The sequence below is a fragment of the Lysobacter arseniciresistens ZS79 genome (assembly GCF_000768335.1).
GTDB lineage: Bacteria > Pseudomonadota > Gammaproteobacteria > Xanthomonadales > Xanthomonadaceae > Novilysobacter > Novilysobacter arseniciresistens.
Genome location: NZ_AVPT01000013.1, coordinates 1 through 55,457, shown reverse-complemented (window position 1 = coordinate 55,457; position 55,457 = coordinate 1). Strand labels below are relative to the sequence as shown.

Below are 55,457 nucleotides of genomic sequence, written 5' to 3'. Positions count from 1 at the left end.
ACGGTGCTGGTCGACGCGCAGGGTCGGCTGGTGAAGCAGAAGATCGGCCCGTTCGAGCACGGCGAGGTCGACGGCTGGGTCGGGCACTGACCCGCAACGGCCCGGCCGCCTGATCGGGCAAAATTCAAACAGTCGATTAAATCGCGACAACTTCGGCGAAACGGCCGGCAACTTCTGGACAGCGGCGCGGTGCTCCGCCACACTGCCGGCCTTTTCCACTTCCCGGTCCGCGATGGCCAAGCTGCTGCTCCTGCACGGCCCCAACCTCAACCTGCTCGGCGAACGCGAGCCGGAGGTCTACGGCCACACCACGCTGGAGCAGATCGACGCCGGCCTGCGCGCGACCGCCGAAGCCGCCGGCCACCAGCTGGAGGCGCTGCAGTCCAACGCCGAGCACGTGCTGGTCGACCGGGTGCAGGCGGCCCGTACCGACGGCACCGCGGCGATCCTGATCAACCCGGCCGCCTTCACCCACACCAGCGTCGCCCTGCGCGACGCGCTGGCCGCGGCGGCGCTGCCGTTCTACGAGATCCACCTGTCCAACCCGCACGCGCGCGAGCCGTTCCGCCGCCACAGCTACTTCAGCGACCTCGCCGTCGCCGTGGTCGCCGGTTTCGGCGCCGACAGCTACCGCTACGCGCTCGACGCCGCCCTCGCCCGGCTGGCGGCCGCCCACTAGACCCGTCCGGCCGCCCGTCCCGCGGCGGCCGACCCACACACGACCCAAGAGGCCCTTCCGATGGACCTGCGCAAGATCAAGAAGCTCATCGACCTGCTCGAGGAATCCAACCTCAACGAGATCGAGATCAAGGAGGGCGAGGAGTCGGTGCGACTGGCCCGCCTGCCCAGCGGCGGCATGGTGGCCGCGCCGGCGATGCAGCACCACGTCCCGATGCAGGCCGCCCCGGCCGCCGCAGCGCCGATGCCGATGCAGTCCCCGGTCGACGCCGCCACCGGCGGTTCGGCCAAGGCCAGCAGCGACCTGCCCGAGGGCCACGTGGTCCGCGCGCCTATGGTCGGCACCTTCTACGCCAGCCCGGCGCCGGACAAGCCGGCGTTCGTCAGCGTCGGCCAGGCGGTCAAGGCCGGCGACACCCTCGGCATCATCGAGGCGATGAAGATGTTCAACCCGATCGAGGCCGATGTCTCCGGCACCGTGCTCAAGGTGGTCGCCGAGAACGGCCAGCCGATCGAGTTCGACCAGCCGCTGTTCGTGATCGGGTGAGCCATGCTCGATAAAGTCGTCATTGCCAACCGGGGCGAGATCGCGCTGCGCATCCTGCGCGCGTGCCACGCCCTGGGCATCCGCACGGTCGCGGTGCACTCCACCGTCGACCGCAACCTCAAGCATGTCGCGATGGCCGACGAGTCTGTCTGCATCGGGCCGGCGCCGTCGACCGACAGCTACCTCAACATGGCCCAGTTGATCGCCGCCGCCGAGGTTACCGACGCCCAGGCGATCCATCCGGGCTACGGCTTCCTCAGCGAGAACGCCGACTTCGCCGAGCGCGTCGAGGAGTCGGGCTTCATCTTCATCGGGCCCAAGGCCGAGACCATCCGTCTGATGGGTGACAAGGTCGAGGCGATCCGCGCGATGAAGGACGCCGGCGTCCCCTGCGTGCCCGGCAGCGGCGGCCCGCTCGGCGACGATGCCGAGACCAACATCGGCATCGCCCGCGAGATCGGCTACCCGGTGATCGTCAAGGCGGCCGGCGGCGGTGGCGGCCGCGGCATGCGCGTGGTCCACACCGAGGCGCACCTGGCCAACGCGATCCAGACCACCAAGTCCGAGGCGAAGGCCGCGTTCGGCAACGACATGGTCTACATGGAGAAGTTCCTGGAGAACCCGCGCCATGTGGAGATCCAGGTCCTCGCCGACGGCCAGGGCAACGCGATCCACCTGGGCGAGCGCGACTGCTCGATGCAGCGCCGCCACCAGAAGGTGGTCGAGGAAGCGCCGGCGCCGGGGATCACCGCCGAGCAGCGCGCCGAGATCGGCCGCGTCTGCACCGAGGCCTGCATCCGGATCGGCTACCGCGGCGCCGGCACGTTCGAGTTCCTGTACGAGAACGGCCGCTTCTACTTCATCGAGATGAACACCCGCATCCAGGTCGAGCACCCGGTCACCGAGATGGTCACCGGCATCGACCTGGTGCGCGAGCAGCTCAACATCGCCGCCGGCCACAAGCTCAGCCTGAAGCAGGACGACATCGTGCTGGAGGGCCATGCGATCGAGTGCCGCATCAACGCCGAGGACCCGGACACCTTCATGCCGAGCCCGGGCCTGATCGCCCACTTCCACGCCCCCGGCGGCCCCGGCGTGCGCGTCGACAGCCACATCTACGAGGGCTACCGCGTGCCGCCGAACTACGACTCGATGATCGGCAAGCTGATCGTCCACGGCCCCGACCGCGAGACCGCGATCGCGCGCATGCGGGTGGCGCTGAGCGAGATGGTCGTCGACGGCATCAAGACCAACATTCCATTGCAGCAGCGGATTCTGGCCGACGTCGGCTTCCAGCAGGGCGGCCAGAACATCCACTACCTGGAGAAGCGGCTGAAGGAGCAGAAGGAGAAGTCGCTGTCGATCGGCTGATCGCGACGTAACCACGCCATGCCCTTCCTCGAACTGACCATCGCCTGCACCGAAGCCGGCCAGCCGCGCCACGAGCGCGCGCTGGAAAGCGTCGGCGCGCTCGCGGTGACGCTGGCCGACGCCCACGCCGACGCGCCCGACGAGCAGGCCATCTTCGAACCCGGCGTCGGCCAGACCCCGCTGTGGGGCGAGATGGAGCTGACCGCGCTGTTCGAGGGCGGCACCCCGCCGGAACTGCTGCTGCACGCGCTGTCGGCGGCCGACGAAGGCATCGACTGGTCGCGCGCACGCTTCCGCGAGGTCGCCGACCAGGACTGGGAACGCGCCTGGCTCGACCAGTACGAACCGCTGAAGTTCGGCGCCCGCACCTGGATCGTGCCGTGGAACCACGAGCTGCCCGACGGCGCCGATGCGCCGGATGCGGCCGTGGTGCGGCTCGACCCCGGCCTGGCGTTCGGCTCGGGCACCCACCCGACCACCGCGCTGTGCCTGCAGTGGCTCGACACGCTGGCCGGGGACGGCTCGCTGGACGGTGCCGCCGTGCTCGACTTCGGCTGTGGCTCGGGCATCCTCGCGCTGGCCGCGCTCAAGCTCGGCGCCGCACGCGCGGTCGGCGTCGACAACGACCCGCAGGCGCTGACCGCCACGCGCGACAACGCCGACCGCAACGAGGTCGGCGAGCGCCTGTCGGTGCACCTGCCCGACGACGAGCCGGCCGCGGACTACCCGGTGGTGGTCGCCAACATCCTCGCCACCGCGCTGGTGGCGCTGGCCGACGTGCTGGCCGCGCGGGTCGCGCCGGGCGGGCGGATCGCGCTGTCGGGCATCCTCGCCGGGCAGGAGGACGAGGTACTCGCCGCGTATGCGTCCGCATTCGAGCAACTCGCGGTCGAACAGCTGGACGACTGGATCCGCATCGACGGCGTGCGGCGCGCAACCCCGGCGTCCTGACCGCCGATCCTTGACCGCGGTCACGCCCGGCGGCACCGGCGTGGCTGGCGGCCGCCGCGACCGGCTCGGCTAAACTGCGGCGATGTTCGTCCCCTGCCCGCACTGTGGCTTCCTGGTGGCGTCGATCGTCTCGCGCGACGGCGCCCCGCAACGCTGTCCGCGCTGCGAGGGACTGCTGTCGCCCGACGTCGCTACCGAAGCGGAATCGACACCCGCAGACGTGCCCGATGTCACCGCGGCGCCTGCAGCACCCGCACCCACGGCAGCGATCGCGACGGCACCCGCGTCCGCCAAAACCCGGGCCCGCAGTCCCGCGCCCGCCCCGGGCGCATCGCGCAAACCGCGCCGCACCGCACCGACCTTCGCCCGCACCGTCGTCCCGAAGCCGCGGACCGGCCGGCGCTGGCCGACCTGGCTGGCGATCGCCGGGCTCGGCCTGCTGCTGGTGGTGCAACTGCTGCTGTCGCAGCGCGCGACGCTGGCCGCGAGCGAGCGCTGGCGGCCGCTGATCGCCGCCACCTGCAGCGCGCTCATGTGCGAGCTGCCGCCGTGGCGCGAACCACTGGCGTTCACCATGCTCGCGCGCAATGTCGAACAGGCCGGCGCGCCGGGCGTGCTCGCGGTCACCGCCAGTTTCCGCAACGACGCGCGCTGGCCGCAGCCTTGGCCGGCGCTGCGGCTGAGCCTGTCGGACGTCGACGGCATCCCGGTCGCCGCGCGCGTGTTCCAGCCGGACGAATACCGCGGTAGCGGGGCCGCCGCCGAACCCCTGCTGGCGCCCGGCCAGAGCGCCAACGTGCGGTTCGAGGTGGTCGAGCCGACGCCCGAGATCGTCGCCTTCACCTTCGACTTCCGCTGAAACCGCAACCGCGGTCACGCAACGGCGGCGGCACGCGGCCGGTCCGCGGCGATTCCCGCGTGGCACCCGTCCGGCCGAACGTCCGAGTGTCGCCGCCGGCGTCCACGCGCTAGACTCGTCCCCCCGTCGTCGCAGGACGCTCGCGGCGCGCGGCGCCGCCCGACGGTCGTCTTGTGTCCTTGGGGGGACGCCTTTTTGAACGCTGCAGCAAACCGTACCGAACCCAGCCGACCGGGGCCGCGGGTTCCCTTGCGCGACCACGTCGCGACCTCGATCCGGCGCTACCTGGGCGACCTCAACGGCTGCGACAACGGCGACCTGTACGAGATCGCGCTGCGCGAACTGGAAATCCCGCTGTTCGCCGAAGTGCTCGCGCACTGCGAGGGCAACCAGAGCCGCGCCGCGGCGATGCTCGGCATCCACCGTGCGACCCTGCGCAAGAAGCTGCGCGACTACGGGCTAGCCTGACCGGCCGGGGCCGCGCCGGGCGCGGCCGCTATAATCGCGGGCTTCCCCACGCCCGGAATCCCCATGACTGCCGCCCCCCTGCCGCCGGTGAAGATCCGCCGCGCGTTGCTATCCGTTTCCGACAAGACCGGCCTGGTCGAACTGGCCCGTGCGCTGGCCGGCCACGGTGTCGAACTGCTGTCCACCGGCGGAACCGCCAGGGCGCTGCGCGAGGCCGGCCTGCAGGTGAAGGACGTCAGCGAGGCGACCGGCTTCCCGGAAATGATGGACGGCCGGGTCAAGACCCTGCACCCGGTCGTGCACGGCGGCCTGCTCGGCCGCGCCGGCGTCGACGAGGCGGTGATGGCCGAGCACGGCATCGACGCGATCGACCTGCTGGTGCTGAACCTGTACCCGTTCGCGCAGGTGTCGGCCAACCCGGACAGCAGCTTCGACGAGATCATCGAGAACATCGACATCGGCGGCCCGGCGATGCTGCGCTCGGCGGCGAAAAACTTCGCCCGCGTCGCGGTCGCCACCGATCCGGCGCAGTACGACGACCTCGTCACCGAGCTGGCCGGCAACGATGGCGCGGTCAGCGGCAGAACCCGCTTCGCGCTGTCGGTGGCCGCGTTCGACAACGTCGCCTTCTACGACGCCTGCATCAGCAACTACCTGTCGTCGCTGGCTGGGGACGGCAGCCGCGCGCTGTTCCCGGCGCAGAACAACAGCAACTTCGTCAAGGTGATGGACCTGCGCTACGGCGAGAACCCGCACCAGGCCGGCGCCTTCTACCGCGACCTGTGGCCGGTGCCGGGCACGCTGGCGACCTTCACCCAGCTGCAGGGCAAGGAGCTGAGCTTCAACAACCTCGCCGACGCCGACGCCGCGTGGGAGTGCGTGCGCCAGTTCGACGCACCGGCCTGCGTGATCGTCAAGCACGCCAACCCGTGCGGCGTCGCGGTCGGCGCCGGCAACGGCGAGGCCTACGAGGCCGCCTACGCGACCGACGCGACCTCGGCGTTCGGCGGCATCATCGCGTTCAACCGGACCCTCGACGCGGCGACGGCGAAGACCATCCTCGACCGGCAGTTCGTCGAGGTGCTGATCGCGCCGGACTACGAGCCGGCGGCGCTGGAGTACGCGAAGAAGAAGGCCAACGTGCGCGTGCTGAAAATCCCGCACGGCGAGGGCCGCAACAACTTCGACATCAAGCGCGTCGGTTCCGGCCTGCTGATGCAGACCAGCGACAACCGCGAGGTGTCGCGCGACGAACTGAAGGTGGTGACCAGGGTCGCCCCCACCGACGCGCAGCTGTCGGACCTGCTGTTCGCGTGGCGGGTGGCGAAATTCGTTAAGTCCAACGCGATCGTCTACGCGAAGGACCAGCGCACGATCGGCGTCGGCGCCGGCCAGATGAGCCGCGTGGTGTCGGCCAGGATCGCGGGGCTGAAGGCGGAGGAAGCCGGACTGGTGGTGCCGGGCTCCGTGATGGCGAGCGATGCGTTCTTCCCGTTCCGCGACGGCATCGACGCGGCCGCGGCGGCCGGCATCAAGGCGGTGATCCAGCCGGGCGGCTCGATGCGCGACAGCGAGGTGATCGCGGCAGCCGACGAGCACGGCATCGCGATGGTGTTCACGGGCGTGCGGCACTTCCGGCACTGAGTTTTCGCGGATCGACGCTGTCAGCGATCTGGCGCGCAGCGGGGACAGCAGCAACGCAGGAAGTCAACGGCAACGGCTGTGGCGGCGCCGGCTTCGGGGAGAGCGGCGCCCCCGAGGGGATCTTGCCCACCGGCTCGGTCGGCCCGCTTCGCGGTCCGGCCCGGCGCAGCGCGCCGGGCGTTCGCACAGGCGCGCGGCAGTGCCGCGCAAGCCGCCTGCGCTCACCCGTGGCCGACTCGCCGGCGCGGACATCCATGTCCGCTCTGGGCAAATCCCCTCGGGGACAACGCGTCGGCGTTTGTGTCGCACGCACCCACGATTTTTCTGTAGGAGCGACGTAAGTCGCGACCCACTGACCACTGGCTGCGCTGCGATTGACGTGAGCCACGATCGAACTGCTGAAACGCGTTGAACGAGAGACCTCGCGAGGTCAGTGGGTCGCGACTTACGTCGCTCCTACAAAACACCACCGTCTTTGCCCGCAATGAGTCCACTCGGCCCATCCGGCCCTGATCTTCGCTTTGCCTTTGCCCGCCCCCAACAGTCCGCGAGGCGATCCGCGGAGGTGGGTGGCGGGGGTGTTGCGGAAAGCGGGCCATGGATGGCCCGCGGCCCCGAGTCGGGGCAGGACGCCCCGACCGAGGGGTGGAGCAACACCCCCGCCGCCCACTTCCCGCAGCGCGCAAACTCCAACGAAGCCGCTCTTGCCTGGGATTACGGACCTCGGGGCCCTGTCAACCCGGGTCCCGCTCCGCCCAGATCTCCCGGTCCACCCCGTCCCCCAGCTCCGGGTACTCCGCGATGTGGAACGTCGGCGACTTCCCCGCTTCCAGTTGCCGGTCGTAGTCGCGGGTCAGCTTCACCACCACCCCCGACAGCATCACGATCGCCACCAGGTTGATCGACGCCATGATCGCCATCGCCGCGTCGGCCGCGTTCCAGACCAGCTGCACCTTCGAGTACACGCCCCAGACGATCACCGCCAGCGCGGCCACCCGCAGCACGAACAGCCCGACCCGGCCGCCGCCCAGGTACAACAGGTTGTTCTCCGCGTACGAGTAGTTGCCGAGGATCGTGGTGAAGGCGAAGAAGAACATCGCGATCGCGACGAAGTACGTGCCGGCCTCGCCGAAGAACACCGTCATCGCCTCCTGCGTCACCCGCACGCCGTCGTTGCCGTCGCCGATCACGCCCGACAGCAGGATCACGAAGCCGGTCGCGCTGCAGATCAGCAGCGTGTCGATGAACACCCCCAGCGACTGCACCAGCCCCTGGCTGGCGGGGTGGTGCGGCACCGGGGTCGCCGCCGCGGCGACGTTCGGCGCGCTGCCCATGCCGGCCTCGTTGGAGTACAGCCCGCGCTTGACGCCGTTGAGCATCGCCGCGGCGATGCCGCCAAGCACGCCGCCGGCCGCCGGCTCCAGCCCGAACGCGCTGCGCAGCACCAGCGACAGCACCGCCGGCACTTCCGACAGGTTGGTCGCGACCACCCACAACGCCAGCCCGAGGTAGCCGACCGCCATGAACGGAACCACCCATTCGGCGAAGCGGGCGACCGAGCGCAGGCCGCCGAAGATGATCACCGCGGTCAGCACCACCAGCCCGGTGGCGATCTGCGCGCGGCTGAAGCCGAACGCGTCGCCGAGCGCCTGCGCCATCGCGTTGGCATGCACGCTGCTGAAGACCAGCCCGTAGGTCAGCAGCAGCGAGACCGCGAAGGCGATGCCCATCCAGCGCTTCTTCAGCCCCAGCGTCATGTAGTACGCCGGGCCGCCGCGGTACTGGCCGTTCTCGTCGCGGACCTTGTACAGCTGCGCCAGCGCGCTCTCGGCGTACGCGGTCGCCATGCCGAGCACCGCCGTGCACCACATCCAGAACAATGCGCCCGGCCCGCCCACGCCCAGCGCGATCGCGACCCCGGCGAGGTTGCCGGTCCCGACCCGCGAGGCCAGCGACGTGCACAGCGCCTGGAACGGCGAGATGCCGCTGCGGTCGCCGCCGGTGCCGCGGCCGATCACGTGCAGCATGTGTGGCAGCCGGCGCACCTGCAGGAACCGCAGTCGCACGGTGAAGAACACGCCCACCGCGAGCAGGCCGTACACCAGCACGTAGTTCCACAGCACGCCGTTGACCAGGTCGATGACCGGCGCGAGCACCGTTTCGATCAGTTGCAGGATGGGGTTCATCGGGTTCGTTCGGGCGGAAACGCGCCGATGCTAGCAGCAGGTTCGCGGCCGCCGCCGCGCATCCGTAGAATTGCGGTGGGCCGGCGATGCGGCCGCTCCCGCGCAATCCCCACAGGAACGACAGCCATGAAAGTCCTCGTCATCGGTTCCGGCGGCCGCGAACACGCGCTCGCGTGGAAGCTGGCGCAATCGCAATGCGTCAGCGAGGTGCTGGTCGCCCCGGGCAACGCCGGCACCGCCACCGAAGCCCGCTGCCGCAACGTCGCGGTGGGCGCGACCGACATCGACGGCCTGCTCGCGCTGGTCCAGCGCGAAGGCGTGGCGGTTACCGTGGTCGGCCCGGAAGCGCCGCTGGTGGCGGGCGTGGTCGACCGCTTCCGCGCCGCCGGCCACCGCGTGTTCGGCCCGACCGCGGCGGCCGCGCAGCTGGAAGGCAGCAAGGCGTTCGCCAAGGATTTCCTCGCCCGCCACGGCATCCCGACCGCCCACTACGCGGTGCATACCGACCTCGACGCGGCGCTGGCCCACGTGCGCGAGAAGGGTGCGCCCATCGTGATCAAGGCCGACGGCCTGGCCGCCGGCAAGGGCGTGATCGTCGCCACCACCCTGGCCGAGGCCGAGGCCGCGGTGACCGACATGCTCGCCGGCAACGCGTTCGGCGCAGCCGGCGCACGCGTGGTCATCGAGGAGTTCCTCGACGGCGAGGAGGCCAGCTTCATCTCGATCGTCGACGGCAAGGTCGCGTTGCCGATGGCGACCAGCCAGGACCACAAGCGCGTCGGCGACGGCGACACCGGCCCCAACACCGGCGGCATGGGCGCCTATTCGCCGGCACCGGTGGTCACTCCCGAAGTGCACGCGCGGATCATGCGCGAGGTGGTCGAGCCGACCGTGGCTGGCATGGCCGCCGACGGCGTGCCGTTCACCGGCTTCCTGTACGCGGGGCTGATGATCGACGCGAGCGGCGCACCGAAGGTGATCGAGTTCAACGTCCGCTTCGGCGACCCCGAGACCCAGCCGGTGATGCTGCGGCTGCAGTCCGACCTGCTCGACCTGGTCGAGGCGGCCATCGCCGGCCGGCTGCACACCACCGACGCGCAGTGGGACCCGCGCGCCTCGGTCGGCGTGGTGATGGCCGCCGAGAACTACCCGGGCACCCCGCGCACCGGCGACGTGATCGGCAGCTGGGACGTGCCGGAGGTCGGCGACAGCAAGGTCTTCCACGCCGGCACAAGGCTGGTCGACGGCCAGGTCGTCACCGCCGGCGGCCGCGTGCTGTGCGTCTGCGCACTCGGCGACAGCGTGGCCGAGGCGCAGCAGCACGCCTACGAAGCGGTCGCCGGGATCTCCTGGCACGGCGAGTTCCACCGCCACGACATCGGCTGGCGCGCGATCGAGCGCGAGCGGGCGGCGCAGCACGGCTGACGCGGCGGACAGGCCCGACCTGACAGGCGCTGCAACCCGCGCTCACCCGAAACAGGCGATGCTGGGCGCCCCCACGTCGACCAGGAGTCCCCATGCCCCGCCTGTCCATCCTCGAACTGGGCCGCGTCCGCCAGGGCGGCGACCGCCGGACCGCGCTCGACGAAGCACGCGAACTGGCCCGCCACGCCGAGCGGCTCGGGTACGAACGGTTCTGGATCGCCGAGCACCACAACATGCCGGCGGTCACCACCGCGGCGACCTCGCTGGTGATCGCGCACGTCGCCGCCGGCACATCGACCATCAGGGTTGGCGCGGGCGGGATCATGCTGCCCAACCACGCGCCGTACATCATCGCCGAGCAGTTCGGCACGCTGGCGACGCTGTTCCCGGGACGGATCGACCTCGGCCTGGGCCGCGCACCCGGCACCGACCAGACCACCGTGCGCGCATTGCGACGCGACCCGGCCAGCCCCGACCGCTTCCCGCAGGACGTGCTGGAGCTGCAGGCGTGGCTGGCGCCGGCCAAGCCCGGCCAGCGGGTCGAGGCGGTGCCCGGCTCGGGCACCGAGGTACCGCTGTGGATCCTCGGTTCCAGCCTGTTCGGCGCACAGCTGGCGGCCGAACTCGGCCTGCCCTACGGCTTCGCCTCGCATTTCGCGCCGCAGATGCTGGACCAGGCGCTGGCGGTCTACCGCTCGCGCTTCAAGCCGTCGGCGCAGCTCGACCGGCCGTACGTACTGGCCGGCATCAACGTGATCGCCGCGCCGACCGACGAGGAGGCGCGGTTCCTCGCGACCTCGCAGCAGATGTCGTTCGCCGACATGTTCCGCGGCCAGCGCAACCTGACCCAGCCGCCGATCGACGATATCGAACGCTACTGGTCGCCGGCGGAAAAGGCGCAGGCCTCGCAGATGCTGGCCTGCAGCGTCGTCGGCGGGCCCGGCACCGTGCGGGCGGGCCTGCAGGCCTTTGCCGAACGCACCGGCGCCGACGAGCTGATGGTGGTGTCGGACGTGTTCGACTTCGCGCTGCGCAGGCGCTCGTTCGCGCTGATCGCCGAAGCCGCCGCCGGGACGCCGGGTTGATACGGACCGCCGCGCCGCATCGCCCGCGCCGCCGGCTCTGCTAGGCTCGCGCGGTCATCCCGGGGGCCGCGCATGTCGTCCAACCAGTACGCGCTGCTGCGCCAGCGACGCTTCCTGCCGTTCTTCCTGACCCAGTCCCTGGGCGCGTTCAACGACAACGTATACCGCCAGGCGATCATCGGCATGCTGTTCTGGCTGGGGGTGTCGAGCGCGGACAAGGCGCTGTACGCCAACCTCGCGCCGGCGCTGTTCATCCTGCCGTACTTCCTGTTCTCGGCGCTGGCCGGGCAGATCGCCGAGCGCACCGAGAAGGCGCGGCTGATCCGCATCACCACCGCGATGGAGATCGGCATCATGTCGCTGGCGGCGGTCGGTTTCGTCACCACCAGCATGGGCGTGCTGCTGGCGGCGCTGTTCCTGACCGGCGTGCAGTCGACCCTGTTCGGGCCGGTCAAGTATTCGATGCTGCCGGCGGTGCTGCAGCCGCGCGAGCTGACCGGCGGCAACGGCCTGGTCGAGATGGGCACGGCGCTGTCGATCCTGATGGGGATGGTCATCGGCGGCTCGGTGTTCGCCATCGCCGGCGACAGCGGGCCGTGGGTGGCCGGCGCGGCGATCATCGCGCTGGCGGTCACCGGCCACCTGGTCAGCCGGGCGATCCCGCCGGCCGGCGCCGGCATGCCGGGGCTGAAGATCAACTGGAACCCGATCCCCGAATCGCTCGCGGTGCTGCGGCTGGCGCGCCGGCAGCTGGCGGTGCGCAACGCGGTGCTCGGGGTGTCGTGGTTCTGGTTCTTCGGCACCGTCGTCACCAGCCAGCTGCCGGCCTATGCCGAGGTCAACCTCGGTGGCTCGGCGACGCTGTACATCTTCGCGCTGGCGCTGTTCTCGGTCGGCACCGGTGCCGGCTCGCTGCTGTGCGAGAAGCTGTCGGCGCGCACGGTCGAGATCGGCCTGGTGCCGCTGGGCGCGTTCGGCATGAGTGCCTTCATGATCGACCTGTACTTCGCCCGTCCCGGCGCGGCGCTGGCCAGTGGGCTCGACGTCGCCGGGTTCCTTCGCGCCGACGGCAGCGGGCGGATCGTGATGGACCTGCTCGGCATCGGCCTGTTCACCGGGTTCTTCGTGGTGCCGCTGTTCGCGCTGATCCAGAGCCGCACGCCCAAGGCCGAAATGTCGCGGGTGTTCGCCGGGCTCAACATCCAGAATTCCGGCTTCATCGTCGCCGCGGCGCTGCTCGGGCTGGCGGCGCAGCGGCTGCTGGGCTGGACGATCCCGCAGGTGTTCCTGGCGCTGGCGGTGGCCAACGCGCTGGTCGCGGTGTGGATCTTCACGATCGTGCCCGAGTTCCTGATGCGCTTCCTCAGCTGGGTGCTGGTGCGCACGCTGTACCGGCTGCGCGCGCGCGGGATCGACCACGTGCCCGAGGACGGCGCGGCGCTGGTGGTGTGCAACCACGTCAGCTACATGGACGCGCTGCTGCTGGCGGCGAGCATCCCGCGGCCGGTGCGCTTCGTCATGTACTACCGGATCTTCAACATCCCGGTGATGCGCTGGATCTTCCGCACCGCGAAGGCGATCCCGATCGCCGGCGCGAAGGAGGACCCCGCGCTGATGCAGCGCGCGTTCGACGAGATCGACGCGGCACTGGCGGACGGCCAGGTGGTCGGGATCTTCCCCGAGGGGCGGCTGACCGCGGATGGGGAGATCGCCGCGTTCCGGTCCGGCGTCGAGGCGATCCTCGAGCGCGCCGCCCGGGCCGGCCGGCCGGTGCCGGTGGTGCCGATGGCGCTGCGCGGGATGTGGACGAGCATGTGGAGCCGTCGCGACACCCTGCGCGGCCGCATGCGCGTGCCGCGGCGCTTCCGGGCGCATGTCGAGGTGGTGGCCGACGCGCCGGTGGACGGCACCACGGCCGACGCGGCGCAGCTCGAAGCGAAGGTCCGCGCCCTGCGCGGCGACGCGGCGTAGCGGTCCGGTCAGCTCACCCAGCCGGCGATCACGAACAGCGCCAGCACCGCCAGCCACACCAGCAGGCAGCGCCAGACCAGGCTCATCGCATCGCGCAGTTCCGGCAGCTCGCCCGGCAGTGGCGGCGGCAGGTCAACCTCGCCGTCGCCGTCCTGGTCGGTGTAGCCGGCATCGGCGGCGGCCTCGACCATCTCGCTGCGCACGCTGGCTCGACCGGCGGCCAGCAGGAACCGGTGGTCGGCGCGGAACGAGGCGCCACCGGCGTCGCGCCAGGCTCCCAACACGCTGTCGAAGTTGCCGACCAGGGCCAGCGCCAGCGTCATCAGCTGCGCGACCGGCCACTCCAGCACGCCCAGCAGCATCCGCGCGCCGGCGACGGTGCGCGACGGCAGCGCCTGCGCGGTGCCGCCGACGACCGACAGCACCAGCAAGCGGTACAGCAGCGCGCCGAACGGGCCGAGCACGAGGAACCAGAACAACACGCCGAACCAGCGCCGCATCGCGTTGCGGAACACCGCCTCGACCAGCGCCACGCCTTCCGGCGCGGTGTCGCCGTCGGCCGACAGCCGCATCGCGGCCTCGCGCCGGCTGGCCGGGTCGCGCGCGCGCGCCACCGCCTCGACATCCACATCGAGGTCGCGCGGCCCCCACGCGTAGAACAGCACGGCGATGCCGAACAGCAGCTCCGCCAACCCGAGCAGCTGCGCTTCCAGCGCCCGCTGCATCAGGCCGACCGCGAGCAGCGGCGGCAGCAGCGCCAGCGCGATGCCCCAGCGCCCGCGCCAGAAACCACCCTCGGGGAACTGGCCGTCGAGCCAGCCGACCCACTGCCGGTACCAGCCGTAGCGGCGCACCGAAACGGCGAGCGACGGGGCGAGGTGTCCAAGCACGAGCGCGACGACGGTGGCGATCAGGGTGACTGACATCGGCGGTGTTTTCCTCCGGCGGCGGCGCCATGGGTGCTGCCGTGCCGTGACCAGGTGCATGCGCGCGGAGCGGTCCGCGTGCCCGGCCCGATTCTAGCGCGAGGCCGCGTCGTCCCCGCGCACCGCGGCGGCGCCGGCGCGGTCGATCGCCGCCAGCCACTGCGTCACCAGCCAGCGCGAGATCGAGATCGACGTCGACAGCAGCGGGCCGTGGCCGTCGTCCCGGCCGTCGCGCGCCATCGCCGCACGGATGTCGTCGGCGTCGAACCACTGCGCCGACTCCAGCTCATCGCCGGTACGCGGTTCGTCCGGCTCGGCGGTGGCGATGAAGCCGAGCATCAGCTGCCCGGGGAACGGCCACGGCTGCGAACCGAGGTAGCGGCAGCCGCGCACGCGCACGCCGGCCTCCTCCAGCACCTCGCGGGCGACGGTCTGCTCCAGTGTCTCGCCCGGCTCGACGAAGCCCGCCAGTACCGAATGGCGCCGCGCCGGCCAGTTGCGCTGGCGGCCGAGCAGCAGCCGCCGGCCATCGGTGACGGCGACGATCACCGCCGGGTCGGTGCGCGGGTAGTGGTCCAGCCCGCAGGCGCCGCAGCGGCCCTGCCAGCCGCCGCGGGTAAAGGTGATGGCGCCGCCACAGACACCGCAGTGCCGGTGGCGGTCGCGCCAGTGCTGCAGCGCGCGCGCCTGCGCGAACACGCCGGCCTCGAACGCCGGCCACCGTGCCGCCGCGCTGCGCAGGTCGAGGCGGCCGGCCGCGCCCAGCGCCGCCAGTCCCGCATCGAGCGCGAACCAGCCGGTCCCGTCCGGCGCACGGCCGAGGAAAATCGCCGCCCCGGGTCCACCGGGACCTTCGCTGAGCTCGCGCCCGGTCGGCGCGAACAGCGCGCCCTCGCCGTCGACCAGAGCGTTGCCGTCGGCATCCAGCAGCAGCACCCGCCCGTCCGCCCACAGCCCCGCCAGCGCGGCGGGGTCGTCGCGCAGCGCGTCGGCGCGGTCGAGGACGCCGTGGCAGGCCGGTTCGTCGGCGATTTCGAGACTGGCCGCACCGGCGCCGTAGGCACCGGCGGCGACGAAAGCGAACGGCGAGCCGGCGCTCACGCCGAGAACGACGAACCGCAGCCGCAGGTGGTCTTGGCGTTCGGGTTGCGGATCACGAACTGCGCCCCGTGCAGGCTCTCGGTGTAGTCGACCTCGGCGCCCATCAGGTACTGCAGGCTCAACGGGTCGACCAGCAGGGTGGTGTCGTCGGTGCGTATCGCGAGGTCGTCCTCACCCTGCTCCTCGTCGAACTCGAAGCCGTACTGGAAGCCCGAGCAGCCGCCGCCCTGGATGTAGACGCGCAGCTTGAGGGCCTGGTTGCCCTCCTCGGCGACCAGCTCGCGCACCTTGGCCGCGGCCGCGGAGGTGAACCGCAGCGGGCGGTCGAGCGACTGGTAGCCCGGTTCGGCGGGCAGTTCAGGCAGGGGGATGATGGGGTCGGTCATGCGCCCATGATGGGGGCTTTGGCGGCGCAATCAAGCCGGTTCCGGCGGCGTCGCGCCGGTGGCCTGCGCCCAGGTGAACGACTGCTCGACCGCCGCGCCCGAACGCGGCTGCAACCGCACCGTGACCCGCACCGGCTCGAAGCCCTCGGGCAGGAACACGTCGCCCTTGACCTGCTGGAAGTACTTGAACGAGTACTCCACGCCCGGGGCGTCCTCCTGTTGGCGCAGCGCGTCCCAGTCCAGCGTCTGCAGGCGGCCGGCGCGCGAGCCTTCCACCGACAGCGTCAGCCGGCCGCTGCTGACCGCGCCGCGGTTGAGGTTCTGGGTCAGGGTCGACTGGAAGTGCCAGGCCAGGTCGCTCTGCGGCTGCATCGTGATCGCGTGGACGCTGAGGCCGCGGCGCTGCGCGGTGGCGCCGACCAGCCGCTCGTAGAAGGCGACGTCGGCCCGCAGCCCGGCGATTTCCTCGTCGCGCTCGGCCAGCGTGCCCTGCAGCTCGCGGTTGGCATCGCGGCTGATCTGGTCCGAGCGCGACAGCGTGGCGACACGCTGCTGCAGCGCCTCGTGCTCGGACTGCAGGGCCTTGCGCGCGGTTTCGCTGGCTTCCAGCCGCGCGCGCGCGTCGCCGGGCGCCGGTGCCAGCACCCGCCACGCGCCCCACAGGCCGAACAGCAGCGCCAGCACCACCAGCGCGATGAGCGCCAGCCGGGCCCGCCCGGGAACCGCCGTTTCAGAAGGAACCATCGCCACCCACCGCGGGAAAGGTGCGATGGAGCCTACAACGTCGCCCGTGGACGGTCAGCCAACGACGCTGGCGAAGTCGACCCGCTCGTCGCCGTCGGGCAACTCGGCGGCCTGCGCGGCCGACTCCACGTGCAGCAGGCGCCCGCTCAGGCGTGAGCCGGCCGCCATCTCGACCACCTTGTAGTAGACGTTGCCGTCGACCCGGGCCTTCGGCGCCAGCTCCAGCCGCTCGCCGGAGTGCACGTCGCCCTCGACCCGGCCGTTGATGACCACCACCGGCGCGCGGATCTCGCCCTCGACGCTGCCGCCGTCGGCCAGCGTCAGCACCGCCTTGGCGCCGTCCTCGGCGTGCACCTTTCCGACCACGCGGCCTTCGACGTACAGCCCGCCGCTGAAGTGCAGGTCGCCGTGGATCACCACCTGCGGCCCGATCAGGGTGTCGACCTGGCCCTCGGGCAGGTTCGGCTTGTTCTTGAACATGTTTCAGGTATCCCCGGCTTTGTAGGGTTCGACTTCGGGTTGTGCCCACGCCACGGCCTGTTCGAGCGAGGTGTTCTCACCGTCGAGCGAGACCCGCACGCGCTGCGGCACGAACCCGTCCGGCAGCATCACGCTGCCCTTGAGTTGCTGGAAGTAACGGAACGAGTACGGCTGCGGCGGCGCGCTGTCGCGCTGGTGCAGGCCGGCCCAGTCGACCACCGCGAGCTTGCCGTCGCGCACGCCCTCGATGGCGAAGCGAAGCTTGCCGGCGGTCACCGCGCCGCGGTTGAGGCTCTGGGTCAGGACGATCTGGTACTGCCAGGTGCCGGCGGCCTCGGGCGCGAATTCGGCCGAATGCACCGCCAGGCCCTTCGGCTGGCGGGTGGCACCGGCCAGGCGCTCGTAGAAGGCGAGGTTGGCGCGCAGGTCGGCGATCTGCCCGTCGCGCTCGGCCAGCACCTGCTGGACCTCGCGGTTGGCCGCGCGGCTGATCTGGTCGGAGCGCTCCAGCGTGGCCTGGCGCTGGCGCAGCTCGGCCAGTTCGTGCCCGGCCTGCGCCAGCTGCGCGCGGGCGTCGTCCAGCGCGGCCGTCATCCCCGGCAGCTGCGGTGCGGCGACGCGGCCGGCGGCGACCCACGCGACCGCGACGCTCAGCAGCCAGCCCAGCCCCAGCGCCGCCCACAGCAGCGGGCGACGGTCGGGCCGGTGCGGCACGATCACATAGCGTGGTTGGGTCTTCCGGTTCATTGCGACGTGGCGGTGACGGGCACCGCCGCTCCCCTATACTCGTCCCGGAGTCTACGGGGATGCCGCGATGTCGGATGCGCACCTGTTCGCAATTGGCGTAGTTCTGGCCTGGCTGGCCGGCGTTCGCGTCTACCTGACCGTGTTCGGGGTCGGCATCGCCGGCTTTTTCGGCTGGCTCGACCTGCCGCAGGCGCTGGAGGTCACCGCCTCGCCGTGGGTGCTTGGGGTATCGGGCGTGCTGGCGGTGGCGGAGTTCTTCGCCGACAAGATCCCCGGAGTCGATTCGGGCTGGGACCTGTTGCACACGCTGCTGCGGGTTCCGGCTGGCGCCTTCCTCGCCGCCGCGACGTTATCGCCCGACGGCGACCTCGGCGCTGGCGCGCTGGCCACGGGCGCCGGCGTGGCGCTCGCCAGCCACGCGCTGAAGGCCGGCACCCGCGCCCTGCTCAACACGTCGCCCGAGCCGGTCAGCAACTGGACCGCCTCGGTCGGCGAGGACGTGGCCACCGTCGGCGGACTGGCGCTGGTGTTCAGCTACCCGTGGGTCGCGCTGGGGCTGGTGGTGGCGGTCAGCCTGACGATCGCGCTGGCGGTCTGGTGGCTGTGGCGCCGCCTGTTCCGCCGCCGGCCGAAGCCGACGACGTACTAGCGGGCGTCAACCCTCGATCTGGCGCGCCAGGTAGTTCTGTTCGCCGATCCGCTCGATCAGCGACAGCTGGGTCTCGATCCAGTCGATGTGCTCTTCCTCGGACTCGAGGATGTCAGCGAAGAGGTCGCGGCTGACGAAGTCGCTGACCTGCTCGCAGTGGATGATCGCGTCGCGCAGCGTCTGCAGGCCTTCCAGTTCCAGCGCCAGGTCGCAGGCCAGCAGCTCGCGCGGGGTCTCGCCGATGCGCAGCTTGCCCAGTGCCTGGAAGTTCGGCAGGCCGTCGAGGAACAGGATGCGCTCCGACAGCTTGTCGGCGTGCTTCATCTCGTCGATCGACTCGTGGTACTCGTGCTCGGCCAGTTCCTTCAGGCCCCAGTTCTTCAGCATCTTGGCGTGCAGGAAGTACTGGTTGATCGCGGTCAGCTCGTTGTAGAGCGCCTTGTTGAGGAACTCGATGACCTTGGCGTCGCCTTTCATCGCCATGCTCCGTGTGCGGGGATGGCGGGGACTCTAGCGCGATGGCGCCGGCGGCGATGGAACGCGAATCAGGTGCATCCGCGTCACGGACGTGCGGCGGCGACGGGACGTGGCGTCAGGCCGCCTGCGGCAGCACCGGCAGCGGCAGTTCGAGCGCGGCGCGCGCCTCGACCAGCACCGCGGTGGCCATCTCGACGCAACTGCCGCAGCTGGCACCGGCGCCGGTGCGCATGGTCAGCTCGGCCATGCTCTTGCAGCCGGCCTGCGCCGCCTGGCGGATGTCGTGGTCGGTGACCCCGTTGCAGATGCAGACGTACACGCGTCGAACCCGGCTCGCAGCGGATCGCTGCGGGCAAAGTGGACTACGAATGAGAATGATTGTCAATTAACGGGCGCCGAACCGCCATCGCCGCGGCGGGCCGGTCGCGGACGCGAGCGGTGCCGGTTCCAGCCGCCGTGGCTGCGTTCGGGCCCCGGCAGCGGCACCGCCTTCGGCCCGGCAATGCGCTGGGCGTAGGGCGCCAGGTGCCGCAGCGCGCGCGCATAAACGCCGCGCTTGAACACCACCACGTGCTCCAGCGGGTACCAGAAATCGACCCAGCGCCAGTGGTCGAACTCGGGCTTGTCGGTCAGGTCCAGCCGCAGGTCGGTCTCCTGCCCGGTCAGGCGCAGCAGGAACCAGACCTGCTTCTGGCCGATGCAGACCAGATGGTCGTTGCGGCGGATCGCCCGCTGCGGCAGCCGGTAGCGCAGCCATCCCGGGGTCGCGCCGAGCACTTCGACATGCTCGGGCAGCAGCCCGGTCTCCTCGCGCAGCTCGCGGTACATCGCCTCGATCGGCGTCTCGTCGCTGTTCATCCCGCCCTGCGGGAACTGCCAGCCATCACGGCGGACGCGGCGGGCCCAGAACAGGCGGCCGTCGGGGTGCATCAGCACGATGCCGACGTTGGGTCTGAAACCGTCCGGATCGATCACGATGCGGACTCCTGAATCGACTGACTTGCGTCACTGTGTCCGACTCTGCCATGCGCCCCCGGGGACGACAAGCGCGGGCAGCCAGCCGCCGGCAAGGATTGACAAGCGGGCCGCCGACAGGAAAAATTCGCGGTTCCCCGTGGCTATGTAGCTCAGCCGGTTAGAGCACAGCACTCATAATGCCGGGGTCACTGCAGTAGAAATCTGAAAACTTGGCTATGTAGCTCAGACGGTTAGAGCGCGAGACTCATAATCCCGAGGTCGGTGGTTCGATTCCACCCATAGCCACCAGATTTTCAAGCAGGAACAACAAGTTAGACGATCGAAGCCCGCCATCGACGCGGGTTTTTTTGTGCCCGATCGGCTGTGACAGCCGAACTGGGGGTCGCCCCTTTCAGCCTCCGCTTCCGTGCCGTCGCCAAGCCGCCGAACTGGCCTGTGACAGATCCTGTGACAAGCCCATGTGTCACAGCGACAGGCGAACCCACGAGAACGACCCCGGCACTGGAATCTGGCACACGTGCCCGACGCTATCCCGCCGGCACGCTCCGCAGCCGTCCACGTCGGAAGCGGTTCAGCGGCATACTGCCCCGAGGGGACATCGGGGCAGCGCAGAGCATGAAGGAAAACCACCTCGAAGACGCCTGCCTGGAGTGGCTGGCCGGCACGGGCTGGACTGTTGCCGAGGGTGAAGCGGTCGCTCCTGGCGGTGAGCTAAGCGCACGCGAGCGCTGGTCGGATGTAGTGCTGGCACGGCGGCTCCGCGAAGCCGCCGTGCGCCTGAACCCCAAACTCCCAGCCTCCGACGTAGACGCCGTAATCGCCAAGGTCGCCGGCTACGGCCACCAGTCCCTGGTCGACGGCAACCGCGAGCTCTACGACTGGCTGCGCAACGGCGTGCCGCTGGAGCGCACCTCCGCCGACGGCCGGCGCGAGGTGCTGCGCGTCCCGGTGATCGACTCCGATGGCCACAACGACCTTCTTGCCGTGCGCCAGTTCACCGTGCAGGGCGCGAAGCTGCGACGGCCGGACATCGTGCTGTTCGTCAACGGACTGCCGCTGGTGGTGATCGAGCTGAAGAACCCAGCCGACCTCAACGCCGATCACGAGAGCGCCTGGAACCAGATCCAGAACTACAAGGCCGAGATCCCGCAGTTGTTCTGGTTCAACCTGCTCAACGTGATCTCCGACGGCACGGTGGCGCGCTACGGCTCGCTCAGCGCCGAGCTGTCGCGCTACTCGCGCTGGCGGCTGCTGGGCGGGAAAAAGGTCCGCGACGGGCAGCTGGAGTTGGAAGTGCTGATGCGCGGCCTGCTCAACCCGGGGACGCTACTGGACTTCTTCCGCGGCTTTGTCGCCTACGCAGGGGCTGACGGCGGCGCCAGCTTCAAGATCATCGCCCAGTGGCACCAGTACCACGGCGTGAAAAAGGCCGTCGCGCGTGCGGTGGAAGCGCTCACCCAACGCAAGGACGGCAAGGGCGGCGTGATCTGGTTCACCCAGGGCTCGGGCAAGTCGCTGCTCGCGCTATTCTACGTGATGGCGCTGCGCGACCGGCCGGAGTTCCGCAACCCCACGGTGGTGATGGTCACCGACCGCAACGACCTGGACGGCCAGCTTTACGAAACCTTCTCCGACAGCGCATGGTCGCTGCGCGCCACGCCCGTGCAGGCCGACAGCCGCGAGGACCTGCGCCGGCACCTGTCGGAGGTGCAGGCCGGCGGCGTGTTCTTCACCACCATCAACAAGTTCGCGCCCGAGCCGGGTCAGACCTCGGTGCCGGTACTGTGCGAGCGCGACAACGTGGTGGTGATCGCCGACGAAGCGCACCGTACCCAGTACGGCTTCCGCGCCGACATGGACACCAGGACCGGCAAGACGAAGTACGGCCTGGCCAAGTACATGCGCGACACCCTGCCCAATGCCATCTACCTGGGCATGACCGGCACCCCGGTGAGCCTGAACGACCGCGACACCGAGGCGGTGTTCGGCACCTATGTCGATGTTTACGACATGATCGCCGCCCAGGAAGACGAGGCGGTGGTGCCGGTCAGCTACGAATCGCGGATCATCGAGCTGCGCTTCAACGAGGCCGAGAAGCAGGCGCTGTTGGACGAGTTCCTCGACGCCACCGGCGACGAGGACGAGTCCGAACAAGACCGCACCGCCAGCCGCTACACCCGGCTGGAGGCACTGGCCATGGCCGACGGCCGGCTTGCCACCCTGGCCGCAGACCTGGTGGCCCACTGGGAGGCGCGCAAGGAATCAGTGGCCGGCAAGGCGATGATCGTGGCGGTCTCGCGCGAGGCCGCGGTGCGGCTGTACGACGAAATCGTGAAGCTGCGCCCGGACTGGCACGCCGACGACATCAACGCTGGCCGGATCAAGGTGGTGATGACCGGCACCTCCGCCGACCCGCCGCACTACCAGCCGCACCGCACCGACAAGGCCGACCGCAAGCTGCTGGAGAAGCGCTTCAAGCAGTCGCCCGACGAGCTGAAGTCGCACGAGACACCGCTGGAACTGGTGATCGTGCGCGACATGTGGCTGACGGGTTTCGACGCCCCGCCCGTGCACACGCTGTACGTGGACAAGCCCATGCAGGGCCACGGCCTGATGCAGGCGATCGCGCGCACCAACCGCATCTGGAAGGACAAGCCCGGCGGTCTGGTGGTGGACTACATCGGCATCGGCGAGGAGCTGAAGAAGGCCATCCGCCAGTACACCCGCGACAGCGGCGCCGAACGCGAGCCGGTGGACACCTCCGGCGCGGCGCTGGGCATCCTGCTCGACACCCTTGACGTGATTCGCAAGGAGTTCTTCGCCGGCTTCGACCACGCCGGGTTCGAGGATCCCAAGCGGGCCCTGGCGCTGCTGGCTCCGGCGATGGAGCACATCCTCAAGCTCGACCCCGAAACGGACGACAAGGGCCGCAACCGCGGCGTGCGCGCCTACCTGGATCAGGTGGCTAAGCTGACCAAAGCCCAGGCCTTGGCCGGCACCCGTCCCGGGGCGATGGCTGTGCGCGAGGAGATCGCCTTCTACCAGGCGGTGCGGGTGAGCCTGATCAAGCTGACCCGATCGGCCGGCGGCTTGTCGCGGCTGGAGAAGGAGGCCGCACTGCGCCAGCTCGTGGCCCGCGGCGTGCTGGTGGAAGGCGTCAACGACCTTTACGGCACCCTGGGCCTGGACAAGCCCGACATCAGCCTGCTGGACGAACGGTTCCTTGCGCAAATCCGCGAGATGCCGACCAAGAATCTGGCCGCCGAACTGCTGGAGCGCCTGCTGGCCGACCAGATCCGCTCACGCGGGCAGAAGAACGCGCTGCTGGGCAAGGAGTTCGCCACGCGGCTGGAGGAAGCGATCAACCGCTACCAAAACCGCGGCCTGACCACAGTCGAAGTGATCGAAGAGCTGATCCGGCTAGCCCGCGAGATCAACGAGGCCCGGCCGCCGGACGGCATGAGCGAGGAGGAGTTCGCCTTCTACCAGGCGCTGGCGGAGAACGAATCGGCCGTGCGCGAACTCGGCCACCCCGTGCTGCGCGCACTGGCGCAGGAACTAACCGACAAGCTGCGCAAGTCGGCCACCATCAACTGGCAGAACCGCAAGGACTCGCGCGCGAAGATGGTGGCGATGGTCAAGGTGTTGCTGGCCACGCACCGCTATCCGCCGGACAAGCAGCCGGAGGCTATCGAGAAGGTGCTGGTGCAGGCGGAGCTGTTGGCGGATGCGTGGGCGGCGTAGCGGCCAAGGTCTGAGCGGCTGCTTTCGACCCAAAGCGGACATCGATAGCTTCAAGTCTCCCTCGGGGCCGACTGGTCTCGTGATCATCGCTCCGATCGCATTCCGAGAAGCGGTCCAGGAGCCGACCCTGGAGCAACTAGCCGGCGACGCCCCCCTGAGTGACTGCCGACGAACTCCTATTGCGGACGGCACCGCGATCGGTGGCCGGAGACCATCGCCGGGCACAGCCGATGCAGCCAGCGGTGTCTGCTGCTGGCTCACAGCGGAACCAGCGCAAAACCTTGCTGTTGCAGCGTGATGATGCTGGTCAACGCCGAAAGCGATACCGCGATGCCAGGTGCCAGCGAGTTGCTGTCCAGCTGCCGGGCGTGCAAGGCCTGGCCGCACACGAACATTTGCACTCCGGCCGCCGACAGTTGCGCGATCAGCCCAAGGTTCGGGTTAGCGACCCCGTGGCGGGCGCGGTACGCGGGATCAGTCAGCGCTGAATCCGTTGCTCCTTCGCTGAGCAGCACGACGAAGTCCAACTGCTTCTTCGGCACTCCGCTTGCCGTGAGCAGGTTGACGGCGCGCGCGACCCGCTCCAAGCCCGGATCCGTCGCAGCGGGTGAAGCCGGCGCCACGGTCAGGCTGAACACCGCCCGCTGGCGCATGTTCGGGTCCGGTTGGTGAGCGGCGTCCGGCAGGACGATCGCTTTGCCATGCATGGCGATGGTGCGGGCGGGAGACGTCGCGGGCGTCGCCGCCTGCGCGAAGTGGGTCATGCCCGCCAGCGCCAGGCCCAACAGCAACGATGCGCCCCGCATCAGCGCGGTCCGAGCACGGTGGCCAGGTCATCCGGTGCCGGCATGCCAGCTCGGCGCTGGACCGTGCCGTTGTCGTCGCGGAACAGGATGCCCGGCGTGCCTTGGAACCCTAGCTGGACCATCAGTCTTTCGTTCGCATCGAGGGTGGCGCGCACATTGGCGGGCACGGAGGCCGCCGGCTTGATGCCGCCTGAGCTGTAGCTGGTTTCATTGCGACGGAGCGCCTCCGACGGCGAGCTGGCGGTCATGATCGTGGCAACCTTGTTGGCGCTGTCGGGACGGATCACACCGACCATGATGTGCCGCAGTTGCACCTTGCCCGAATCCACCCACGGCCGCGCCGCACTCCAGAACTTGTTGCAGAACGGGCAGTTCGGATCGCTGAACGTGTAGATCACGCGGGGCGCATCGGCCTTGCCGTCAGCGATCCACTCGCTCGCCTCCAGCTGTGCCCAGGTGCGGGCCGACATCGGACCGGCGACAAGTCGCTGCAGCGCCTCGGCGCCGATGTCCTCGCCTTGTGCATTGATCAGCGTGCCAACGACGGCATGTTCGCCGTCGTTGGTCGCGTATACCGCCACGGGCTGATGGCCTGCGACGCCTGCAAAGCCGCGAAGACCCGATGGGGCGTCGAACTCGCCGAGCACTTCGAAACCCTGGGCTTCAATGGCTTCGATCACCGCGGGCTTTTCAGCCGCCGGGTTGCTGGTGGCGTTCGTTGGGACAGCCGGTGCGGTCGAAACCGACTTTTCCTCGGCGGCCTGACTGCAACCGGTGGCGAGCAGCAGGGCAGACGAAAGCAGTATTGCAGTGGGGTTCACTCGTGCCATCACGGCACCTCCTTGGTTGGAAGGGTTGGGGGACTCGATGAGGGTGCAGCACCGAAGCGCCGCAGCTTTACGGCAAGGCTCGCATTCGAGAGTTCGCCCATGTGGGTGTCCACAAGCCGGCCGTCGGCATCGAAGAACAGCGTCGTTGGCAGGCCGCGCGAGCCGGACTCCTGCATTACGGAAGAGAATGGATCGAGCAGCACATTGCTCAGTTGCAGGTGACTCTCGCGCAGGTAGTCACGGATCTCCGATTCGGATTCCCCCTGATTGACGAAGACGAACGTCACGTCGCCGCGTTCTTCCTGCGCCTTGGCCAGGACCGGCATTTCGCGGCGACACGGCGGGCACCACGTCGCCCACAGGTTCACGACCATCGGCTCGCCGGTCATCGCCGAAAGCTTCGTGCTGCCGCCGTCGAGCGTGCTCAGTTCGGTTGCCGGCAGTTTCATCACCGACTGCTGCATCAACAGCAGCGCGCCACCGAGAACGGCCCAGGAAGCCAGCCCTGCGATCGCACCGAACAGCAGCGGACGTCGCAGCGCGGGAGCGTTTCGCGCTCGCCATGCGCCGAATGCGAGGCCCGCGAGCACGCCCGCCCAGATCGAGAAGCCGCCGTCGCCGATGCGGACAATTGACCACGGATCCGCGAGGTACTGCGGCCACCATGCGAGCACGAAGGCTAGCCGCGCCGCGAGCACGCCGACCATCAGCATGTCGAGGAACGTCGAAAGCGGCTTGATCGCGGGTTGCCCGGGCAAGGGCACAACGAACTGCCGGGCGACCAGTGCGGCAATCGCGAGTGCGACCAGCAGCACCACCAGGGACATGGGAAACGGGCCAAGACTGACCATCATTGCGCTCCTTGCTGGACGCGCTGCAGGCGGGCCAGGAATGCTTCGGGGGTGATCTCGCCCACCGTGCGCTCGGCGCGGTGTTCTTGGCCGTCGGGTCCGATGAGCAGCAACGTCGGCGGACCGGCCACCTGCCAGGCCCTCATCAATGCCCGATCGGCTGCATCGTTGGCGGTGACATCGGGCCTCACGACCTGCATGCCGGCGAGCATCGATGCCACCTGCGGATCACCGAACACTTCCCGTTCGATGACATGGCAGGAAACGCACCAGTCGGCGTAGAAATCGACCAGCGTCCATTGGCCTCGCGCACCGGCTTCGGCGATGCGACGTGACAGGTCGTCGGCCGTCTTGGCTTCGACGAAGGCGACCGTCGGCGCGGCTGTCTGCGCACTCGCACCGCCGGCACCGAGTCGTTCCAGGGGGCGCCACGGGTCGCCGGAGCCGCTGGCACCGCCGATCATGAGTGCCAGTGCCCAGACCGCCGACGCGGCTGCAAAATAGCGCGGCAGCCACAGGCGCAGCGGGCCGCTGCCGGGCGGTGCGACGAGGGCCAGGAAACCCGCCGCCACGCCGAGCAGCCAGGCGCCCCATAGCACCAGCGCCGTCGCCGGTGCCAGCACCCGCGCCAGCATCGATATCGCCAACGCCAGCAGGACGTAGCCGAAGACCGCCTTGACGCGATCCATCCACGCGCCGGGGCGCGGCAGGATGCGTGCGCCGAACACCGCAATCGCGAGCAGGGGCAATCCCATGCCCAGCCCAAGCGCGAACAGCGCCAGGCCGCCGGTCAGTGCGCTGCCGGACTGGCTGATGTAGAGCAGCGCGCCGGCAAGTGGCGCAGTCATGCACGGTCCCACCAGCAGCGCGGACAAGAACCCGAGCGCGGCGGCGCCAGCGAGCGTGCCGCCGCGCTGCTGGCGACCGGCGCGATCCAGGCGGTTGCCGAGCCACGCCGGCAACTGCAGCTCGAACGCACCGAACATCGACAGCGCAAGCACCACGAACACCGCCGCGAAGGCGCCCAACAGCCACGGGTTCTGCAACGCCGCCTGCAGGTTGGCACCGGCGATCCCGGCGGCCACGCCGAGCGCGGCGTAGGTCAACGCCATCGGCAGAACGTAGGCCACCGACAAGGCGAGCGCACGCCGCGTGGTCGGCTGTCCACCAACGACCAGGCTGGAAACGATCGGGATCATCGGCAGCGTGCACGGCGTGAACGCGAGCAGCAGCCCCATGCCGAAGAACACCGCGACCGACGCGAACAGGCTGGCATCGGCGAGGCGGCTGGCGAAGCGCTGGTCCTCGCCGGCAACGGAAGGCGCGGGGGCGGCCTCCCTGATCGAGCCCGTGACGGATGATGTGCCGACGTCTGCCGAGTTTTGTGCGACGGAGGTCGCAGAGGGGGTGGTGGGCGGCTGCGGGGCACTGTCGCTTGTCGTCTTTTCCGAGGGCGCCGTCGCTGCGGTGTCCACAGCGGCCTTGGTTGCCGGTGACGTCTCGACCGATGGCAGATCGACCCGCATGGCCTGCGGCGGATAGCAGATGCCGGCATCTGCGCAGCCCTGCCAATGCAGCGTCGCCGAGCGCGCGTTGCCACCATTGACTACGATTTCGACGGTGTCGTAATAGACCTCGGTGCGGCCGAAGAACTCGTCGGTTTTCGCCTTGCCGTTCGACAACTGCAGCGGCAACGCCTTGCCGCCGTCGACAACAACGCTCAGGCGGTGTCGATAGAGGTAATAGCCGGGCGCGATCGTGCCTCTCAGCCGGGTCGCGCCATCCTTCACGGCCGTTGCCTCGACCCTGAACACCTCGCTGGCCTCGAGGAACTCGGGCTGCTGCCCGTTCGGTGACGCGAGCCAGTCTTGCGCCATTGCGGCCACGGGAACGGCCAACATCGGCAACATCAACAGGCTTAGCAACAACCGGCGCAGCAACCGCATCATTCAGTACTCCGGAGACCCAGGCCGGTCACGATGAAGGTGCGCGATTAAGTCACGATTAAAGGCCCCCTCCAGGCTGAACAATGACCCGGCGGTGGCGGCGCCGGGTACCCTGCGCTAGGGTGCAGCGCGCATCTGGTTTCCCGGGGTTGGCATCAATGAGGATCCTGGTCGTTGAGGACGACGAATTGATCGCCCGGGGCATAGTCTCCGGTCTTCGGGCTTTTGGCATGACAGCCGATCGCGTGGAGAGCGTCGCGCACGCCGAACTTGCGCGACAAACGACCCATTGCGATGCGATGGTGCTGGACCTTGGGCTGCCCGACGAGGACGGCATGCAGTTGCTCTCGCGCATGCGCCAGCGCGGTGATGAATTGCCGGTATTGCTGCTGACCGCGCGCGATGCGGTGGAAGATCGCATCGCAGGCCTGCAAGGCGGCGCCGATGACTATCTGGTCAAACCGTTCGATCTCGGCGAGCTAGTGGCACGGCTGCACGCCTTGTCGAGGCGTGCCGCTGGCCGCAGCGTGAACCTGATCGAAGCCGGTTCACTGGCGCTGGATCCCGCCAGTGGCCAAGCGTGGCTCGACGGCGAACCCGTCGATCTGTCGCGTCGCGAGACCGCACTGCTCGCCAGCCTGATGCAGGCGGGCGGGCGTTGCCTGTCAGGCGAACAACTCAAGGACAGCCTGTACGGTTTCGAACAGGAGGTCGGCAGCAACGCGATCAACGTGCACATCCATCACCTGCGCCGGAAACTCGGTGCCGATGTCATCCAAACCGTGCGCGGACTCGGATATCGGTTCGGCCGGGCCGAGCCATGAGCCTGCGACTCCGCCTGGTGCTGACAATCGGCATCGCCTTGGCGGTGCTGTGGAGCGTGGCGGCGGCGTGGATGCTGCGTGACCTCGATCGCAACCTGCAGCATACCCTCGACGACCGGCTGGCGATGTCGGCACGCATGGTGTCCGGACTGCTGGCGCAGGGCGCGTTGGTGGGCGCCTCGCCGGTAGCGGCGGCTGATGCGGTGACCGTTGCCGGCAGTCGCGGGATGGCGTGCCAGATACGCTCGCTGCGTGGGGAGGTGATCGCCACCACCCAGGGCGCATCCAGCGCACTGATGGCGACCGACGCGCCGGGCTATCGCACGCGTGAGATCGAGGGTACGGCGTGGCGTACCTACACGCTGGAGGCGAACGGTTACAGCATTACCACTGCCGACAGTCTCGGTGAGCGTGCCGAACTGAGCCGCCAGATCGCGCTGGCGGCCGGGCTGCCGTTCCTGATTGCCGCGGTGGGTGGCTTGCTTGCGTTGTGGCTGGGCGCGGGCCGTGCGCTCGCGCCGCTCGATCGGCTGCGTCGCACGCTTGCGCAACGCCAGCCCGATGCCGACGAGCCCCTCGACGCGCAACCAATGCCGGGCGAACTCCGGCCATTGGTCGAATCCCTCAACCACCTGCTGCAGCGCGTTTCCGACGCGGTGTCACGAGAGCGCAGCTTCACCAACCATGCTGCGCACGAACTGCGCACACCCTTGACTGCGATCGACACTCACCTGCAGGTTGCGCGGCTGACTGGTGGCGAGGACTCACGACGTGCGCTGGCCGATGCCGGTGAAGGCGTGCAGCGTATGCGTGCGACGCTGGACCAGTTGCTGATGCTGGCGCGGGTCGAAGGACGGCTGCCGTTCGACGACGGACAGTGGATCACCGCCGCGCAGGTGGTGGAGCAGGCGGTGGCGGCCAGCAGTCCGGCGGCCAATGGCCGGGTCGTTGTCGTGGCTGGAAGCGGTAGTCAGGCGGTGCCGGCGGTGCCCCCCGCGCTGTCCGTGGCGGCGTTGCGCAACCTCGTCGACAACGCGTTGCGCTATTCGCCTCCGGGAAGTGCCGTAGACCTTGTTGCTGATGCCGATGCCACCACGGTACGGTTCCGTCTGACCGATCGTGGCGCTGGTCTCGAACCTGACGAGTACCGGCAGGCGACGCAACGGTTCTGGCGAGGACGCGCGACCGGCAGCGCAGGAGGCAGCGGGTTGGGGTTGACGATCGTCGAGGCAATCGCCGAGCGTCATGGCGGGTACGTGGTCTTGCGTCCCGGCGACGGAGGTGGGACGGTCGCGGAGCTCGTCCTGCCGAGGCAGGACGGTTAGATTCGGCGGCCGTGGAATGCCTCCAACCCCCGACCCTCGCTAACCTTGGGGGCTTTCCGCCATTTCCTGACAGTACTGGCGAAGGTGCTCCGGCAGGTCCGGAGGACACTGCCCGCACGCCTTGTTACCCGGCACGGCATAGTCGATGAACTTCGGGTATGGCAGGTTCAGGTTTTCCATCAGCTCGACGAAATCCTCGAGCGTGCGTTCGGCGCCGAGCCGCGGGTTGCGCTGCTTCTCCTGCGCGATGCTCGATACCCACCGCCCCTGGTAGTCATGCGCCGGGTACACGAGCGTCTCGCCCGGGAGGCCGAACAGCCGACCGCGTACGCTCTCGTACAGTTCACGCGCGTCGCCGCTCTGAAAGTCCGTACGGCCGCAGCCGTCGATCAGCAGCGCGTCGCCGGTGAACACGCGGTCATTCATCACCAACGCGAAGTGGTTGTCGGTGTGGCCGGGCGTATGCATCGGGTCTATGCGCACGCCGCCGACCTGCAGGGGGACGCCGTCTTCCATCGGCACGTCGGTACAGGACAGTGCATCGAGCGCGGGGGTAGCGATGCGGCTGCCTACCTCCCGCCGGAGCATCGACGCCGACGTGATGTGGTCCGCATGAATGTGCGTGTCGATCGTCATAACGAGATTCAGACCGAGCTCGTTGACTACCTGCAGGTCGCGCTGCCAGGCGGGCATCACCGGATCCACAAGGGCGGCTTCGCGTGTTTCGGGGCAGGCGATCAGATAGGTGTAGGTCGAAGACACCGGCTCGAAGAGCTGGCGGAAGATGGTGGCGGGACCGATCATGACCGGGCTCCTTCTTTTTCCGCGAGCGCCACTACGGCCGGCTCCAGCGTCGCCAGACCGGCCTCACGGCCGCGTTTGAGCGCCGCTTCCAGCGAGCAGCCGCGATTGAGTGTCGCGTCAAGCGCGATCATCGCGCCCACGCGGTTGGAACTCCCGCAATGGATCAGGACCCCGCCTTCGCGGCGCGCATCGTCCAGCGTCTGGCCGAACTCGCGCACCCGGGCTCGGTCGAGATCGGCGGCGCCGGCGATCGGCAGCGACACGTAGTTCAGGCCGAGCCGGGCGGCCTCGGCGGCTTCGTCATATTCCGCGGGCTCGTCCGGGGCCCGCAGGTTGATAACCGTGCGCACGCCCTCGCGCACGAGTTCGGCCAGATGCGCAGGCGTGGGCTGCCCACCGGCGTAGTGATCTTCAGCGAAGCGCCAGGATGTGTGCATGGGAGCCTCCGGAACGTTTGCGGGGAAGAACGAAATTCAGATCCAGCCGAGTTCACTCGCGGTGCGGTACAGCATGTACACCGCGACGACGACGATCAGGCCGGCAAGCACCGTGTTGAGCACGCCCTTGCGGTCGCCCAGGCGTGTGGCGAGGCGGGCGCCGAACAGACTGCCGACCGCGCCGCCGCCGATGAACGCCACCGCAAGCGACCAGGCGACCAGTCCGGAGCTCGCGTAGCTCAATGCGGTGGTCAGTCCGAAGGCGGTAACGGCGAGCAGCGATGAACCGACCGCGAACAGGATCGGCATGCCGGTCGAGGCGATTAGGCCCGGTACCACCAGAAAGCCCCCGCCAATACCGAAGAAACCCGACAGGAGCCCGGTGACCGCGCCCGAACCCAGCAGCTTCGGCGCGTTGCCTCGATTGAGCACCACCGCCGGATCCCCTTCACTTCCGCGCGAGCGGAACATCATGCCGGCGACCACGAGCATCAGGAGCGCGAACAATGCAAGCAGCTGCTGCCCGTCCATGGTCTTGCCGAGCATCGCCCCGAACCACGCGCCCAGCACGCCAGCGATAGCGAACGCCGCGGCGCAACGCCACTTCACGTTGCGCTTGCGGGCATGGTTGGTCAGGCCGATCAGTGCGTTGGCCGCAACCGCAAGCGCGCTGGTGCCGATCGCCACATGCGGGTCGCGCACCCCGACGAGGTAGACCATGAGCGGCACCGCGAGAATGGAGCCGCCGCCACCGACCAGCCCGAGCGTGAAGCCGACGACGCCGCCGGAAAGGACCCCCATCACTAACTGGAACGTGGTCATTGGACAGCCTCCTGGCTGCCACAGTAGGCGGCGTATAGCGTATCGAGCACGCTTGCAGCAGGGCCCTCGGCTAGCGCGTAGTAGATGGTCTGCGCCTCGCGACGCGTCGTGACGAGCTGCATCTCGCGCAGTACGGCCAGGTGCTGCGACAGGGCGGACATGCTGAGCCCGGTAATCGGCTGCAACTCTCCTACCGGAGCCTCGCCCTCGACCAGCTGGCACAGCACGAGCAGGCGTGCCGGATGGGCCAGTGCCTTCAACAGTGCGGCCGCTTCATTGGCATGTTGCGCCATCTGCTCGGGCGAGGGCATCGGACGTATCTTCTTTGATGAACGGGCCATGGCGGATGTAGTTTAGTAAGTTCTTGACAAGGATAGGTGACGAATCTAATTTAGCAGTACCTAAATTACAGAGCAAGGAGCTGTAAGATGAATCCGCAGGTCCAGAACTTTTACGACCCGGCCACGTTCACCTTCACCTACGTGGTCTACGATCATGACGGCGGCCATGCCGCCATCGTCGACCCGGTGCTCGACTACGATCCCGCGAGTGCCCGCACCTCGACGGCCGCGGCCGACCGCGTGCTCGCGTTCGTGCGCGAGCATTCGCTGATCGTGGACTGGATCCTTGAAACCCATGCGCATGCCGATCACCTGACGTCCGCGGCATACCTCAAGCGCGAAACCGGCGCGAAGGTCGCGATTGGTCGCGGTATCACCCAGGTGCAGGAGCGCTTCAAGGCGCTGTTCGGCCTGGAGCCGGAGTTCGCCACCGACGGCCGTCAGTTCGATCGGCTGTTCGCTGATGGAGACACGTTCGCCATCGGGGAGCTCCAAACGCGTGCGATCGCGACACCCGGTCACACCGACGACAGTCTGACCTATCTCGTAGGTGACGCCGCGTTCGTGGGCGATACGGTGTTTGCCCCTGAAACGGGCACGGCGAGGGTGGACTTCCCAGGAGGCGACGCGCGCAAACTCTACCGGTCGATCCGCACCTTGTTCGATCTGCCCGCCGACACCCGCCTGTTCCTGTGCCACGACTACCCGCCGGCCGAGCGCGAGGCGCATCCGCAGAGCTCGCTCGACGAGCAGAAGCAGCGCAATGTGCATGTGGGCGGCGGGGCAGATGAGGAGACGTTCGTCAAAATTAGGACCGAACGGGATGCCAGACTGGCGGCGCCCAAGCTAATTCTGCCGGCGTTGCAGGTGAACATTCGCGCGGGCGAGCTGCCGCCGACGGACGCGAACGGCATCCGCTACCTGCGGCTGCCCCTGAACCAATTGGGAGGTGAGGCATGACCACGTGGATGATCGCCCTGGCAGGCGGAGTGTTGATCGGCCTGTCCGCGACCTTGTTGCTGTGGCTCAACGGACGGGTCGCGGGCGTCAGCGGCATCCTCAACGGCGTTCTGTTCCCGAAGGCAGGTGATGTGTCGTGGCGCGCCATGTTTTTCCTGGGCTTGATCGTCGCCGCGGGCCTATACATGGCACTCGTGCCCGGTGCACCACTGCCGCGGACGGACTATTCGCGCGTCGGGCTGGTAGTCGCTGGGCTGCTGGTGGGCTTCGGCACGCGCATGAGCAACGGCTGCACGAGCGGCCACGGCGTGTGTGGGCTCGGCCGACTGTCCATGCGCTCGCTTGCGGCCGTCCTGACTTTCATGGCCACGGCCATCGTCACCACCTTCCTTGTGCGCCACGTCTGGAGTTGATGATGAAGAAGTTTTTACTCGCCGCGCTGCTGTCGGGGGCCCTGTTTGGGCTGGGATTGGCGATGTCGGGCATGACTGACCCCCGCATCGTGCTCGGCTTCCTCGACGTATTCGGCGATTTCGACCCGACGCTGATGTTCGTGCTCGGCGGCGCCGTCGCCACCACCACGCTGCTGTTCCGCTTTGTGCTGCGTCGCGGCAGCCCGGTGCTCGCCGATACGTTCCAGCTGTCGAACCTGAAGCACGTCGACCGCAGGCTGCTCGGCGGTGCGGCATTGTTCGGGATCGGCTGGGGCATTGCCGGCTACTGCCCCGGCCCCGCGCTCGCCGGCCTCGGCATCGGCTCAATCGAAGCACTGTGGTTCATCCCGGCCATGTTGGCGGGCATCCTGTTGCACCGTCTCGTCAATCGCGCCTGAGGGTTACGCCATGAAGTTCATTCCATTGTTCTGCCTTGTCGTTGCGCTCGCAGGCCCCGGTTGCACCCCCACCACCCATCCGACTGCACTGCCGGCCGTGGCGGATGCGGTGTCGCCGGCGCCGGGCATCGTGTCGGCGGGTCGGCTGGCTGCCGACGACGTCGCACGCGTGCGCGAGGCCGGCATCCACCACATCATCGACCTCACTCCAGATGCGGAGACGCCGGATTTCGACGAGGCGGCAGCCGTCCGTGCGGCCGGCCTTCTGTACTCCAACCTGCCGCTACGCGGCGCAGTGGATCTCACCCGTGAGAACGTGATGACGTTCGACGCCCTTGTCCGCGACGCGGAGCGACCGGTGCTCGTGCACTGTGCAAGCGGCAACCGTGTCGGGGCGATGGCGGCGCTTCGGGCCGCATGGGTGGATGGGAAGAAGATCGATGAGGCTATCGCAACCGGGAAGGCCTGGGGGCTCAAGGGTCTTGAGGAAGAGGTGCGCCACAGGATCGAGGCGGGCGCTTCCCAAGACAGGAGCAAAGTCCCGGGCTAGCGACCGCTGCGTGCCGCGCCCGGTCAGTGCCGTACTGCGTCCATGATCCGGTAAGCGTTCGCGCTGTCTGCAGGCATATCGAAGTCGCCACGCAGCGCCTGCAGTGCGAAACGCTCTTCATCGATTTCACGGCGGGTCCGAAAGCCAATTTCCGGACGGGCGACAGCGGCGGGCACAGGCCTGCAATGCATGCTGTGCCATGCAGAGCGGGACGAGAGTGGCTACTCAGAGAGCGCCGATCGCGCCTGCCCAGCAACACCGCCAGCAGCGAATGGCCGCGAAGTTGGTCTGTAGCAGGCGCTTGGTGTCCCAGTCTTTGTCGAGCGCCACCGATGGTCGTCGCCGCCTCCAGTTCGATGACACGCTCGACGTCCCACTCCCGGTCGAGCGAGTCGAGGCGGCGGTCGACGTCTGCGCACTCGCCTTGGGCGCAAGCGGCAAAGTGAGTCAGGGCACGCTGGGCGATCCGATCATTCGTCTGCGGATGTAGCGGCTTCCAGGCGATGGGTCGTGTCGATCATCCCGCACTCCTGGTCGGCATGCAGGATCACAATGGATTCGTGTCTGTTGAGTGCATCGACAAACCTCCAGACCTTGAGGAGCTAGGTCACTGTGTGCTCTCTGCTGGGTCCGTCTCCGCCTTTGCTTCGACCCCGGGGATCGGCGTTGCATTTGGGAAGTGAGCGCGCAAGGCGTCCACGCCTTCCTGTGGCCGTGCCAGACCGACGAGGTCCTGACGCTCGCGGCGGCGCTCAGCCGAGTCGATGTCCATGCGCTTATCCCGCGATTCGATGAGGCCAGGCATTGCCTCGCCGTCGCGATTGAACGACCACGCAAGCATTGGCTCGCCCAACGGCATCCGGTCCCCTGGCTCGAGTCCGTTGCGGGATTGCCAAGTGTGCCAGGTCTTGCCATAGCTGTTCATCTTGGACTTCATGAGCTCTTTGTCCGCCACTTCGGGCAGGTTCGGAGCCACCAATTGGCCGCTGAGGATCTCGCCGTTGTGGGGGTGCCAGTAGGCTCTCTCCTCCGCCGGCAGCGACTCGAACAGCTTCTCGGAAATGATGTACTCAACGCCGTTGAGGTTGGCATCGACGGTATTGCCGTCAAACAGGGCGCACTGCGCGAAATCCTGATTGACCTGTCGGCAGAAGTGATGCGCCACCATCTGGTGGCTTGGCTGTTCCTTCATCGGATGGAAACCGACGAGGTAGATATCCATCTTGGCGAGCGGTCCGTTGTTCTGCAGTGCCGCGGCGCCAGCTTCCAGCACGTTGGTCTTCGCGGTCTCTTCCGTGCCAGGCGGGTTGGTCGCGCCTCCAACCGGCTCACCGCCAGTGCATGCAGAAAGTGTGAGTGCCGTGGCGATCGCCACACTGAAGGTCTTGGTACACATGGTCCCAGCCTTGGCAGAGGGGATCTTGGCGTCAGTCAATCAAAGCGCCCGTTCAGCGGCGGTGAATCGTGTGGGTCATATGAACTTCACGGCCGCGAGCGTACGTTCAGACCGCACAGGAGGCACGGCCATGACGCGAAACATGGTTTCTATCGAGCGCCTGCTCCGCGGTATCGCGGGGCTCGCTTTGGTGGGCTAGGCCTTGCTATCGGACCACCCGCTCCACTGGTGGGGCTGCTGGGATTCGTTCTTCTGGCGACGGCCGCGGTTGGGTTCTGCCCGGTATACCGGCTTCTGGGCATGAATACCTGGGGGCGGCCACCTCGTTAGGCGGAAAGGCCCGGCGACGCCGGGGCGATGACATGGGTTCGAGTCCACGAAGCGGTCGTACAGAACCGCCGGTCTTCACAGGAGCGTTGCGATGAGCCTGCTGTTCGAGCCGGTCTACACCGATGGAATCGCGCAAATCTCGTATCTCATCGGCGATACCGAAGCGGGCATCGCTGCTGTGATCGACCCGCGTCGCGATATTGAGATCTATCTCGAACGGGCACGAGCCAGCGGTGTGCACTTGGCGTACGCCGTTGAAACGCACATCCACGCCGACTTCGTTTCCGGTGTTCACGAACTTGCGGAACGGACTGGCGCGCAGGTCGCTGGACCTGCTTCGGACGACTACCGTTTCAAGCGACGGATTCTGCATGCAGGCGAGCGGCTTGAACTCGGCGCGACGAGTTTGGAAGTGCTTCACACACCGGGCCACACGCCCGAGCATATTTCGCTACTGCTCCGCGACGACATGCAAGGCCAACCACCCTTCGGTGTATTCACCGGTGACACGCTGTTCAACCTCGACGTCGGTCGGCCCGATCTACTCGGCAAAGAGCAAACGCGGGCGCTCGCGCACCAGCTATACAGCTCCTTGTTCGAGACGCTTCTGCCGTTGGGCGACCGCATCGAGGTGTACCCCTGTCACGGCGCCGGCTCCGCGTGCGGCAAATCCATAGGCGACCGTCGGCAATCCACAATTGGAAATGAGCGTGTGTTCAGCGACGCCCTCAAGCCGCGGGACCAGGACGCGTTCGTGGAGTGGCTCCTGGAGGACATGCCCGAGCCACCCCGCCATTACGCGCGCATCAAGAAGCTCAACGGGCACGGTGCACCTCTGCGCCGCGGCTCACCGATGCCGCCGCCGCTCGCGCCGGAGGCGTTCCGCGATGCGGCGGCGGACGCGCAGGTCGTGGATGTGCGCTCTATCCTCGCGTTCGGTGGCGGGCACGTCGAGGGGGCGATCAACATCGCGCTGCGAGACCAATTTGCGAACTGGGCTGGACGCATGCTCGACGCTGATCGTCCGGTATTGCTTGTCGCTGAAAAGGCGCAGGACGCCTACCAGGCGGCGCTACACCTTTACCGCATTGGTATAGACGACGTCGCCGGGTTCCTTCGCAACGGCATGACGGACTGGCAGAACGCCGGCCTGCCGCTGGAACGCATTGGAGAGTGGACCGTGCACGAGCTTGACCAGCGAAGGCGCGAGCGAGATGTACTGGTGCTCGATGTGCGCAGCGACGCCGAGGTCAAAAAAGGCAAGGTGCCAGGTGCGAGGCACGTATTCGTCGCTCACCTTGAGCAGAAGCTAGACGAGCTTGACCGTCAAAAGACCGTCGCCGTCTACTGCGGCACCGGCTACCGAGCATCGATCGCCGCCAGCCTGCTGCGGCATCACGGGTTCGCACACGTGGCAAATGTGCCGGGATCATGGACCGCATGGGGGGCGGCCGGATTACCTGTGGAAGACTAGTAGGGATACCGGTGCGTGGGAACTGCTTGCTGCGAGTCTGTGAATCTGTGAATCATCACTGCCAAAGATAGGACTTCAACTTCTATCAGTCCGGTTGACCTTCTGAGAGCTCATCATCCCCACTCATTTTAGTAGCGGCGATGTCTGCGTCTGACCGAAAGCGGACTGTGGCTTCCTGAGTTCGCCGAGGATCAACGCCGCCATCATCGCACCATCATGCGTGTCCTCCATCTAATCTCCCGGAGGGTCCAGTGCCTCGCTGATAACTTCGGAGGGACACGCCGCGCTTAGACTGACGCTTCGATGATCTTTTCGATGGTCTCTTCCACCTGTCGAGCAGCTGGTTCGATGCGTGGGTCGTCGGACACCAGCTTGAGCACCGCGGTTGGGGGAATCATTCCCACGATGGTCTTCCCGTGATCCTCATAGATCGAAATCCTGCATGGCAGCGCCATGTTCAGTGCCATGTCCACCGACAGGACCTCGCTGGCTTGCCCGGGATTGCAGATCTCCATGACGCGGCATTCATTCGCCAGCGGGAAGCCCTTGCTCCCGAGCGTCTGCTTGAAGTCGTAGTGGTGCAGCACGCCAAACCCGTGGGCCTTGGAGGCTGCCTCGATGTCTGCGAAGACCTGGTCGACCGACTTGCGCGTCTCTTTGCGGTACAGCATGGCGTTCTCCTGGAGGTGGGGGGTGTGCTTGCGACCGCGTACGGGTTTACCGGATGGGATCGGAACCAAGTAGGCGACCGTCGACTTCGAGGCCGTACAGCGAGTTGGGATCGTCGTGGAATTTCGCGCGTGTATCGGCGAGGTTTCCGGTGAAACGCGGATCCTGCGGTCGCTCCTGGGCATTCATGAACATCGCCACGTCCCACGCCTGCTGGTCGCTCAGGCTGCCGCCGCGACCGAGCGGCATGTTCGCCTTGATGAAGCCGGCTGCGTTGTCGAGCTGATGCATGCCCGCGCCCCAGTTGTAGGACTTCGGACCCCACAATGGCGGGAACACCTGGCGTCCGGCGGCGCTCTGGCCTTGCCCATCTTCTCCGTGGCACAGCGCGCAGTTCTCGACGAATACCGCTTCACCGCGCGCGTAGTCAGGCGGTTGCGGTGGCTTGAACTTCTTCGGATAGCCCGCGCCAGGCAACTGCGCGCCGACCGGGGCTCCCTGCGCCATCCAGTAGGAGTAGGTCTCCAGCGCGACCAGCACCTCACTACCCGCGGGTGGTGCCGTGCCATTCATGCTGTACATGAAGCAGCCCTGCAGCCGTTCCGTGTAGTTGTTCACCTGGCCGGTCTTGGACCGGTAGGCGGGGTAGCGCACATAGGCGCCCCACAGCGGCGCGGAGTTCGCCAGCCGGCCGGCATCGAGGTGGCAATTGCCGCAACTCAAGCTGTTGCCTACGAATTCGCCGGCATGTGTGCGGGTGTCGGTGAAAATGTCGCGTCCTTTGCGGACGATGTCTCCGTATGGTCCGTCAGGAATCTGGTCATGGCCGGGCGGTGTGAAGCCCGCGGACTGTCCAGAGGGGGCCGCAGCGGGCGCCACGACCGGGCCGGCGCCGTCGGAAGGCGCCGCCACCGGCGACGGCTTCGCGCCGGTGCGGGGAGGGCGGATGTTGTCGCAGGCGCCGAGCATCGAAATGGCCGCAAGAAGCCCAGCCGCGTTGATGAAACCGAAGACGCTCATCGCGAGCCTCCAGCCGCGGTCGCGGGCTGCCGCGAAAACCACTCCGACACCGCCTTGATATCGGATGCGCTGAGTTTCGCCGACAGATGGCGCATCAGCTCAATCGGGTCGTTCTTGCGGGTGCCGGCCTGCCAGGCGCGCAGCTGCGCGGTGATGTAGCCCGCTGGTTGTGCGGCGATCGCAGGAAACGCGTCACCGATGCCGATGCCGCCGGGGCCGTGGCACTGCACACAGGCCGGAATGCCATCGTTCCATTTGCCGAGCAGCGCCAATTTTTCGCCGGGGCGGTCGGGATCGGGTGCGGGCGCCGGTCCGGTCTGCGCCGCCGGAACCGGCATCTCGGCGTAATAGCTGGTGATCGCAACGCGGTCTTCGGGCGAGAGCGCTTTGGCGATCGGCTGCATGACCGCGTTGGACCGGGCGCCGCTGTCGAAGTCGCCAAGCTGCTTGAGCAGGTAGGTCGCATTCATGCCGGCCAGCCGCGGGAACGATGCCTGTCCGCCGCCATCCTTGCCGTGGCAACTTGCGCAGGCGGCAATGGTGCCGGTCCCGGCGTTGGCGAGGGTCGCAGGATCGATTGCCCAGGCCGACGGTAAGGCCAGCACCCCCAGTAGCAACGCGCCGGACGCCAGCAGGTTCTTGCCTCGCATCAGGTTCTCCCGACAGTCTGTCATCGGACCATTAATGTCCAAGGCCCGTGATGGGGCGGTCGTCAGTTCGTTGAATCTTGCCGTCGCATCCTTCGAGCGGCTGGATCTCCGGATTGCCAAAAACCGGCGCGGGCAGGACTGTTACCAGCGTGACGCGACCCGGCGCGGGATTGGCAGATTGCAGCTTGAGGTAGGCACACACGACACTGGTTGCGTCGAGTGTCCCGCCATCGGCCGCCTGCACCACTTCGACCTCGGGATGCGACGCGACGCCGCCCACCTTCCGCGGGTCGCGTGCGTACCAGTAACCCGCGAAGCTGTATTCGGCCGATGGCTGCAGCGGTTCCCAGTGGCCGCCATCGGCGCGTTGGACGACCACTGCGGAAATGCGACGTCCTTTTTCCTGGCCCACGTCCAGCCGGAAACGCAGCCCGGCGTATGCGTTCAACCAGCCGCCGGTCCATTTGGCCGGATCGGGATTGAAGGTGCCATCCGCGCTGCGCTCGACGTCATCCGAGAGCTGTTCTCCGGTCAGCGTGGTCGTGGCGATCTGCGGCCCGACCGGGATGAAGTGGTAGAGGTCCTCCAGCCGCACGGGCCCCGCACGCACATGCGTTCCATAGCGGAAGCCGCGGAAGTGGCCCACGTCGGTGCCCGCCTGCGCGCGGATGGCGTCGGCGATGAAGTTCGCCGAAGACCCTTCGACGGCGGCAGGCATCGGTTCGTGGGAGAAGTTGCTGCGGTGCAGGCCGGTGCAGGTTTCTCCGACCACGGTGTCGATCGGCGTATCCAGGATCGCGCCATTGATCGGGTTCACATGCGGCACGAAGTCCGGTCCACGAACGAAGGGCCGGCGCAATTCGGTGACCAGCCGCTCTATCCCGGGGTCGGCGACGATGGTCTCGTCAATGACGTGCAGGCGATACTCCCAGTGCTCGATGCGGCCGTCGACCAGCTCCAGGTCGAGCTGGGCGAGCCGGGTTCCGTCCTGTCCTGCCTCCGATACGATCGCGCCACTTTCTGTCACAACCGCAGTCGCGGTTTCCTCGTGCATGTCGGAAGAAAACACCACGCCGATGGCGGGGTTGGCGTTCGCGATGTGGATGTTCTTCGCCAGTCCGAATTCCGACAGCAGCACGATCAGGTCGACGTGCTGGTCCTGCAGCGCGGCGATGTGGCCCGGTAACTCGCCGGCATCGGCGCTGAAACGGATGCCCTCGGTTGCCCAGGGTCCCAATGCGTTGATGGCGCGATCGCTGGATAGCCCGACAAAGCCGATCCGCAGTCCGCCGACCTCGCGCACACTGCAGGGCGGCAGCAGCGATTCACCGGTGGAGGTATCGAACACGTTCGCGGCCACGGCGCCCCAGCGGTGGCCGTTGCCTCCAGCGCCGGTGCCGGGGCCGAACAGCTCGATGAATCGCTGCTTGCCGTAGAGGTAGTCCCAGTTACCGGGTACGAACGCGGCGACGTCGAAGCGATCCACGACGTCGACCAGCGCCTGGCCGCGCGTGTAGAGCGCCTCCGCGCTGCCCTGGATCGTGTCACCGGTATTGACCAGCAGCACATTGGCGGTGTCGGCGCGGATCTGCCGGACCTTGGCGTACAGGCGCGCGAGGCCGCCTTCGTCGCGGCCCGAGCCATCGCTGCGCAGGTTGGGGCGCGGCAGCAGGTGGCCGTGAAGGTCGCCCATCTGGAGGAGCGTCAGTGGAGTCATGCCATCGTCGCCTGTTCGGCGGTTATCGGTTCATAGCGGAACCAGCACATAGCCTTGCTGCTGCAGCGTGATGACGCTGGTAAACGCCGAAAGTAATACCCGGATGCCAGCAGCGAGCGAGTTGCTGTCCAGCTGCCGGGCTGGCACTCCGCTCGCGGTAAACGGGGTGACGGCGCGCGACCCGCATTGGCATGTGCGCGTTGCTGGCCGAACAACTCAGAAGGCGGAAAGTGCTGCGAATCGCGACTTTGCCCCATTTAATTTTCTCTTAATCCGCTCCCGTCATTGTCCGTGCCGCTGCGTGCAAGATCGCCGCCCGTTCAGGCCCGACGGGCGTCGCTCTGTCGTGCTTGTCGTCGCGCCCACCCACTTTCCATCAGCCGGTCAAAATCACGATGTGGATCGTCCACTACGCCCTGAGCCGCCGTTACACCATCGGCGTACTCGCCCTTCTGATCCTCCTGTTTGGCCTGCTCGCGACGCGCCGCATGCCCACCGACATCCTCCCGGAGGTCGGGATCCCCTCGATCAACCTGGTCTGGACGTACAACGGCCTCCCCGCGGCCGACATGGCAGCCAAGCTGACGTCGTTCTCCGAGGTCGCGATCATGAACAGCGTCGACGACCTGAAAGAGGTGCGCTCAACCACCCTCAACGGCGTGAGCCTGGTGCAGATCGACTTCCAGCCGTCGGTCAGCCTGGACCGGGCGCTGGGCCAGGTCACCGCAGTGTCGCAAACGATCCTCCGGCGCATGCCGCCCGGCACGTCGCCCCCGCTTGTGATCCGCAACAACCCGTCCAGTACGCCGGTGCTGATGTTGGCGTTGTCGTCCGACACGCTCACGCAGGCCCAGCTCTACGACTACGCCCGGCTGCAGTTGCGCTCGCAGATCCAGACCATCCCGGGCATCCGCATGACGCTTCCGTACGGCGGCGCCCCGCGGCAGATCATGGTCGACCTGGACCCGACGGCGCTGCACACCCATGGGCTGACTCCGTCGGACGTGACCGCCGCGCTCGAGCGGGGCAGTTCGACTTTGCCGTCGGGCTCGATCCGCGAGCACACCCGCGAAATGCAGGTTTCGCTGGAAACCAGTCCCGAGTCGGCGGCGGGATTCCTCGAGCTGCCGGTCGCCTCGCGCAACGGCGTGACGATCTTCGTGCGCGACGTGGCGTCGGTGCGCGATGGCGATGCGCTGCAGACAAACCTTGCCCGGACCAACGGATCGAGTGCGGTGGCCGTTGCGCTGATCAAGCTCGGTGGCGCCTCGGCGGTGGACATCGTGCGCGCAGTGCGCGAGCGCCTGCCGGACATTGAGGCGTCGGCCCCGCCAGGTACGCGCGTGACGGCGCTGTTCGACCAGTCCGTCTTCGTAGAGAACGCAATCGGATCCATCCAGCACGAGGTGTTGATCGTCGGCCTGCTGGTCGCGCTGGTCGTGCTGGTGTTCCTGGGATCGTGGCGGTCGAGCCTGATAGTACTCTCGGCCATCCCGCTCGCGCTGCTCGCATCGATCGCGATGCTCGAGCTGCTCGGCTATACGTTCAACGTGATGACCCTGGGCGGGTTGGCACTCGCGATCGGCATCCTCGTCGACAACGCGCTGGTGGACGTGGAAAACACCCATCGACATCTGGCGATGGGCAAGGACGTGCGCACCGCGATCATCGACAGCACGCGTGAAGTGGTGTTTCCCGAACTCGTCTCCACCGTATCGATCTGCATCGTGCTGACACCGATACTGTTGATGACGGGCCTGTCGGGGTGGGTATTCACCCCGCTCGCGCTGGCGGTGATCTTCGCGATGCTCGCCTCGTTCCTACTGTCGCGCACGTTGATACCGGTGCTCTGCTACCTGCTGTTGCCTGCGGACATGCGCAGTCGGCAGGCGCCGCGGTTCGCGGCGGAGCGACGGCTGCTGGCGGTCAACCATGCACTCGAGCATGCGCTGGAGCTCCTGCGCAAACACCACGGGCGGCTGCTGGAGCGAATCGGGCAACGCAGGGCCATGCTGGTGCTGGCGGCGTCGGCGGTGCTTGTAGTCGGCGTTGTGTCGGCACTGTCGCTCGGTCGCGAGTACTTCCCGCAGGTCGACGCCGGCCAGCTGCGACTGCAGGTCCGCATGCCTGCGGGGACGCGGCTGGAGGAGACCGCCGCACGGCTGGCCGACATCCAGCGCGAGATCCGGCGGATCATCCCGGCCGCCGAGCTGGAAACCGTGTACGAGCAGGTCGGCGTGCCCGACGCGCCCAACCTCGCGCAGGTCGACAGCGCCGTGGTCGGTGCGTTCGAAGCCGAAGTGATGTTGCAGCTGCGCTCGCCGCACCGCCCGAGCGCGGAGTACCTGGCGCGCATCCGCGAGCGGGTGGCCGAGCGGTTCCCCGACGTCAAGCTGTTCGAGCGCCCGCCGGACGCGACCAGCCGCACGCTTGCCGGTTCCGCGGCCGCCGCGTTCGAGGTGCGCTTCATCGGTCGCGATCGCACCGGCAACCTGGCGCTGGCGCGCGAGCTCGAGCAGCAGTTGCGGGACGTGCCCGGGGCGGTCGACGTCGCGCTTCGGCAGGTGCTCGACCTGCCCGAGTACCGCGTGAGCATCGACCGCAGCCGCGCGGCGCAGCTCGGGCTGGACACGCGCCAGGCCGCGCGGGCGGTGCTGACCGTGCTGGGCGCGGCGGGCACCGTGACGCCGGTGTACTGGACCGACACCGCCAGCGCGCTGGCGTACACGGTCCAGGTGCAGGCCCCTGTCGACCGCGTGGGCGACATCGAGACGCTGCTGAACATGCCCCTGCGCATCGGCGGGAACGGGCAGGACGTGCTGTTGCGCAACATCGCCACGGTCACGCCGCGCAATGTGCCCGCAAGCCTGGCGCGCACCACGCTGGCGCCGACCCTCAGCGTGCTGGCCAACGTCGAAGGCACCGACCTGGGCACCGTGCATAATCGTCTCCAAAGCATCACCGCGGGGCTTTCCACCCGCCTGAAACCCGGCAACCGCATCGAGATCGCCGGCCAGGCCGGCGAGATGCAGCGCGCGTACGGCGAGCTCGCCGCGGGACTGGTGATGTCAGCCGTACTCGTGTTCCTGGTGCTGGTCATCAATTTCCAGTCATGGATCCAGCCGCTGGTGGCGATGTCGGGGCTGCCGTTCGCCATTGCCGGCGCCGCCACGGGCTTGGCCCTCACCGGTACTCCGCTCAGCGTGCCCGCGCTGATGGGGGTGATGATGGTGATCGGTGTGTCGACGGCGAACAGCGTGCTGGTCACCAGCTTCGCCCGCGACCTCGTGGCCGCGGGGCGGTCGATGCGGCAGGCGGCGTACGAGTCGGCGTCGGTGCGCCTGCGTCCCGTGCTGATGACCGCGGTTGCAATGGTGCTGGGCATCGTTCCGATGGCGCTTGGCGTCGGCGAGGGTGGCGAGCAGAACGCACCACTGGGGCGCGCGGTGATCGGGGGTCTGCTGTTCGGCACGCCGGCCACGCTGCTGCTCGTACCGACGGTGTTCGCGATGCTGGGCCGCCGCGCGCGGTATGCCGGCAGCGAGGACGTGTCCACGGCGGCCGGCAACGAGCCCGTAGCAATCCCTTCCACAGGAGCCACCCCATGATGTCTTCCGTTGCCGCCTTTGGCCGCATTCCCGTCTTTCTTGTCATTGCGTCCGTCCTCGCTGCCTGCAGCGGCCATGCCGGCGATGCGCCTCCGGCACCCGCTGTTCCGGAAGTGTTGACGGTGCAGCCCACCCCGGCCGAGGCCTCCCGGATGCTGCGCCTGCCGGCCTTCACGCAGCCGCGCGAGGCGGCCCGGATCCATTCGCGCGCAACTGGCTTCGTTGCACGTCGATTGGTCGACATCGGGGACCGGGTGGAAGCCGGTGCGGTGCTGGCGATGATCTCCAGCCCGGAGGTGGACGAAGCCGTCAGTGAGGCGCAGGCCCAGTTCGCCAAGGCGCAGGCCGACGAGACACTGGCACGCTCGAACCACGACCGGGCGCGTGCACTGGTGGAGTCCGGCGTGGTGTCGAAGCAGATGTACGAGGATCGGAGGGCCAACCTTGACGTAGCCGCCGCCGCCCGAGCTGCGGCCAGCGCGCGCCTTGCCGCGGCTCGCGAGCGGCAGTCCTTCCAGGTGATCCGGGCGCCATTCGAAGGCCGGATCGTCGCGCGCAATGTCGAGCGCGGCGATCGCGTATCGGGCGATGCGGCGGTGGGACAGCCGCTGTTCGAACTGCAGGCACTCGACCCCTTGCGGGTGGTCGTCGACCTCCCCCAGAGCATGGCCTTGCAGGTCCGGCCCGGCATGAAGGCCGACGTGACGTTCCCTGGGTTGGCCGGCGAGGCACTGCACGCGATCGTCGAGCGTGCGTCCGGCGCCATTTCGACCGGGTCGGGCAGCATGCGTGCCGAGCTGCTCCTGCCTAACCCGGACGCGCGCATCCCGGCCGGCATGTCGGGCACGGCGATCGTTAGGGTGCCCCGCAGCGCGCCCGCCCTGCTGCTTCCGAACACGGCGGTGATCCGCCAGGCGGGCACCAGCCGCGTGGCCGTCGTCAAGGCCGAGCGCATCGAGTTCCGCGACGTGGCCCTGGGCCGTGACCTCGGCAACCAGACCGAGGTGCTGTCGGGGCTGGCCGCCGGTGACAGCGTGGTGTTGTCGCCCAACGCGCTACTGGAGTCCGGAGCAAAAGTGCGGGCGCGCACGAAGGGCGCCAGCCAGAACCCATCGAGTTGAATTCCCGCCGCGGACGGATGGCGCCTGCACACGCCTGTCCTTGCATCCTGCGCAGCAGGCCTACACCTCCGTCTCGTGCCGGCGCACGACGCCTCGGCGCCGCAGAAGGCTGGCGGCAATCACGTGCCTGTTTCCGCAGCGTCCACGAGTTCTGCGCGCGTTCTTAACTCGTTGCGCAGTTAGCAGATGCTCAGCACTCTTTGCGGCAGCGAGGTCCGCTATTGGCCGGAAGGGGCCACTCAAGCCTCCGTTTGCTCCGATATCTCGAGGGCGTCGTCGACTTCAATCCCCAGGTAGTGGACGGTGCTCTCCAGTTTTCTATGGCCAAGGAGAAGCTGCACCGCCCTGAGGTTCTTGGTCTGACGGTAGATCAACGTCGCTTTGGTCCGGCGCATGGTGTGCGTCCCATAGCAGGAACTGTCGAGTCCGATTTCGCGTACCCAGCGGTGAACGATTCGGGCGTACTGGCGTGTCGACAGGTGTGGCGAGGTGCCCGATCGGCTCGGGAACACGAAGTCGGGGCTTCGAAGTCCCGCCGCGCGGATCCATGCCTCGAGAGCATCTCTGCTCATCTCGGTGATCTCGAACCGCACTGGTCGTTGCGTTTTTCGCTGCATCACTACTGCACGCGAGTTGACGTGATTCTCGTGTGCGATGTCACCCACGCGAAGACCCAAGAGGTCGCAGGCGCGCAGCTTTGAATCGATCGCAAGGTTGAATAAGGCGAGGTCCCTGAGGTTGCTGCCAAGCTGTAGCCGGACGCGGATCGCCCAGATTTCCCGGAGCTTGAGCGGTGTCTTCTGGCCGACGATCTTCCCCTTGTTCCACGGCACTTGACGGGGCCTGCGTTTGGTAGCCATGAGCTACTCCCAGCTTGAGGGAGTGCCAGCGTGCTACTACGTGTGAGTGGCCGCTTCCAACCGCCGCCGACAGCGGACGTACCGGGCTGCGTCCGGTATGCCACCCACGCTTGGACGTAAGCGCTTCGATTGCGCGCACCTACTGGAACGCGGAGGTCGTGCTGGGGTATGCGCGCCGCTGGGGTTCACCGACCTGTTTACGGCGCCACGCAATGCGCCTGACTCCGACATCGCCGGGTGCGAGCTGATGGAGACGCCGATGGGCACCCAGATCCGCACCGCCGAGACCAGGAGACGAGTATCCCCGGCGTGTTCGCATGTGGCGACGCTGCCGAAGTGCCGCATTCGATATCACTTGCCGTCGGTGATGGCGCATGGGCCGGGGCGCAGGTGCACCAGTCGCTCGTGATTCCGCAGGGGTAGGAACGGTGCAGTGCAGTAGCCGGGAGTCCAGCCTTCAGCTACACTTGCCGGGCTTCGTTTCCCCTCCTATCGGGCGTGTGTATGCCGCTCGTGCTACAGGAATCCGCTCCCATCGTGACAACTCCACCCTAGGCAGCTGCTGACTCGCTCCCGTTCTACGGGTTCCTAGGGATGTTCGTTCTTCACGAAGTCGTCGTGCCCCCCGGCCCGACGGAGGATTTCCAGCTTGTCCAAGTTAAACAGCCTGCGCCAGGAATGGCTCGGCAACATTCGTGGCGACCTGCTCGCCGGTATCGTCGTAGCACTCGCGCTGATCCCCGAGGCCATCGCTTTCTCGATCATCGCCGGTGTCGATCCCAAGGTCGGCCTCTACGCGTCCTTTTGCATCGCGGTGGTCATTGCCTTTGCGGGCGGACGCCCGGGCATGATTTCCGCGGCCACCGGTGCGATGGCACTGCTGATGGTCGGCCTGGTGAAGGACCATGGCTTGCAGTACCTGCTGGTGGCAACGCTGCTCACCGGCGTGCTCCAGATCGCTGCCGGGTTCCTGAAGTTGCCCACCCTGATGCGGTACGTATCGCGCTCGGTGGTGACGGGCTTCGTCAATGCCTTGGCCATCCTGATCTTCATGGCCCAGCTGCCAGAGCTCACCAACGTGCCATGGACGGTGTACGCGATGGTGGCAGCGGGGCTGGGCATCATCTATCTGTTCCCCCGGCTGACCCATGCAGTGCCATCGCCACTGGTGGCCATCGTGGTGCTGACGCTGGCGGCGATCGTGCTGAAGCTGGATATCCGCACGGTCAACGACATGGGCGAGTTGCCCGACAGCCTGCCGGTGTTCCTGTTGCCGCAGGTGCCGCTGACGCTGGAGACACTCTGGATCGTGCTGCCGGTATCAGCGACGCTGGCCGTGGTGGGTCTGCTGGAATCAATGCTGACCGCGCAGATCGTCGATGACCTCACGGACACGCCCAGCGACAAGAACCGCGAGGCCGTGGGTCAGGGCGTCGCCAACGTCGCCTCCGGCTTCATCGGCGGCATGGCCGGCTGCGCGATGATCGGGCAGTCTGTGATCAACGTGAAGTCCGGTGGCCGCGGTCGGTTGTCCTCGCTTGCCGCAGGCGTCTTCCTGCTGCTGATGGTGGTGTTCGCATCTCCCTGGGTGAAGCAGATCCCGATGGCCGCGCTGGTCGCGGTGATGATCATGGTATCGATCGGTACCTTCAGCTGGGCGTCCCTGCGCGACCTTCGGACCTATCCGAAGAGTTCCAGTGTGGTGATGATCGCTACGGTGATCGTTACCGTGTTCACCCACGATCTGGCCAAGGGCGTGCTCACCGGCGTGCTGCTGTCGGCGCTGTTCTTCGCACGCAAGGTCAGGCAGGTGCTACACATCGGTTCGGTCACGGCAAACGAGGGCCGCGAGCGCCACTACACCGTGACCGGCCAGGTGTTCTTCGCATCGGCCGAGACCTTCATCGGCAGCTTTGACTTCAAGGAGGCCATCGAGCGCGTGCGGATCGATGTCACCCCGGCGCACTTCTGGGACCTCAGCGCCGTGGGGGCGCTGGACAAGGTCGTGCTGAAGTTCCGCCGCGAAGGCACCGAGGTCGAGCTGGTCGGGATGAACGAAGCCAGCGCCACGCTGGTGGATCGCCTGGGCGTGCACGACAAGCCGGATGCCGTAGACCGATTGATGGGCCACTGAGGAGTACGACCGATGACCGATTCATCCGTGAAGCACCTGCACATCAACGTCGGCGGCAAGGTCATGGCGGCCATCGACCCCTCCGTCTACGCGGACAGCGTGGCCCACTACGCGGCCTGGGCGGCTGCCCGGCTGGAGGCACCGCTGGAGTATGTCCACGTGCTCGACCGGCACCCGGAGGCCGCCACCGTTGCCGACTACAGCGGCAACCTCGAGCTCGGTGCCCGGGAGAAGCTGCTGCAGGATCTGGCATCGGTCGACGAGCAACGCGGCAAGCTCGCGCAGGAGCGCGGGCGCCTGCTGTTGCAGAAGGCCGTGGGCATATCAGTGGGCCTCCACGGGGTGCCGGCCGAGAGTCGCATGCGCCATGGCAGCCTGGTCGACACGCTGACCGAGCTGGAGGAGGACGTCCGGCTGTTCGTGCTTGGCAAGCGGGGCGAGCATGCCGACTTCGCAACCGGACACCTGGGAGGGCAACTCGAGCGCGTCGTCCGCGCGGTTCATCGGCCGCTGCTCGTGGCCTCCCGCGAATTCGCCGAAGTCTCCCGGGTGCTGATCGCATTCGACGGCAGTCCCACCTCCCGCAAGGGCATCGGCATGGTGGCCGCAAGCCCCCTTTTCCGGGGTCTGGATGTGCACGTGGTGATGGCTGCGGATACCAGCGACCAGGCGTCGACCCATATGGCCTGGGCGATGGACGAGCTGCGGCACGCCGGCTTCCAGCCCACCAGCGCGATCGTGCCGGGCGTGGCGGAGCAGGTCATCGGAAGCTATGTGAAGGAGCAATCCATCGACATGCTGGTGATGGGCGCCTACGGGCATTCGCGCATCCGCCAGCTGATCGTGGGCAGCACGACCACCACGATGCTGCGGACCTGCCGGATCCCGGTGCTCCTGCTGCGTTGAGGCTGCGGGCGAAACGCCCGCGTCGCATGCCGTCCACGGCATTTCTTTCCCTGGACCGAAGGAGTCGAAACATGCCCACCCATGTCCAGAGCCAGCAGGAATTCTTCACCATGCTCGTTGAAGAGCAGCGTGACATCCGCATTACCTTGGCCAGCCTCGAGCGCTCTGGCAAACCCGTTGAACTCGACCAGACCACGCAGGGACGCGTCAGCAGGGTCGACGCGATTTCGAACCAGCACATGGCCAAGGCCGGCAGCACGCGGCTGGTCATCCAGCTCGACCGCATCAACGCGGCGTTGGAGTGGTATGCGGCCGGGCGCTATGGAATCTGCTGCCGCTGCGAGCTCGAGATCCCGCACGGGCGCCTCATGGCCGACCCGGCAACGCCGTTCTGCCTGGACTGCACCGAGGAGCTCGCCGAGGTGAAGCAGCACGAGCGGCACCACCGACTCAACACCGGACGCTGATGCCGGGTTTCGATACCGCCGCGATGGGATACGCTGGCACCTGATGTCCCGCCTGCCGATCATCCACCGTTGCGAAGCCGCCCAGCTGGGCCAGTACTCGCTGGAGAAGGTCCACCTGGAGTTCTCCAATGGTGAGCGCCGTCTGTACGAACGCCTGCATAGCCGGACAGCGGGCTCGGTCATCATTGCGGCGATGCCGGACCCCGACACGGTGTTGCTGATCCGCGAATATGCCGTCGGCACCCATCGGTACGAGATCGGGCTCCCCAAGGGGCGGATGGATCCGGGCGAATCGATCCTGGAGGCCGCCCAGCGTGAGCTGAAGGAAGAGGTGGGGATGGGCGCGAGGACGCTGACCTACCTGCGGCCGCTGTGCCTGGCGCCCACCTACATGAGCAACGAGATCCATCTGGTGCTCGCCGAAGACCTCTACCCAGAGCGGTTGCCCGGCGACGAACCCGAGGAGCTGGAGGTCGTGCCGTGGAAGATGGACCGGCTGCACGAGCTGGTGCTCCGGGAGGATTGCTCCGAGGCGCGATCGCTCGCCGCGATCTTCATTGCCCGCGAGGTCGTTGCACGGCGCACCACCGAAGGCGGATCGCTGGAAGCGATGGGCGCTGCATAGCAGCGGGCAACGCTTGCCTGTTGGTCATGCGGACATGCATGCCCCCGGCTAGACTCTTGCGCCGCAGTAGACACTCGAAGAAGGATCGTCTTTGAATCCGCCCCCGAACCTCCACCGGCGCGCCGCCTCGTTCGGTTTTTCGGCCGCACTGGTATCCGGGCTGGGGCAGACTTTCTTCATCGGCCTGTTCGGGCTTTCGATCCGCGGTGATCTCGGGCTGGGGGAATCCCACTGGGGGGCGGTCTACGCGGCGGCGACGCTGGCCAGCGGGCTGTTGATGTTCTCACTCGGCGGGATCGCCGACCACATGTCGATGAAGCGCGCCATTACCTTGGCGCTGGCGATTCTCGGAGCGGGCACCGCGCTCATGGCAGTCGCCACCCACTGGATGGCGCTGCTGGCCGGCCTGTTCTTCCTGCGTCTTGGCGGGCAGGGCCTGTGCGGGCATATCGCGATCGTCGCCGCCGCGCGCCATGCCCGCAGGCGCGGACGCAGTATCGCCACCGCCGCCTTCGGCTTCATCCTTGGCGAAGCGCTGCTGCCGGTGGTGGTGGTCGCGCTGCTTGGCTGGCTGGACTGGCGGTGGGTGTGGGGCATGGCCGTGATGGTGGTTGTGCTCGCCTTGCCGATCTTGCGTGCGATCGCCGCGCCCTTGCCGCGGCCGGTGGGTGCTGCGCCGGCGGCGGGCGCGACGGCGCCCATGCAACGCAGGCAACTGATCCGGATGCCTGCGTTCCTGTCGGCGTTGGCCGTGGTGCTGGTGTCACCGTTCGTGGTAACTGCGGCCTTCCTTCACCAGGGCACCCTCTCCACCTTGCAGGGGTGGACGCCGGCACAAGTGGCGTCGGGGTTCGTGGCTTTCGCCGCGACGCAGACCGCGACGACTTGGTTCGCGGGGCACAGCGTGGACCGTTACGGCGTCAGGTCGGTGGTGAGGGTCTACCTGCTGCCGGTGGCCGCGGCCTTCCTCGCGTTGGCGTTTGGTCCGCCGCAGATGGCGTTGTGGGGCATGTTCATCGGCTTGGGTGCCACCGCCGGGGGAAACAGCGTGGTGTCGGGCGCGCTCTGGGCGGATGTGTTCGGTGTCGACAACCTCGGGATGGTGCGCGGGGTCTACATCGGGTTCATGGTCATCACGACGGCCCTGTCGCCATTGCTGTTCGGCCTCGTCCTGGAGAAGGGCGGGTCGATGGTCGTCGTGGCATCCGTGGTGGCCGTCTACGTGGTCGTCGTGCCGATCCAGGTTGCCCGTTCCCTGGTTGTGAGACGGGGCCAGATTTGAGGGGAGAATCGCTGTCCGCTTCCGACCCGGAGCGGACATCCACCGATTCCTGCCAGTGCGGCCGACTGAGTACCGGTTTGTCCCAATTCCGCCCATGGCAGCAGCAGACCGCTTGGCCCGGGCCGTGGATATACTCGAACTCGCTCAGCGTCATTTTCAGCACTTGGTTTTTCGGGTCGATCAGTCCGCAGGGTTGGGCATCCTGGGCCCTTGATGTGAGCGGTGCCACGAACCCCCGAATCCGCGTTTCGCTGAGCAACGCAGGTCCAGGCTCTAAGCAAAACGAAGGCGCCCACCCACCGGCAACCGTCGAGCCGTGGTGCGCGCGCCTTGCGTGGGTGTTGGGCGACCCATGTTTAAGTTTCCCTCTACCGGAATTCAGGGGTTGCTCATGCGTACAGTATCCATCGACGAAAGCGGCTATACCGGCGCGGACCTGCTCAACGCGGATCAGCCTTTTCAAGGGGCGTGCGCGATCGCCATTCCGCCCGATGAGGCCATACGGCTGATCCAGACCCATTTTCCCAAGCTCAAGGCAGCGGAGCTCAAGTACACCGCCCTCGCCCGACGGCCAAGCAACCGGGACAGGCTCTTGGCCTTGCAGACCGACGTGCTTGGGAATTTCCCGGTCACGACCTTCGTGTGCGATAAGCGCTTTCTACTGTTGCTGTATTTTCTCGACTACGCTGCCGAGCCGTACTATCACCGCCGTGGCGTCAACTTTTATGAGAACGGCCAGAACTATTCGTTGGCCTCGCTGTTGTATGTGGCCGGTCCAGCGCTCTTGGGAAAATCCGAGTTCGAGACGGTGCTCATTGCCTTTCAGGAAGCCGTGAAGAGAAGACGCCCGAGGCGGTGACGGCACTCGTCGAGGCAGTGCGCGCGTGCAACTGGCAACTGCTGCCCGACGCACTGGGACCGATGGCGGAGGCCAGTCCCGAATGTATCGCCGCCATCGCGCAGCCGGGCGTGACCACGGATGCGGCCTTTGTGGTGCTCAGTGGCTTGGTCAATCGTCTCGAAGGATCGGCCGAGGGCCCGTACCGTATCGAGCACGACGAATCCAAGAACCTGCTGGACTATCACGCCTTGCTCCTGCGCATGATCGCGCACAAGGGCGCCGTGGAGTTCAAGCACACCGCGTTGGCTACCACACGCTATCCGCTCAAGCTGACGGAGGTTTCGCAGGTACGCTCGCTGGACAGCGCCCCCGTGCAGCTGGCCGATGTGCTAGTGGGCGCGGCTATCGGTTCCGCGAACGTGGTCACGGGCCGTCGACCCGCGGACGAAGGCTTTTCCAACGCGCTGGCGCTGTATCGCGATGAACAGCTCATCCACTTGCTGCCGTCGATCGACTTCGAGGCGGAGAAGGCGTTTCGGCAGGACAGTCAAGCCGGCGAGCACATTGACTACGTCGCCCGCCATCTGGCCAAGTAGGGCACTCTGTCAAACGAGAACGCGCATGGGCTACCACCTGTGGACGTCGCCACGCACCGGCTATCGGCGACACGGTACTCGCCTGTGCGACTTGAACGAATCGCTGGGACAGAAAATCCTAGTCAGCGCCTTGGCGGAGCCGCTTCGCTCGGCGCCCGCGCAGGCTCTCGCTACCCAGATGGCCGACGAGCTTCGACTGCTGGATTTTGACGTCGTCGGCGTCAAGCGCGTGCAGCGTGGCCGCGTGGTCGGCTATGTGCGCCGCGAAGACCTAATATCAGGCATCGTCGCTGACCACCTGCGGCCCATCGATGCCGACCTCATTGTGGGGTCGGACCTAGCAGTTCCTGCCTTGCTCGACCGCCTAAGTCGGCACGACATGGTATTCATCGGCGCTTCCGGCACGGTGACGGGCATCGTGACGCGTGCCGACCTTAACAAGCCACTAGTGCGCAGCTACCTGTTCGGGTTGATTTCGTTGCTGGAATTTCATCTGGGCTACTGGGTCAGCGTCGATTATCCCGACGATACTTGGAAAGCCAAGCTGACCACGGCGCGACTGGAAGCGACGCAAGAACGGCAACGCGAACGCACGCGACGGGGCCAACCACTGCCCTTGTTGCAATGCCTGGAGATAGGTGACAAGCACACGCTGATCGTGAAGAGCGCACCTCTACGTGCGCTTCTGGGCTTTGCCTCGCGCAACCAAGCCGAAGACGTTCTTGGCGATGCGGAACACCTTCGAAACAACCTAGCGCACAGTCAGTATGACCTGGTCAGCGGCCGCTCTTGGTCGGAGCTTATTACGCTGGTGCAGCGCATCGAGCAGATTATCGGCACTTCGGATTTGGAAGTTGAGCGCCGGGCCCAACAGCTGGCTACCATCGACTTGGGCGCGTTGTGGTAGGCGCGGCTTGGGGGTTCGAGCAAAGACGTGGTGAACCGGTGCTCGAGGCGAATAAGCTCGACGACGTCCGCTTCTGGCCGGGTTCTACCCCGAAATCACGGACGGTTGT

55 protein-coding genes and 1 tRNA gene (1 of these 56 running past the window's edge) are annotated in these 55,457 nt (G+C 67.6%); 32 read left to right on the top strand and 24 right to left on the bottom strand.

All coding sequences use genetic code 11. The annotated features are described in order from the left end of the window. The 8 genes from N799_RS08410 to purH form a co-directional block, all read left to right on the top strand. Positions 1-90, top strand: the final stretch of a protein-coding gene (locus tag N799_RS08410) for a TlpA family protein disulfide reductase (protein ID WP_238978856.1). The gene continues 507 nt to the left of window position 1, outside the view; 90 of the gene's 597 nt are visible here — the last part of the coding sequence; its start codon lies off the left edge, out of view; the stop codon is at positions 88-90. A 142-nt stretch (positions 91-232) separates the two neighbouring features. Beyond that, a complete protein-coding gene (locus N799_RS08405) occupies positions 233-679 on the top strand; it encodes a type II 3-dehydroquinate dehydratase (RefSeq protein WP_036210747.1) in 447 nt (148 codons plus the stop codon). A 60-nt stretch (positions 680-739) separates the two neighbouring features. After that, complete coding sequence (gene accB / locus N799_RS08400; protein WP_036210744.1) at positions 740-1,225, top strand: acetyl-CoA carboxylase biotin carboxyl carrier protein; 486 nt, start codon at positions 740-742, stop codon at positions 1,223-1,225. A 3-nt stretch (positions 1,226-1,228) separates the two neighbouring features. Beyond that, positions 1,229-2,596: an acetyl-CoA carboxylase biotin carboxylase subunit gene (gene accC, locus N799_RS08395; protein WP_036210740.1), complete on the top strand. Its 1,368-nt coding sequence runs from the start codon at positions 1,229-1,231 to the stop codon at positions 2,594-2,596. A gap of 18 nt (positions 2,597-2,614) precedes the next feature. After that, positions 2,615-3,547: a 50S ribosomal protein L11 methyltransferase gene (prmA, locus tag N799_RS08390; protein ID WP_036210737.1), complete on the top strand. Its 933-nt coding sequence runs from the start codon at positions 2,615-2,617 to the stop codon at positions 3,545-3,547. 82 nt (positions 3,548-3,629) lie between these two features. Continuing rightward, complete coding sequence (locus N799_RS14715; RefSeq protein ID WP_152597863.1) at positions 3,630-4,406, top strand: DUF3426 domain-containing protein; 777 nt, start codon at positions 3,630-3,632, stop codon at positions 4,404-4,406. 195 nt (positions 4,407-4,601) lie between these two features. Then, positions 4,602-4,874, top strand: coding sequence for a DNA-binding transcriptional regulator Fis (gene fis, locus N799_RS08380; protein WP_036210734.1), 273 nt, complete (start codon positions 4,602-4,604; stop codon positions 4,872-4,874). A gap of 63 nt (positions 4,875-4,937) precedes the next feature. Further along, positions 4,938-6,518 (top strand): bifunctional phosphoribosylaminoimidazolecarboxamide formyltransferase/IMP cyclohydrolase, encoded by a 1,581-nt coding sequence (purH, locus tag N799_RS08375; protein ID WP_036210731.1) that lies wholly within the window; start codon positions 4,938-4,940, stop codon positions 6,516-6,518. Positions 6,519-7,252: 734 nt separating this feature from the next. Here the strand turns inward: purH and N799_RS08370 are convergent. Continuing rightward, the gene (locus N799_RS08370; RefSeq protein ID WP_052101372.1) at positions 7,253-8,704 is read right to left on the bottom strand and encodes an alanine/glycine:cation symporter family protein; all 1,452 of its coding nucleotides are present in this window, start codon (positions 8,702-8,704) and stop codon (positions 7,253-7,255) included. A 126-nt stretch (positions 8,705-8,830) separates the two neighbouring features. Here N799_RS08370 and purD point away from each other — a divergent pair, with 126 nt between their 5' ends. The 3 genes from purD (at position 8,831) to N799_RS08355 (ending at position 13,185) form a co-directional block, all read left to right on the top strand. Then, positions 8,831-10,129 (top strand): phosphoribosylamine--glycine ligase, encoded by a 1,299-nt coding sequence (gene purD, locus N799_RS08365; RefSeq protein ID WP_036210727.1) that lies wholly within the window; start codon positions 8,831-8,833, stop codon positions 10,127-10,129. A gap of 92 nt (positions 10,130-10,221) precedes the next feature. Then, positions 10,222-11,214, top strand: a complete 993-nt coding sequence (locus tag N799_RS08360) for an LLM class flavin-dependent oxidoreductase (protein ID WP_036210724.1) — start codon at positions 10,222-10,224, stop codon at positions 11,212-11,214. A gap of 72 nt (positions 11,215-11,286) precedes the next feature. Next, positions 11,287-13,185 (top strand): MFS transporter, encoded by a 1,899-nt coding sequence (locus tag N799_RS08355; protein ID WP_036210721.1) that lies wholly within the window; start codon positions 11,287-11,289, stop codon positions 13,183-13,185. 8 nt (positions 13,186-13,193) lie between these two features. Here N799_RS08355 and N799_RS08350 read toward each other — a convergent pair whose 3' ends face one another. From N799_RS08350 to N799_RS08325, 6 genes are all read right to left on the bottom strand, one after another. Further along, positions 13,194-14,111, bottom strand: coding sequence for a membrane protein (locus N799_RS08350; protein ID WP_036210718.1), 918 nt, complete (start codon positions 14,109-14,111; stop codon positions 13,194-13,196). Between the two features lie 93 nt (positions 14,112-14,204). Beyond that, positions 14,205-15,143, bottom strand: a complete 939-nt coding sequence (nudC, locus tag N799_RS08345; protein WP_081974845.1) for an NAD(+) diphosphatase — start codon at positions 15,141-15,143, stop codon at positions 14,205-14,207. 65 nt (positions 15,144-15,208) lie between these two features. Next, positions 15,209-15,598: an iron-sulfur cluster insertion protein ErpA gene (gene erpA, locus N799_RS08340; RefSeq protein ID WP_036210715.1), complete on the bottom strand. Its 390-nt coding sequence runs from the start codon at positions 15,596-15,598 to the stop codon at positions 15,209-15,211. A gap of 30 nt (positions 15,599-15,628) precedes the next feature. Continuing rightward, on the bottom strand, positions 15,629-16,342 hold the full coding sequence (locus tag N799_RS08335; RefSeq protein ID WP_036210712.1) for a DUF6776 family protein: 714 nt from the start codon (positions 16,340-16,342) through the stop codon (positions 15,629-15,631). A 54-nt stretch (positions 16,343-16,396) separates the two neighbouring features. Further along, positions 16,397-16,822: a bactofilin family protein gene (locus N799_RS08330; protein ID WP_036210708.1), complete on the bottom strand. Its 426-nt coding sequence runs from the start codon at positions 16,820-16,822 to the stop codon at positions 16,397-16,399. A 3-nt stretch (positions 16,823-16,825) separates the two neighbouring features. Then, complete coding sequence (locus N799_RS08325; protein WP_052101371.1) at positions 16,826-17,569, bottom strand: DUF6776 family protein; 744 nt, start codon at positions 17,567-17,569, stop codon at positions 16,826-16,828. A gap of 67 nt (positions 17,570-17,636) precedes the next feature. On the opposite strand from N799_RS08325, the gene N799_RS08320 reads away from it, so the two are divergent. Then, the gene (locus N799_RS08320) at positions 17,637-18,218 is read left to right on the top strand and encodes a DUF4126 domain-containing protein (RefSeq protein ID WP_036210706.1); all 582 of its coding nucleotides are present in this window, start codon (positions 17,637-17,639) and stop codon (positions 18,216-18,218) included. A gap of 6 nt (positions 18,219-18,224) precedes the next feature. Here the strand turns inward: N799_RS08320 and bfr are convergent, their stop codons facing one another. The 3 genes from bfr to N799_RS08305 all read right to left on the bottom strand — a co-directional run bounded on the left by bfr (position 18,225) and on the right by N799_RS08305 (position 19,670). Next, entirely contained in the window at positions 18,225-18,695 is a 471-nt protein-coding gene (bfr, locus tag N799_RS08315; protein ID WP_036210816.1) for a bacterioferritin, read from the bottom strand. Positions 18,696-18,810: 115 nt separating this feature from the next. Then, positions 18,811-19,014, bottom strand: coding sequence for a (2Fe-2S)-binding protein (locus N799_RS08310; RefSeq protein WP_036210704.1), 204 nt, complete (start codon positions 19,012-19,014; stop codon positions 18,811-18,813). Between the two features lie 62 nt (positions 19,015-19,076). Next, the gene (locus N799_RS08305) at positions 19,077-19,670 is read right to left on the bottom strand and encodes an RNA pyrophosphohydrolase (RefSeq protein ID WP_036210701.1); all 594 of its coding nucleotides are present in this window, start codon (positions 19,668-19,670) and stop codon (positions 19,077-19,079) included. Between the two features lie 214 nt (positions 19,671-19,884). On the opposite strand from N799_RS08305, the gene N799_RS08295 reads away from it, so the two are divergent. Together N799_RS08295 and N799_RS08290 are read left to right on the top strand one after the other, a co-directional pair. Then, positions 19,885-19,961: transfer RNA gene (locus N799_RS08295), tRNA-Met, on the top strand. A gap of 327 nt (positions 19,962-20,288) precedes the next feature. After that, on the top strand, positions 20,289-23,417 hold the full coding sequence (locus N799_RS08290) for a type I restriction endonuclease subunit R (protein ID WP_036210698.1): 3,129 nt from the start codon (positions 20,289-20,291) through the stop codon (positions 23,415-23,417). A 257-nt stretch (positions 23,418-23,674) separates the two neighbouring features. Here N799_RS08290 and N799_RS08285 read toward each other — a convergent pair whose 3' ends face one another. From N799_RS08285 to dsbD, 4 genes are read right to left on the bottom strand one after another with little or no spacing between them, the layout of a single operon-like run. Beyond that, a complete protein-coding gene (locus tag N799_RS08285) occupies positions 23,675-24,223 on the bottom strand; it encodes a DsrE family protein (protein ID WP_052101370.1) in 549 nt (182 codons plus the stop codon). After that, positions 24,223-25,053: a thiol:disulfide interchange protein DsbG gene (dsbG, locus tag N799_RS08280; protein WP_036210695.1), complete on the bottom strand. Its 831-nt coding sequence runs from the start codon at positions 25,051-25,053 to the stop codon at positions 24,223-24,225. Before dsbG ends, N799_RS08285 begins: the two co-directional genes overlap by 1 nt. Beyond that, entirely contained in the window at positions 25,053-25,907 is an 855-nt protein-coding gene (locus N799_RS08275; RefSeq protein WP_228756294.1) for a TlpA disulfide reductase family protein, read from the bottom strand. The genes dsbG and N799_RS08275 overlap by 1 nt, the downstream gene beginning before the upstream one ends. Next, complete coding sequence (gene dsbD, locus N799_RS08270; RefSeq protein WP_238978853.1) at positions 25,904-27,853, bottom strand: protein-disulfide reductase DsbD; 1,950 nt, start codon at positions 27,851-27,853, stop codon at positions 25,904-25,906. Before dsbD ends, N799_RS08275 begins: the two co-directional genes overlap by 4 nt. Before the next feature lie 155 nt (positions 27,854-28,008). On the opposite strand from dsbD, the gene N799_RS08265 reads away from it, so the two are divergent. Together N799_RS08265 and N799_RS08260 are read left to right on the top strand one after the other, a co-directional pair. After that, the gene (locus tag N799_RS08265) at positions 28,009-28,674 is read left to right on the top strand and encodes a response regulator (protein ID WP_036210692.1); all 666 of its coding nucleotides are present in this window, start codon (positions 28,009-28,011) and stop codon (positions 28,672-28,674) included. After that, positions 28,671-29,999 carry an ATP-binding protein gene (locus N799_RS08260; protein WP_036210689.1) on the top strand — a complete coding sequence of 443 codons (1,329 nt, stop codon included), beginning with the start codon at positions 28,671-28,673 and terminating at the stop codon, positions 29,997-29,999. The genes N799_RS08265 and N799_RS08260 overlap by 4 nt, the downstream gene beginning before the upstream one ends. Positions 30,000-30,038: 39 nt before the next feature. On the opposite strand, the gene N799_RS08255 is transcribed toward N799_RS08260, so the two are convergent. The 4 genes from N799_RS08255 to N799_RS08240 are packed head-to-tail and all read right to left on the bottom strand — an operon-like array spanning position 30,039 to position 32,373. After that, the gene (locus tag N799_RS08255) at positions 30,039-30,803 is read right to left on the bottom strand and encodes an MBL fold metallo-hydrolase (RefSeq protein WP_036210686.1); all 765 of its coding nucleotides are present in this window, start codon (positions 30,801-30,803) and stop codon (positions 30,039-30,041) included. Continuing rightward, entirely contained in the window at positions 30,800-31,240 is a 441-nt protein-coding gene (locus N799_RS08250) for a protein tyrosine phosphatase family protein (RefSeq protein WP_052101369.1), read from the bottom strand. Before N799_RS08250 ends, N799_RS08255 begins: the two co-directional genes overlap by 4 nt. 36 nt (positions 31,241-31,276) lie before the next feature. Next, complete coding sequence (locus N799_RS08245) at positions 31,277-32,062, bottom strand: sulfite exporter TauE/SafE family protein (RefSeq protein ID WP_036210683.1); 786 nt, start codon at positions 32,060-32,062, stop codon at positions 31,277-31,279. Next, a complete protein-coding gene (locus N799_RS08240) occupies positions 32,059-32,373 on the bottom strand; it encodes an ArsR/SmtB family transcription factor (RefSeq protein WP_036210680.1) in 315 nt (104 codons plus the stop codon). The genes N799_RS08245 and N799_RS08240 overlap by 4 nt, the downstream gene beginning before the upstream one ends. Before the next feature lie 117 nt (positions 32,374-32,490). On the opposite strand from N799_RS08240, the gene N799_RS08235 reads away from it, so the two are divergent. From N799_RS08235 to N799_RS08220, 4 genes are read left to right on the top strand one after another with little or no spacing between them, the layout of a single operon-like run. Next, positions 32,491-33,363 (top strand): MBL fold metallo-hydrolase, encoded by an 873-nt coding sequence (locus N799_RS08235; protein ID WP_036210677.1) that lies wholly within the window; start codon positions 32,491-32,493, stop codon positions 33,361-33,363. Further along, the gene (locus tag N799_RS08230) at positions 33,360-33,776 is read left to right on the top strand and encodes a YeeE/YedE family protein (protein ID WP_036210674.1); all 417 of its coding nucleotides are present in this window, start codon (positions 33,360-33,362) and stop codon (positions 33,774-33,776) included. The genes N799_RS08235 and N799_RS08230 overlap by 4 nt, the downstream gene beginning before the upstream one ends. A 2-nt stretch (positions 33,777-33,778) precedes the next feature. After that, on the top strand, positions 33,779-34,195 hold the full coding sequence (locus tag N799_RS08225) for a DUF6691 family protein (protein WP_036210671.1): 417 nt from the start codon (positions 33,779-33,781) through the stop codon (positions 34,193-34,195). 10 nt (positions 34,196-34,205) lie between these two features. Continuing rightward, a complete protein-coding gene (locus N799_RS08220) occupies positions 34,206-34,745 on the top strand; it encodes a protein tyrosine phosphatase family protein (protein ID WP_036210668.1) in 540 nt (179 codons plus the stop codon). Between the two features lie 607 nt (positions 34,746-35,352). Here the strand turns inward: N799_RS08220 and N799_RS08215 are convergent. After that, positions 35,353-36,141: an OBAP family protein gene (locus tag N799_RS08215; RefSeq protein WP_052101366.1), complete on the bottom strand. Its 789-nt coding sequence runs from the start codon at positions 36,139-36,141 to the stop codon at positions 35,353-35,355. A 207-nt stretch (positions 36,142-36,348) separates the two neighbouring features. On the opposite strand from N799_RS08215, the gene N799_RS16120 reads away from it, so the two are divergent. Both N799_RS16120 and N799_RS08210 read left to right on the top strand, forming a co-directional pair. Next, positions 36,349-36,471, top strand: coding sequence for a YgaP family membrane protein (locus N799_RS16120; RefSeq protein ID WP_081974842.1), 123 nt, complete (start codon positions 36,349-36,351; stop codon positions 36,469-36,471). A 91-nt stretch (positions 36,472-36,562) separates the two neighbouring features. Further along, complete coding sequence (locus tag N799_RS08210; protein ID WP_036210665.1) at positions 36,563-37,945, top strand: MBL fold metallo-hydrolase; 1,383 nt, start codon at positions 36,563-36,565, stop codon at positions 37,943-37,945. Positions 37,946-38,232: 287 nt separating this feature from the next. Here the strand turns inward: N799_RS08210 and N799_RS08205 are convergent, their stop codons facing one another. From N799_RS08205 to N799_RS08190, 4 genes are read right to left on the bottom strand one after another with little or no spacing between them, the layout of a single operon-like run. Then, positions 38,233-38,616 carry a DUF302 domain-containing protein gene (locus tag N799_RS08205; protein ID WP_036210662.1) on the bottom strand — a complete coding sequence of 128 codons (384 nt, stop codon included), beginning with the start codon at positions 38,614-38,616 and terminating at the stop codon, positions 38,233-38,235. A 46-nt stretch (positions 38,617-38,662) separates the two neighbouring features. Further along, positions 38,663-39,634 carry a c-type cytochrome gene (locus N799_RS08200; RefSeq protein ID WP_081974834.1) on the bottom strand — a complete coding sequence of 324 codons (972 nt, stop codon included), beginning with the start codon at positions 39,632-39,634 and terminating at the stop codon, positions 38,663-38,665. Then, positions 39,631-40,284, bottom strand: a complete 654-nt coding sequence (locus N799_RS08195; protein ID WP_036210659.1) for a c-type cytochrome — start codon at positions 40,282-40,284, stop codon at positions 39,631-39,633. The genes N799_RS08200 and N799_RS08195 overlap by 4 nt, the downstream gene beginning before the upstream one ends. 31 nt (positions 40,285-40,315) lie before the next feature. Next, positions 40,316-42,001, bottom strand: coding sequence for a bifunctional metallophosphatase/5'-nucleotidase (locus tag N799_RS08190; protein WP_081974832.1), 1,686 nt, complete (start codon positions 41,999-42,001; stop codon positions 40,316-40,318). A gap of 395 nt (positions 42,002-42,396) precedes the next feature. On the opposite strand from N799_RS08190, the gene N799_RS08185 reads away from it, so the two are divergent. Both N799_RS08185 and N799_RS08180 read left to right on the top strand, forming a co-directional pair. Beyond that, positions 42,397-45,609, top strand: coding sequence for an efflux RND transporter permease subunit (locus tag N799_RS08185; RefSeq protein WP_036210653.1), 3,213 nt, complete (start codon positions 42,397-42,399; stop codon positions 45,607-45,609). Beyond that, a complete protein-coding gene (locus tag N799_RS08180; protein WP_081974830.1) occupies positions 45,606-46,730 on the top strand; it encodes an efflux RND transporter periplasmic adaptor subunit in 1,125 nt (374 codons plus the stop codon). The genes N799_RS08185 and N799_RS08180 overlap by 4 nt, the downstream gene beginning before the upstream one ends. 239 nt (positions 46,731-46,969) lie before the next feature. Here N799_RS08180 and N799_RS08175 read toward each other — a convergent pair whose 3' ends face one another. Then, on the bottom strand, positions 46,970-47,590 hold the full coding sequence (locus tag N799_RS08175) for a tyrosine-type recombinase/integrase (protein ID WP_036210647.1): 621 nt from the start codon (positions 47,588-47,590) through the stop codon (positions 46,970-46,972). Positions 47,591-48,239: 649 nt separating this feature from the next. Here N799_RS08175 and N799_RS08170 point away from each other — a divergent pair. From N799_RS08170 to N799_RS08140, 8 genes are all read left to right on the top strand, one after another. After that, on the top strand, positions 48,240-49,724 hold the full coding sequence (locus N799_RS08170; RefSeq protein WP_036210645.1) for a SulP family inorganic anion transporter: 1,485 nt from the start codon (positions 48,240-48,242) through the stop codon (positions 49,722-49,724). A 12-nt stretch (positions 49,725-49,736) separates the two neighbouring features. Further along, a complete protein-coding gene (locus N799_RS08165; RefSeq protein WP_052101365.1) occupies positions 49,737-50,630 on the top strand; it encodes a universal stress protein in 894 nt (297 codons plus the stop codon). A 71-nt stretch (positions 50,631-50,701) separates the two neighbouring features. Further along, positions 50,702-51,097, top strand: coding sequence for a TraR/DksA family transcriptional regulator (locus tag N799_RS08160; protein WP_052101364.1), 396 nt, complete (start codon positions 50,702-50,704; stop codon positions 51,095-51,097). 43 nt (positions 51,098-51,140) lie between these two features. Next, the gene (gene nudE / locus N799_RS08155) at positions 51,141-51,722 is read left to right on the top strand and encodes an ADP compounds hydrolase NudE (RefSeq protein WP_052101363.1); all 582 of its coding nucleotides are present in this window, start codon (positions 51,141-51,143) and stop codon (positions 51,720-51,722) included. Positions 51,723-51,813: 91 nt separating this feature from the next. Then, positions 51,814-53,004: an MFS transporter gene (locus N799_RS08150; protein WP_036210643.1), complete on the top strand. Its 1,191-nt coding sequence runs from the start codon at positions 51,814-51,816 to the stop codon at positions 53,002-53,004. Between the two features lie 391 nt (positions 53,005-53,395). Next, positions 53,396-53,863: a hypothetical protein gene (locus N799_RS15965; protein ID WP_238978851.1), complete on the top strand. Its 468-nt coding sequence runs from the start codon at positions 53,396-53,398 to the stop codon at positions 53,861-53,863. Next, positions 53,860-54,441: a hypothetical protein gene (locus N799_RS15960; protein WP_238978849.1), complete on the top strand. Its 582-nt coding sequence runs from the start codon at positions 53,860-53,862 to the stop codon at positions 54,439-54,441. The genes N799_RS15965 and N799_RS15960 overlap by 4 nt, the downstream gene beginning before the upstream one ends. A 25-nt stretch (positions 54,442-54,466) precedes the next feature. Further along, positions 54,467-55,348, top strand: coding sequence for a CBS domain-containing protein (locus N799_RS08140; protein ID WP_152597861.1), 882 nt, complete (start codon positions 54,467-54,469; stop codon positions 55,346-55,348). Positions 55,349-55,457: the final 109 nt, after the last annotated feature.

What these genes read in the sequence shown, in the direction of transcription:
- N799_RS08180 (WP_081974830.1), top strand. Translation starts at nt 45,606, where the DNA reads ATGATGTCTTCCGTTGCCGCCTTTGGCCGCATTCCCGTCTTTCTTGTC.
- N799_RS08140 (WP_152597861.1), top strand. Translation starts at nt 54,467, where the DNA reads ATGGGCTACCACCTGTGGACGTCGCCACGCACCGGCTATCGGCGACAC.
- N799_RS08220 (WP_036210668.1), top strand. Translation starts at nt 34,206, where the DNA reads ATGAAGTTCATTCCATTGTTCTGCCTTGTCGTTGCGCTCGCAGGCCCC.
- N799_RS08190 (WP_081974832.1), bottom strand. Translation starts at nt 42,001, where the DNA reads ATGACTCCACTGACGCTCCTCCAGATGGGCGACCTTCACGGCCACCTG.
- N799_RS08175 (WP_036210647.1), bottom strand. Translation starts at nt 47,590, where the DNA reads ATGGCTACCAAACGCAGGCCCCGTCAAGTGCCGTGGAACAAGGGGAAG.
- accB (WP_036210744.1), top strand. Translation starts at nt 740, where the DNA reads ATGGACCTGCGCAAGATCAAGAAGCTCATCGACCTGCTCGAGGAATCC.
- N799_RS08160 (WP_052101364.1), top strand. Translation starts at nt 50,702, where the DNA reads ATGCCCACCCATGTCCAGAGCCAGCAGGAATTCTTCACCATGCTCGTT.
- N799_RS08370 (WP_052101372.1), bottom strand. Translation starts at nt 8,704, where the DNA reads ATGAACCCCATCCTGCAACTGATCGAAACGGTGCTCGCGCCGGTCATC.
- N799_RS08335 (WP_036210712.1), bottom strand. Translation starts at nt 16,342, where the DNA reads ATGGTTCCTTCTGAAACGGCGGTTCCCGGGCGGGCCCGGCTGGCGCTC.
- N799_RS08210 (WP_036210665.1), top strand. Translation starts at nt 36,563, where the DNA reads ATGAGCCTGCTGTTCGAGCCGGTCTACACCGATGGAATCGCGCAAATC.
- N799_RS08255 (WP_036210686.1), bottom strand. Translation starts at nt 30,803, where the DNA reads ATGATCGGTCCCGCCACCATCTTCCGCCAGCTCTTCGAGCCGGTGTCT.
- N799_RS08325 (WP_052101371.1), bottom strand. Translation starts at nt 17,569, where the DNA reads ATGAACCGGAAGACCCAACCACGCTATGTGATCGTGCCGCACCGGCCC.
- N799_RS15965 (WP_238978851.1), top strand. Translation starts at nt 53,396, where the DNA reads ATGCGTACAGTATCCATCGACGAAAGCGGCTATACCGGCGCGGACCTG.
- N799_RS08285 (WP_052101370.1), bottom strand. Translation starts at nt 24,223, where the DNA reads ATGCGGGGCGCATCGTTGCTGTTGGGCCTGGCGCTGGCGGGCATGACC.
- dsbG (WP_036210695.1), bottom strand. Translation starts at nt 25,053, where the DNA reads ATGGCACGAGTGAACCCCACTGCAATACTGCTTTCGTCTGCCCTGCTG.
- N799_RS08330 (WP_036210708.1), bottom strand. Translation starts at nt 16,822, where the DNA reads ATGTTCAAGAACAAGCCGAACCTGCCCGAGGGCCAGGTCGACACCCTG.
- erpA (WP_036210715.1), bottom strand. Translation starts at nt 15,598, where the DNA reads ATGACCGACCCCATCATCCCCCTGCCTGAACTGCCCGCCGAACCGGGC.
- N799_RS08195 (WP_036210659.1), bottom strand. Translation starts at nt 40,284, where the DNA reads ATGCGAGGCAAGAACCTGCTGGCGTCCGGCGCGTTGCTACTGGGGGTG.
- N799_RS08165 (WP_052101365.1), top strand. Translation starts at nt 49,737, where the DNA reads ATGACCGATTCATCCGTGAAGCACCTGCACATCAACGTCGGCGGCAAG.
- purD (WP_036210727.1), top strand. Translation starts at nt 8,831, where the DNA reads ATGAAAGTCCTCGTCATCGGTTCCGGCGGCCGCGAACACGCGCTCGCG.
- N799_RS08350 (WP_036210718.1), bottom strand. Translation starts at nt 14,111, where the DNA reads ATGTCAGTCACCCTGATCGCCACCGTCGTCGCGCTCGTGCTTGGACAC.
- N799_RS08200 (WP_081974834.1), bottom strand. Translation starts at nt 39,634, where the DNA reads ATGAGCGTCTTCGGTTTCATCAACGCGGCTGGGCTTCTTGCGGCCATT.
- N799_RS08235 (WP_036210677.1), top strand. Translation starts at nt 32,491, where the DNA reads ATGAATCCGCAGGTCCAGAACTTTTACGACCCGGCCACGTTCACCTTC.
- N799_RS08265 (WP_036210692.1), top strand. Translation starts at nt 28,009, where the DNA reads ATGAGGATCCTGGTCGTTGAGGACGACGAATTGATCGCCCGGGGCATA.
- N799_RS08290 (WP_036210698.1), top strand. Translation starts at nt 20,289, where the DNA reads ATGAAGGAAAACCACCTCGAAGACGCCTGCCTGGAGTGGCTGGCCGGC.
- accC (WP_036210740.1), top strand. Translation starts at nt 1,229, where the DNA reads ATGCTCGATAAAGTCGTCATTGCCAACCGGGGCGAGATCGCGCTGCGC.
- N799_RS08275 (WP_228756294.1), bottom strand. Translation starts at nt 25,907, where the DNA reads ATGATGGTCAGTCTTGGCCCGTTTCCCATGTCCCTGGTGGTGCTGCTG.
- N799_RS08355 (WP_036210721.1), top strand. Translation starts at nt 11,287, where the DNA reads ATGTCGTCCAACCAGTACGCGCTGCTGCGCCAGCGACGCTTCCTGCCG.
- N799_RS08405 (WP_036210747.1), top strand. Translation starts at nt 233, where the DNA reads ATGGCCAAGCTGCTGCTCCTGCACGGCCCCAACCTCAACCTGCTCGGC.
- dsbD (WP_238978853.1), bottom strand. Translation starts at nt 27,853, where the DNA reads ATGATGCGGTTGCTGCGCCGGTTGTTGCTAAGCCTGTTGATGTTGCCG.
- N799_RS08185 (WP_036210653.1), top strand. Translation starts at nt 42,397, where the DNA reads ATGTGGATCGTCCACTACGCCCTGAGCCGCCGTTACACCATCGGCGTA.
- N799_RS08360 (WP_036210724.1), top strand. Translation starts at nt 10,222, where the DNA reads ATGCCCCGCCTGTCCATCCTCGAACTGGGCCGCGTCCGCCAGGGCGGC.
- nudE (WP_052101363.1), top strand. Translation starts at nt 51,141, where the DNA reads ATGTCCCGCCTGCCGATCATCCACCGTTGCGAAGCCGCCCAGCTGGGC.
- N799_RS08260 (WP_036210689.1), top strand. Translation starts at nt 28,671, where the DNA reads ATGAGCCTGCGACTCCGCCTGGTGCTGACAATCGGCATCGCCTTGGCG.
- bfr (WP_036210816.1), bottom strand. Translation starts at nt 18,695, where the DNA reads ATGAAAGGCGACGCCAAGGTCATCGAGTTCCTCAACAAGGCGCTCTAC.
- N799_RS08215 (WP_052101366.1), bottom strand. Translation starts at nt 36,141, where the DNA reads ATGTGTACCAAGACCTTCAGTGTGGCGATCGCCACGGCACTCACACTT.
- N799_RS14715 (WP_152597863.1), top strand. Translation starts at nt 3,630, where the DNA reads ATGTTCGTCCCCTGCCCGCACTGTGGCTTCCTGGTGGCGTCGATCGTC.
- N799_RS08225 (WP_036210671.1), top strand. Translation starts at nt 33,779, where the DNA reads ATGAAGAAGTTTTTACTCGCCGCGCTGCTGTCGGGGGCCCTGTTTGGG.
- N799_RS08230 (WP_036210674.1), top strand. Translation starts at nt 33,360, where the DNA reads ATGACCACGTGGATGATCGCCCTGGCAGGCGGAGTGTTGATCGGCCTG.
- prmA (WP_036210737.1), top strand. Translation starts at nt 2,615, where the DNA reads ATGCCCTTCCTCGAACTGACCATCGCCTGCACCGAAGCCGGCCAGCCG.
- N799_RS08250 (WP_052101369.1), bottom strand. Translation starts at nt 31,240, where the DNA reads ATGCACACATCCTGGCGCTTCGCTGAAGATCACTACGCCGGTGGGCAG.
- N799_RS08245 (WP_036210683.1), bottom strand. Translation starts at nt 32,062, where the DNA reads ATGACCACGTTCCAGTTAGTGATGGGGGTCCTTTCCGGCGGCGTCGTC.
- N799_RS08205 (WP_036210662.1), bottom strand. Translation starts at nt 38,616, where the DNA reads ATGCTGTACCGCAAAGAGACGCGCAAGTCGGTCGACCAGGTCTTCGCA.
- N799_RS08320 (WP_036210706.1), top strand. Translation starts at nt 17,637, where the DNA reads ATGTCGGATGCGCACCTGTTCGCAATTGGCGTAGTTCTGGCCTGGCTG.
- purH (WP_036210731.1), top strand. Translation starts at nt 4,938, where the DNA reads ATGACTGCCGCCCCCCTGCCGCCGGTGAAGATCCGCCGCGCGTTGCTA.
- N799_RS08240 (WP_036210680.1), bottom strand. Translation starts at nt 32,373, where the DNA reads ATGCCCTCGCCCGAGCAGATGGCGCAACATGCCAATGAAGCGGCCGCA.